This window comes from Alloalcanivorax xenomutans, from assembly GCF_032810065.1.
Taxonomy (GTDB): domain Bacteria; phylum Pseudomonadota; class Gammaproteobacteria; order Pseudomonadales; family Alcanivoracaceae; genus Alloalcanivorax; species Alloalcanivorax xenomutans.
In genome coordinates this window covers 3,543,500-3,600,178 of the sequence record NZ_CP136538.1, presented here as the reverse complement: position 1 = coordinate 3,600,178, position 56,679 = coordinate 3,543,500, and the positions used below count along the sequence as shown (strand labels likewise).

Genomic DNA, 56,679 nt, shown 5'->3' with positions numbered 1-56,679 from the left:
GCTTCACTTCGTTCGCTGTGGCCAGCTCACGGGAGGACTTGCACCTCCAGGAGTGCGCCCGTGCCGGGCACACTAAAAAACCCCACGCAAAGGTGGGGTAAGAGTCGCTCAAGAGAACATCCAACAACCTGAATAACTGTCGTCTGCGATCAGCGCCCGGGCCAACGGGGGGCACGTTTTTCGTTAAACGCCGCCATGCCCTCCTTTGCATCCTCGGTCAGCGTCATGGTGGCCAGCTGGGTTTCAGTATAGGCAATGGCCTGTTCGAAACTCATATCCTCAATGGCCTTCATGGCGTACTTGCCACGGCGGATGGCGGTAGGCGACTTGTCCGTCAGGCGGTTGATCAGCCAGTCCACCTTGGCATCCAGTTCCTCCGGCGCCACCACATGGTTCAGCAGGCCATGCTGAAGGGCTTCTTCGGCGGTGAATGGCTCTCCGGTGAGAGTCCATTCCCGCAGCACGCGCCGCGGTACCAGGCGCTGCATCAGGCTGAGGACCTGCATGGGAAACAGGCCCACTTTGACCTCTGGCAGGCCGAACTTCACATTGCTGTGGGCGACGGCCATATCACCCATGCAGAGCAGGCCCATGCCGCCCGCCATACAGACGCCGTTTACCCGCACAATACAGGGCGTGGTGGTATTCACCGCCAGCCGGAACAGGTCGGCGTATTCGGCATTCGGCTTTGAGTAGTCAAAGGCAAAGCCCTGACCCGGTTGCAGGTCACCGCCGGCGCAAAACGCCTTTTCGCCGGCGGCTGTCAGTACGATCACCCGGATTCCGGGATCAGACTCGGCCTTCAGATAGCCCTCGCGAATGCGGGCAATCACGTCATTGTTGATCGCATTGCGTTTTTCGGGCCGGTTGATGGTGATCCACAGGGCCGGCCCCTTCTGTTCCAGCAAGACCGCTTCTTGTTCAGACATCATGGCACTCCTGGTTGATCAGTTGCTTTCAGCCGAGGCGGCGCTTTCAGCAGGGGAAACTTCGGCAATCACCTTGCCGGCGGTGACCTGTTCCCCTTCGCTGACCGTGAGAGAAACAATCGTGCCTGCCACGGCGGCCACGTGAACGTGCTCCATCTTCATGGCTTCCAGAACAACCACCGGCTGCCCAGCCTCGACCGTATCGCCCTCTTCCGCATGCAGGGCTACCACCCGCCCGTTCATGGAGGCGCGAATGACACCATCACCGGCTTCGTCCCCGGCAACGGCAGCCTCATGGGTATGGTCATCCACACGGTAGGAGTGACCGCGGTAGCGCAGGTAGAGGCGTGAACCCGCACGAATCATCTCGGCGGTTTCTGACAGGCCCTCGCAGGTGAACCGCACCCGGGCACCGTACACGGCATCCAGGGTCAGTTCAGTGGCGGCGTCGTCCAGCTGAATCCGGAAGGTGCCATTACCCTGATTGCTCACCCGCGCGTCAGCGGCTTCCCCGCCGACACTGAAGCGGAAGATGATCGGCAGGCGATGGGTAATGGTGCTGATCGAGCCACCGTAGCTACCCTGTGCGTCGGTGGTATACAGCAGCACAGCGGCCAGTAACCGGGCCCGGTCATCGGCGCCCTGGTCCCTGGCCAGCAGCTCATCCTGGTGGTTATCAACAAAGGCCGTGGTCGCCTCCCCCTGGATAAAGGTGGGGTGCTCCAGACACGCACTCAGAAAAGCCTGGTTGGTTTCCACGCCCAGTGCCGTAGCGTCCTTCAATCCGCTGACCAGGCGACGGCGGGCCTCTTCCCGGTCCGCCCCGGTGCTGATCAGCTTGGCGATCATGGAATCGTAGAAAGGCGGGATCTCGGAACCGGACTCCACCGCATCCTCTACCCGCAGGGTATCAGGCATGTGCCACAGTGCCATGGTGCCGCTCTGGGGCATAAACCCTTCGCTGGGGCTTTCGGCGCACAGACGCACTTCAATGGAATGGCCTTTCAGGACAATGTCGTCCTGGCTCAGGGGCAGCAGCTGGCCGGCGGCGACCCGCAACTGCAGCTCCACCAGGTCCAGTCCGGTGATGGACTCGGTTACCGGGTGCTCCACCTGAAGCCGGGTGTTCATTTCCATGAAATAGAAGTTGCCGTCCTGGTCCAGCAGGAATTCCAGGGTGCCGGCCCCTTCGTAATGGATGGCCTTGACCGCGGTCACGGCGGTCTCGCCCATCCGCGCCCGCAACTCCGGCGACACCGCCGGTGACGGCGCTTCTTCCACCACCTTCTGGTGACGGCGCTGGATGGAGCAGTCCCGCTCTCCGATATAGACCGCGTTGCCGTAGCGGTCCGCCATAATCTGGATTTCGATGTGGCGCGGATTGATGATGGCCCGCTCCAGGATCACCTCCGGGTCGCCGAAGGCACTTTCCGCCTCGGACCGCGCGCTGCGCAGGGCGGCAGGAAAATCCTCCGCCTTCTCGACCAGGCGCATGCCCCGGCCACCGCCACCGGCGGTCGCCTTGATCATGATGGGGAAGCCGACGTTGTCCGCTTCCCTGATGAGGCGCCCTTCGTCCTGGTCTTCACCCTGGTAACCGGGCACACAGGGAACGCCCGCGTCCATCATCAGTTGCTTGGCACCCGCCTTGTGGCCCATGGAGACAATGGATTCGGCAGACGGACCCACAAAGATAATACCCGCCTCCTTACACGCTTTCGGCAGGCCCGGGTTTTCCGCCAGGAAACCATATCCGGGGTGGATCGCATCGGCGCCACTGAGCTTTGCCGCCTCGATAATTCGGTCAATACGCAGATAGGAGTCCGCTGGCAGGTCGCCGCCTATGGCTACGGCCTGGTCAGCAGCCCGAACGTGGCGGGCATTTCTGTCAGCGGAGGAATAGACCGCTACGGTCCGGTAACCCAGTTCACGGGCGGAGCGGATGACCCGGAGCGCGATTTCGCCCCGGTTAGCGACCAGCACCTTGGTAAAGGGGGTCGGTTTGATTGCTGTTGTCGTGGTCATGATAGTCAGACACCGTTCTCATTCTTGGGGCGGCCGGAAATACCGGCCGGGTTCCGGGATTCCATCAGGGTCAGGGGCGCGCCACACCAAACTGCATCTTGTGGGGCTCACGCCGCTCTGCGTCACGACAGACCGACAGCACGTAGGACAGTACCGAGCGGGTCTCACGAGGGTCGATCACACCATCATCCAGGAGCCTGGCACTGGTAGTGAACACATCCATCTGGCTCTCGAAGGTGTCTACGATTTTCTTTTCCATGGCGGCGAGCTTGTCGTGATCCACCTCGCCGGTCTTGCGCTTCATGGCCGCTTCGGTGACGTTGGTCATAGTCTTGGCGGCCTGTTCGGCGCCCATGACAGCGGTCTTGGCGTTGGGCCAGGAGAAACAGAACCGGGGCGCGAAGCCTCGTCCGCACATACCGTAGTTACCCGCCCCGAAGGAGGCACCGCAGTAGATGGTGATCTGGGGTACGGTGGCGTTGGTCACCGCCTGGATCATCTTGGAGCCGTGCTTGATGATGCCAGCCTGCTCGTATTCCTTGCCCACCATGAAGCCGGTGGTGTTGTTCAGGTAAAGAATCGGGGTCTGGGACTGGCAGCAAGCCTGGATAAAGTGGGTGGCCTTGGTGGCCCCCGCCGGGTCGATGGGACCGTTATTGGTGATAATGCCCACCGGCAGGCCCTCTACCTTGGCATGGCCACAAACCGTGGATGAGCCATAGTTCGCGCCAAACTCCAGGAAATAGGAGTCATCCACGATGCCCTGGGAAATGGCTTCCCGCATTTCGTTGGCAGACATCGTGACAGGCGTAGCGCCCACAGCCTCCGACCAGCGTGCGAAGTTACCGGCCCCGACCCGGACCCGCTTGCCACCCACATCCTCCAGCGACATCACAGGCTCATCACACATCAGGCCATAGGCCGTGCCGGCCGCATGTCCCAGATAGACCTGGTTCTGCTGTTCAAACCGGTCGATACACTCGGGGCAGTGGAACATCATGAATTCTGACAGCGCCGCTCCGAACGCAACGCCCTCCTTCCCGGCCTCCAGGTCGTCCTCCAGCGTCAGCAACATGGAAGATTCTGCCAGCAAGTTGATCGGAGGAAACTCACCCGCGTGGTATGGGGTCAGAATCAGCCCCATATCAGCAATGCCGTCCCGGATTCCGGATGACATTTCAGCAAAACTGAGCAGGGACAATGGAAAGACCTTTACCGTAAGGTCGCCGCCGGAGAGCTCCCCCACCTTGTCAGCATAGAATTCGAGGGCTTCATGGGCCGGTGTCCCCGGGGGCGCACCCAGTGCATAGTTGAGCTCACGGGCGTCCGCCGCAGAGGACATCAACACTGCCGACGCCAGTGTGGCCATTGAAAGGATTCCGGTGCGGTTTCTTGTTTTCATTGTTTGCTCCTCATGATCGTCACCCGTTCCGGGCAATGAGCCGGCAGACTTGCCGGATGGTCTCAGCGAGCCATGCCATAGAACTCGGCATTGGGTCGCATGGCAGTGTGGGCTGCAAGGCGGTTGGACATGGCGAACAGGCCGGTGATGGCGCCGATATCCCAGATTTCATCCTGGGAGAACCCCGCCTGCTCCAGGGTGCGGATATCGTCCTCTCCCACCAGCCAGGGGGTCTGGGCAAGCTTGACGGCATAGTCCAGCATGGCCCGCTGTCGGTCGCTGATTTCAGCATCCCGGTAATTGGCGGTCACCTGGTCCGACAGCCAGGGCTGTTTCGAGCGGATCCGCAGGAAGGCACCGTGGGATACCAGGCAATACAGGCACTGGTTGGCGCTACTGGTGGCCACCACGATCATTTCCCGCTCGCTACGGCTCAGGCCCTCATCGGACTCCATCAGGTCGTCATGCATGGCCAGGAAAGCGCGCAACTGGTTCGGCCGATGGGCATGACCAAGGAACACATTGGGGATGAAGCCCATCTTTTCCTGGAGGGTTTCAATACGCGTGCGCAGGTCATCCGGCAGGGTGGAAACATCAGGAATCGGGAAGCGGGAAATGGGGTATTGCTCGGACATGGCAGGGTCTCCGGAGTATGGGTATACCTGCCACGCTAGTCCACCCGTTACCACAAGTCTTGTGTGAGGTGGCTATTCCGTCTTCAATCCCCGGGCCAGAGATTTTTTGCCAGCATTGGCCATTGTTCTTCAAATTCAGCCGATGGGGCACGGCTGAAGCCAGACCGGACGAAGCGCTGGATTCGACCCTCAAGGAAAGTCATGAGCCAGTCGGCAGCGCGGGGCGCGCTGGGATAGGGGCGCAACCCCTGGCGGATCTCCCCTTCCTTGAGGATCTGGCGGGCCTGGGTTTCGAGGCGCTCGAAGAACTGGCTCGCCCGTTTGCGCAGGGCCTCGTTTTCGCCACTGAGGGCCTCGCCGGTCAGCACCCGGCAAAGCCCCGGATTGCGTTCAGCGAATACCAATTGGAATTCGTCGCGATTACGGTTGAGGTTGTTGTGCTTATTATTTATTAAGGTCTGCTTTTTTGGCGGCCATTATCGGGAGCAACAACTGAACCCGCCCATTGGCAATAGGTGCAGCCCTCTCTCCCTGCCAACACACGACTTCGATCAGGCTGGTTCTTCTGCCCTGGCGAACAATTTCAGCGCCAGCGAAGGTCGATCGCGCCTTCGCGGGACGGAGATAGTTAATGTGGCTATCGAGAATGCGCGGACAACGTTTGTTGTTGTCCCGATGCTGTGCAGCAACCCGGGCTGTCAGCTCGATCAGCGCGGCGATAACACCGCCATGCAGAGCCGGTAACATAAAATTGCCGATCAGTGCCTCACGACACGGTAGATGAACCAATGCGCCTTCGGTTTCGGGCTGTGCCTCAAGCCCGAGGTGTTGAGCGTAGGGAATGCATTCGAGCAGGGCTTGCCAGTCTGCACATTCGTTCCTGGCCTCAATAGCGCCCGAAGTTTGTTGTACGGAATCACTGACAGTGCTCATGCGCCCCCCTCGGCTCGATGACCTGACTGGAATCGCTGACCCTGAGTGTTACGCATAAACGTCGCGTTCGCCGTTGCCAGAAGCTCGCCACTGTCCTCGCTGAGGATGTCGCAGTGAATGAAGGCGACTTCGTCTGTTAAGTGACGACAGGTTGCTATTGCCAGTAGGGCACAGTTGCCGGTGGCTACCCGTAAATAATCCATGCGCAAATCCAGCGTGGCAATGGGCGAGAGGTCCTTGGCCTCTGCGAATACCGCCAGCCCACTGGCTGAGTCTGCCAGCGAGTATAGAACGCTGGTGCAGAGTTCCTTCGTATTATCGTCGGTAAACATCCAGGGTTGTGGGGCCAGGCGCATGCAAACCTGAGTTCCGTTCAACGAGATAACCTGCATGTCCAAGTCCTTGCCGTGAGGCACCTGTTCGGTGAACCGCCAGGCCATCGTCACAGCGTCACTGCGCTGATTTCTGTTCGAATGAGTCATTCTGACTTCCGCAGTCTAGATGATAGTTCGCACGAGCTTGGCACCGATGAGAACAGAATGTTCTCAAAGATCATTGTCACGTGTTTATTTTTCCAAATACTATGGTGACAGAATTTTGTTTGGTTCACCAACCAAAAGTCAAGAATGATTTTTGTGTTAATAGATCCGCCGGCCTCATCACGTCAAGTTGGCGCGGTGAGCCTGGTGGTACTATGACGGATTACAAACTGGCTTACTTAGGGGATGGGATAGCCATGGTTGACGGACACAATATACGCACGGGCAAATCAGGCTATCAGAGCGATGTTTTGTCTCACGCGGCTCGGCTTTTTCGTGAGAAAGGATTTGAGAAGACCTCACTCAAGGAAATTGCCGAGGCCTGCAATATGCTCCCCGGGAGCCTGTATTATCGCTACAGCACCAAAGAAGCACTCCTCGTTGAGCTGATGCGCCGGGGAGTTGGCCTGGTTACCGCAGAGGTCGGGTCGGCTTACGCCAGCTCGGATGACCCGGTTGAGCGATTGCGTCTGTGCATCAATGCGCATTTGCGGGCCCTGTTGGTAGATTCGGATGCGGTTTATGTACTGCTGTTTGAGTGGCGGGCGCTGGGCCCCGAGTCGCGCGAGGAGATTATCGAACTGCGTGACCAGTATGAGACCTTGTGGTCCGAGATCCTAGAAACCATGATTGAGCAGGGGGTGATCCCGAAGGGTGTCAACAGCCGTTTGCTCCGCCTGATCGGCCTTGGGGCGCTCAACTGGGTTGCAACCTGGTTCGACCCGAGCGGGACCCATTCTCTTGATGCCATCGGTGATTTAATCTGGCAGATCGCCATAGACGGTGTGATCAGTAAAAGTGTGCAGAGATAGCGGTTAGATCAGGGACTACAAAGCCCAACTGAAAGAAAGCGTACCAAAGCTGAAATTCTTCTGGTTGCGCTGTTTTTCCCCCGTTGTGGCTCGAAAAACCAGCGCCAGTTGCAGGTTGTTCCATTGTCTGGTCGCGCCGACTCCAATCTGGCCTAGCCCGGATTTCTCATAGGTTGTCGCCAATCCTCTCAGACTGGGCGCATGACCGCCATACCGGCTCTGCTTCAGCCATGATTGCCTGATTATCGATCAATGCCGGTCATCCAGACACACCGCCCCCTTACCCCCATTGCGTCGGGCCGGGGGAGCCCGGGCATTCAGTTCGGCACCAGTCGTCTAACCAGGGCCGAGAGTTCATCCTTGTAGGGGTAGCCGTCACTCATCAGCACGCGAACTCGCCGGGTATTACGGATAATAACGGCACCAACCTTGATCAGTTTGAGTCGCAGGGTGCTGGCACTCATCCGCTCGAAGGGCGTTTTCTTCAGGTAGGTGCGTAGTCGCTCGAACAAGGTGTAGGCAAAGCCCGACAGGATTAGCCGCCACTGGTTGGTCCACCAGTGGGTACTGGAGGTGCGGTCGGCAAACAGGCTCAGTTGCTGGTCCTTGATCCGGTTTTCCATGTCACCCCGGGCACAGTATTGCTCGTAGTAGAGCTTGAAGCCGTCATCGTAACGAGAGCTGATGATAAACCGGGGATTGGAGCCCAGTTCGCCTTCTTCCAGGCGGGCCACCACCCAGCGAGGGTATTTCCAGGACTTGGCCTGATACTGGAAGCGGAACGTCTCGGCCACTTTCTCCTCGGTTTGCCGGTGCGCCTGACGAACCAGCATCATGGGCACATCCACTTCTCTGAGCAGGCGGCTGTTCTTGCTGATGCCGACGATGTAATCGACGTTGTTCCGATCGCACCAGCTCAGGATCCGGGGGCGATAAAAACCACTGTCGCCACGGAACACGATGGGGGTATCCGGCCAATACTGTCGGATGAACCGCACCAGCAGTGCCAGGATGGCCCAGCTGTGGCGGCTGTCACTGCGGTTGCTGGTGCGCAGATAACTGACCAGCAGGTGGCGGCCACAGAACACGTACAACGGGAAGTAGCAGTGGTGGTCGTAGTAGCCGTTGAAGAACTTGCCCGGCTGCTCGCCGTGGACCGGAATATCGGTACCATCAAAGTCCAGCACGATCTCCTTCGGCGGTTCGTCATGCTGTTCAATAAAGTGGTGCCAGAGCGTTTCGTGGGCCTGCACCACGGCCTGCCGATCCGCCCGTTGTTCCATCCGGCATAGCGTGGATTTGCCGGCCAGATCGTCGTCCTGGCCCAACGCCGTTTGCAGGGCCTGGTCAAAGCGCAGGGCTTCGTGATCATTCAAATCTTCATAGCCGGCAGCCACGCCGAACACCCGCTGGCAAACCATGGTGTTCAGTTTATGCTGGATCAATTCCGGTGTCCGTGGATCTTGTAGTACTGAGGCCAGGCGACGAGTCAGTCGATGCTGCTTGTCGACTTCACGGAGCAGCAGTAATCCGGCATCGGACGTGATGTGGCCACCGGAGAAATCGGCTTCAATCTGGCGGCGTGCGAGTGGCGAGAAGGTCAGTTTTTCAGGTACCATTCTGGAAGCGGCTGTTGGTGATGGTTTTGTGTGTAGGAGCTTGAAATCATAACACTTTCAGCCGCTTTCTTTTATCCGCTATGAGAAATCCGGGCTAGAAGGGGGCTCTCACTGAACCGGTAAGGTCCGGAATTGTCTGCCAGATAGGAATAGGAAATGTACTCAACCCCCAGCCCTACGAAGACTGACCAGGCGGTCCTTGAGCGGCTAAAAGATCCCGGCAACGCGATGGTAGAGGAACTGCCGGCATAATCCGGAATAAAATTGTCCGACAGGTGGCGGCCGATTCGCCAGATGGCGCCAACCGACGCAGACGTTTGAAAACTGGAAAGTCGCCCGGACCCAACGGCTGAAAACTGTTGTTCAAGGCCGTCGGGCTGCCCGAACTGCCACAGTTTGCGTCCATGTTCCGCCGTCAGACCACCAACGACATCGGTCCCAAGTTGATTCTCCCAGCCTTTGGGGGGCTCGCTCCCGGTGATTTTGTGCACCAACTTCTGGCTGGCTTCAGCCCCACTTTCGGGGCCAACGACCCCGATGTGGGCACCAAACCCTGTTATCCTTTCGGCGTCCCAGCTCCAGAGCGTGGCGCCCACTGAGAGGTAACCAGCGTAAGGGATATCATTGAATTGAGGCTCTGTCCGGCTGAGGTCCTCTGGAGTTACCATCAACTGTTGCAGGTTGAAGCTCAATGCATGGTCACGGCTGTTTGAGCCAACTCCGGGTAGAAAGGAGAGATGGTCCCGGGCGGCAACAGCCAGGCGGGCAGAGCCGGTGTCGGAGGTTTCGGCTGATGATGTCAAATACGATAGGCCTATCCCGTTGGTGTAGCCACGATCGCTACCGGTAAACAGATCATTATCCCAGGAGATGTTGAAAATATCGGCTGTGGCGGAGAGCGGCAGAAACACAAGGGTCAAGCCAAAAGCGGCAAACGAAGCTGGTGCAGGCACTATTGAGGCTCCATAAGGTATGGTTGCAAATTGATGTTAACGGATTTCCGCTAGGCGAAATAGCAAATAGCCGACCCTAATAACGCTCTTGAGCAAAACCAAAGGCAAGCGGATTACCAGTATGGCACCTATCTTTCTATTTCAGCCTCCTGAACCTTGACCACCAAGTGCGGCTTGTCATCTTCAGCCGCGTTCGGTCCAGCCAATTGATTCCACATAGAATCGACCATGGGTTGAAGAAAGAGCTGCCCGAGCTGGCGAATCATGACGCCGATTACTTGACTTGAGTCACGGTGTGCCTTCGACGCAACGCCGACATTGCGCAAAGTCGCCACTTGTTTGGCAGTGAGATCGGTTAGCATCTCCAGAATACGACCGCGGTGTCCCATGGGATCGAGCAAAGCCCGCCTGAGGTAACCGACTACCGCTGGGTTATCAGAGAGCATGTCCGCGACCGCTTCGTCACGAGCAGCTGCAATCTCCGCCGTGGTTCCTTCGAGGGGGACTTGCGCGATCGCGCCGAAGAACAAATCCACAATTTGTTGCTCGATAGCCTCGCGCAGTCCGTCCTTAGTTCTAAAGTGGTGCACCACCAAACCAACCGTTACACCCGCCGCGTCGGCAATGGCACGCATCGAGGTTGCGTCCTCTCCGTAGTTCGCATACAGGGCTAATGCCGCATTGCGGATGCGTGCCTTCGCAGTCAAGTCGCTATTCAATTTAGGGGATCCTCCCACCATTTTCTTCACTATCTAACTCCTGTGCATAGCTGAGTCTGCGTAGTTCCTCGAACACGACCGGAGTATCACGCTGGGGTTGGCTTTGTACGCTAAGCAGCCACGATCTGTCGGGACGTATAAGGTTACCAGAAACGTTGACATTGTACCTTCGTATATTATGCTATACATAAGTATAGCCTTGATGCGTTCGACAGGTCAGAATGATGAAATCGGTTGCTTTAATGAGCGCTTCCTCACCGGAACCACTGGCCGGGATTCGGGTCGTCTCGCTCGCCTCCAACTTGCCAGGCCCCATCGCGGCCGCGCAACTGGCTAGCATGGGTGCACAGGTCACCAAAATTGAGCCCCCAGCTGGTGATCCGCTTGCTGCAGTGGCCCGAGCTTGGTACAACGAGCTTGTGGCTGATCAAGAGATCGTTGTCCTGGATCTAAAGCAGTCCGAGCAGCGAGGCCGTCTCGATGATTACCTTGCAGAGGCTGATGCCCTAATAACGGCCATGCGTCCGTCTGCGTTAAGTCGTCTTGACCTGCACCGACTCTCCGAGACTCATCCTGCTCTGGTTCACGTCGAAATAGTCGGCCACGACGGAGATGCGGCTGAAGTTCCCGGGCACGATCTGACCTATCAGGCTGCACACGGCACGTTGTGCCCGCCGACCATGCCACTCGTTCCGGTGGCGGACTTGCTGGGGGCTGAGCGTGCGGTCTCTGCTGCGGTCGCGGGACTCCTGAGTCGAACGCGCGTTGGTAGGGGTGGCCACTACAAGATAGTACTTGACCATGCCGCTCAGATGGCAGGTGCCGCAGTTCGCCACGGTCTGATGGGGCCTGCAACGCCTCTGGGGGGAGCGTTACCCACCTACCGCATTTATCCCACTTTGGACGGCTATGTCGCTCTCGGTGCGCTCGAGCCCCACTTCGCCGCCCGGGTTACAGAGCATATCGGTCGTACGATTGAGGAGCTCGAGTCCACTTTCAAAACACGGACGACAAGCGACTGGGAAGCGATCGGTCGCGAACTCGATATTCCTCTGGCCGAAGTCAAGGCCCCTACTTCCGGAGTAACAAATGATTAATCGTGAAGCAGTCATTGTTGATGCCGTAAGAACCCCGGTCGGCAGACGTGGTGGAGTACTGAGCCAATGGCATCCTGCCGACCTGCTCGGCTGCACTCTAAGATATCTTGTCGATCGCAGCGGCGTTGATCCATCCACAATCGACGACGTGATCGCTGGCTGCGTGCTGCAGCACGATCAACAGTCCTCCAACATCGCCCGCCACGCCGTGCTTTCCGCCGGCTTACCCGAGTCCGTGCCGGCAGTAACTGTGGACCGCCAATGTGGTTCCGGACAGCAGGCAGTCAGCTTTGCCGCCCATGGTGTCATGGCTGGTAGCTATGATCTGGTGATCGCAGGTGGGGTTGAATCGATGTCGCAGGTGACTATGCCGTCAGCATTTCAGCCAGGTGCGCCACTCGGCCCGCAGTACGGACCGCTTGAGCTGGAGCGCTACGACGGTCGACTTATGGCACAGGGGCCAAGTTCCGAACTCATGAACGATCGCTTTGGGCTTAGTCGCGAGGAACTTGATGCCTACAGCGTTCGAAGTCATAAGCGGGCCCTCGCTGCTACCAGGGCTGGTGCTTTTGTCAAACAAATGGTGCCAATCACTGCCGATCCCCAAGACCCCAACGGTCCATGTATTACCGCTGATGAAGGCATTCGCGAGCATCTCGACACGGAGAAGATGGCGAGCCTGAAGACGGTCTTTGCGAAAAATGGCCGCACGACGGCCGCGAACGCATCTCAGGTTAGCGACGGTGCGGCGGCACTGCTGGTCGCTGATCGTGGATATGCTGAGCGAACAGGCCTTAAACCACGCGCCCGCTTTCGTGCTATGTCAGTCGCTGGTGCGGACCCCGTGATCCAGTTCACCGCGATACTTGAGGCTACCCACAAGGCACTAAAAATAGCGGGACTAAGCGCGGCGGACATTGATCTGTACGAGGTCAACGAGGCTTTTGCAGGCGTACCGCTAATGTTTCAGCGCGAATTCGATATTCCGGATGACAAGCTCAATGTCAACGGTGGCTCAGTCGCAATCGGGCACCCGCTGGGCTCAACCGGTGCCCGTATGCTTACTGATTTACTTTGTGAACTTGAACGCTCAGGGAAGAAGTTGGGCTTACAGACTATCTGTGAAGCCCATGGCACTGCCAACACAACAATAATTGAACGCATCTGAGGAGAAAGATATGCAATCGACATATATTACTAAGGGCCGTCCCTCCACCCATGGTGACAGCTACCAGCTCAACACAACGACGATGATTCGGCACGCGGCCCGAACTTATCCAGAACAAGAAATCGTCTACCGTACCGCCGATGGCGGCTGGGACCGGTATACCTACGGAGAGTCTTACCTCCGGATCTGTCAAGCGGCCAACGCGTTGCGCAGCCTCGGCGTCGGCCCCGGGGACGTAGTTGGCATCCTGGATTGGAATAGTCGTCGACATTTCGAGCTCTATTGGGCGATCCCCGGCCTAGCTGCCGTCATGCTGCAGATGAATCTTCGATTGGCGCCCGAAGACCTAGGCTATGTTACCGACCACAGTGAGGCGTCCTGGATTTTAGTTGACGAATCTCTGCTGCCAATTGCAGAGAAGCTCGCACCGTTGGTGCCTCAAGTCAAAGGCTGGATCGTGATGACCGATCGTCCGCTGTCGCAGATCAACACCACCCTCACAAACGTGCATCACTTCGAGGATCTGCTCCAGGCTGAAGACACACACATCGATTGGCCGATGGTGGACGAGACGTCGGCTTACAGTGCCTGCTACACAACAGGCACCACTGGCAGGCCCAAGGGAATCTACTATTCCCACCGCGGTATATATCTGCACACCTTGGCGATGGACAGTGTGATCGGCATGAGCAGTGACGACACCGCCATGCTCATTACGCCGATGTTCCACGGTCAGTGCTGGGGTCTTCCGCAGGCCGCCGTCCAGGCGATGGCTAAAGTCGTCCTGCCAGGCCGCTACGTCGCTGAGGATACGTCGGTTTTGGTCGACGCAATGATAGAAGAAAAGGTTACTGTAGCTAACGGTGCGCCAGCGATCTTTACACCGATGCTGGAGTACATCCGAACACTGGACAACAAACCCGACTTCAGCCGTGCGAGGCTGCTGAGCGGTGCCACCGAGCCATCGTTGAGTTTGATGCGTGGCTTTTATGATCTCACCGGGGCCGACATTATTCATGCCTATGGCGCCACAGAGACCACCCCGCTGGTCACGGTCAACAAGGGGCTTAAACCGTCGCTGCGCGAAGTGTTGAGCGACGAGCAAACATGGAACCGCAAGCGCTGCCAAGGCTTGATGGTATCCGGCGTCGACTTCCGACTTGTTGACGGTGCCGGTAAGGATGTGCCCTTCGACGGCATTTCCCAGGGCGAGGTGTTATTAAGAGGACCTTGGATTATCGAGAAGTATCATAAGCTTGAGGACGATGGAGATCGCTTCCTCGACGGCTACTGGCGGAGCGGTGACGTCGGCACGATTGACCAGCACGGCTACCTCAAGCTGACCGATCGTCTAAAAGACGTGATCAAGAGCGGCGGCGAGTGGATCTCCTCCATCGACATGGAAAATGCGCTGATCGCACACCCACGCATCCGCGATGCCGCAGTTGTTGGCATTGAGCATCCCAAGTGGCAGGAGCGCCCTGTCGCCCTGTTGGTTACCGACGACGGCACCGAGTTGCCGCTGGACGAGATCCACGAAGTTCTAACACCCAATTTCGCCAAGTGGCAGCTGCCAGATACTGCCCTGTTTCTTGAAACGTTGCCACGCACCAGCGTCGGCAAGCTCGACAAGAAGGCTATTCGCGCCACTTATAAAGATATCTACAAGGACATCTGATGGCTATTCTCAATATTCGCCGCAACGAATCCATCGTTATCCTCGAACTCAATCGGCCAGAAGCCCGCAATGCACTTAACGAAGAAGTCTTAAGCGCACTGGGACAGGCGCTGGTGACTTTTCAGTACGACGACAGTGTGCGTGCCGTAGTGATCCACGGTGCCGCTGGGAACTTTTGCTCGGGAGCCGACATCACTGCCTTTGACCGTATTCGTGAAGATGCGCTGATCGGCCCACACAAAGCCCTTGGTGGTACGTTCTGGGATGACTTGGCAGGCTTTCCCAAGCCCGTTATCGCGGCTATAGAGGGACTAGCCCTGGGCGGGGGCTGTGAGCTTGCCCTTGCCTGTGACATCGTCATCGCAGCTGAAACCGCGAAATTTGGGGTGCCCGAGGTTAAACTCGGCGTCATCCCCGGCGGCGGCGCCACGCAGCGTTTGGTAAGTGCGGTAGGCAAAGCCAAGGCAATGACCATGCTGCTAACTGGGAATTACATCAGTGCGGCTGACGCATGCGCCGATGGCATCGTCGCCCGTGTGGTCCCAGAGGGCGAGGCTCTTGACCAAGCACTTGCAATGGCTGGACATATTGCCGCCAATTCGCCGCTGGCCGTAGCGCTGGCCAAAGACGCGGCGTTGCAGGCCTTTGAGACATCACTCAGCCAAGGTCTCAAGTATGAAAAGCAGAACTTTCATTTGGCAATCCACTCAGCCGACAGCCACGAGGGTCAGGCCGCCTTTCTGGCGAAGCGAGCACCTCACTACACAGGAAAGTAAACACGATGAGCGAATTGTTTCCCGATTATAAGGCACCTTGGGAGGCCGAGGACCACACGTTGCTGCGCGACCAAGCGGCCAAGTTCTTCGCCCGCGAAGTCACGCCTAACCAGGAGCGATGGGCTGAGCAGCACCAGGTTGACCGTGAGTTATGGAACAAAAGCGGCGCTGCTGGTTTATTGTGTACTGGCCTGCCCGATGAGTACGGTGGTGGTGGTGGCAACTTCGGCCACGAGGCCGTGGTCCAAGAGGAGCTGGCGCTGGCCCGAGACACTGCGTTCGGATTCAGCGTACACTCGACCATCGTCGCCCATTACATAGCGGCTTATGCAACAGAGGCTCAGAAGCAACGCTGGATTCCGGCAATGGCGAACGGTGATAAGGTGATTGGCATCGCTATGACCGAGCCCGGCACGGGTTCGGATTTGCAGGCAGTGCGTACGACCGCGATCCGCGACGGTGATCACTACGTGATCAATGGGTCAAAGACGTTCATCTCGAACGCCACCCACGCTGACCTGATGGTTGTGGTGGCTAAGACTGACACGTCAGAAGGCGCCCGTGGTATTTCATTATTCGTGGTCGAGGTGGACAAGGTCGAGGGCTATGAGCGCGGACGGGTGCTGCAGAAGGTTGGGCAACACGGCCAGGACACGCGCGAGCTTGCCTTCATCGACATGCGCGTACCCGCGGAGAATTTGCTTGGTGGCAAAGAAGGCCAGGGCTTCTTCCAGTTGATGGAACAGCTACCCCGTGAGCGCTTGATTATCGGGATTGCCGGTGTCGCGATGGCCGAAGCCGCAGTCTTGGAGGCGATCAAGTATGCCAAGGTACGGACGGCGTTTGGCAAGCCAATCCTGGATTTTCAGAACACGCGCTTCGTGCTTGCCGAGTGCAAGACCGAGGTCTTGGCCGCGAAAACCTTTATGGATCACTGCGTCCAGCGCTACATGGACGGTGATCTCGACCCTGCCACCGCTTCAATGGCTAAGTTGCTCGGTACCGACAAGCAGGTCGCCATCATCGACCGTTGTCTGCAAGTGTTCGGCGGCTATGGTTATTTGATGGAGTATCCAATCGCGCAGATGTACGCCGCTGCGCGGGTGCAAAAAATCTACGGTGGCACCAACGAGATCATGAAGGAGCTGATCGGACGATCACTTTGACGGAACCTGTTAGCATCCTATCGAGCACGGCTACAACGTCTCCGACGTGTCCCGGAGGCTGGGATCACATCCGGCAGTTTGTACAAGTGGATCAAGTTGTATGGGGATCCGGGAAGCCAGCACCAGCACATCACGGAGCAGCAGGATGAGCTTCGTCAACTGCGGGCCGAACTGCGCCGGGTGACCGAGGAGCGCGACATATTAAAGGCCGCCGCGTTCTTTGCCAAGGAGTCCGAGGAAAGTATCGCTTCATCAGGGCTCACCAGAAGGAGTTCCGGGTCCGGGTCATGTGCCGCGTGCTGAAGGTCCACTTCAGTGGTTTCTATGCTTGGCTGCATAGCCCTGAAAGCCCCCGCGCCAAGGCCAATCGTCGACTGGTTGGGTTGATCAAACAGGCCTGGCTCGAAAGTGGTGGCGTGTACGGTTACCGGAACATCACCCTGGATCTGAAAGACCTCGGAGAGCGGTGCAGCAAGAACGAAGAACTGGCCAAGCCATTCCGGTGGCATAAAAGCGCCGATGCTATTATGACATCGGCGGCGCGGGCAAAGCTGAGCTTAATCGATAATAAGCGCGCGAATTAACCGAACCGCACACTAGTGTACCTAGAGCAACTGAGTAGTATGTAAATCAGCAAGTGCAGAATAGAGCCGGCCCATCCAATGGCTCAGTGTAGCGGTGTCTTTTCGGCCCAGTCTTGATTGGATGTTTTGTTGATGAGGAACTCGACGAAACCCGGCAGGAAAGTCCTTTTCAAGCCTCTTATTGGTGGGCCAACGTAAGGAAGTCTTCACCAACGACCAGCCCATAGTCGAAAGCTTTGGGTGCCAATCGTATTTTCCGGATGGTTGCTTCAGAAGCAGTGTCGAGAGTCTTGCTTCAGAGCCTACGGTATCAACCTCCACCAATGCATAATTCTGGTTCTTATATCTGAACACACGGTAAAGCAAGTATCTTGGGTTACCATCTGGCAGTCGATGTTTCGAGTGTCCTTTCAACGCCGGTAGCGGAATCAATTCTTCAGCCACGATTCGGCAACCTTTGATTTCCAATAGGTTGCTCATGGCAATAAATGCTTCAAATTTGCGGGTGAATAGATGTGAATCGTCACTTTGGTCATCAATGCCATCAGGAACGCCGGCTGGTATCTCTCCCCGAACGGTTGGCTCATCAGTACTGACATCCGTTTGGCTATTAGTCGAATCATCAAGGCCTTCCTCTGATTGTCCCTTACTGGTGCCAGACCGGCGTCTGCCATCCGAAGACTTGCGGGTGGTATAAGCAGGTTCGGAGAACTCCAATTCTACTTCTGGGACGTCCAGAACATACTCCTCTGCATCCGTGGTTGGCATCTCGTCATCATTAATCTCAGGCGGGCCATCCGATCTCCTCCTTTCTATAGAATTTCCTTTTTTCCCTGTTTTTTGCTCAGTGAATTTCGGATCAATGAACTCAATCTCTCTCGGGATCTGGCTACTCAGGTTTGTAAGGCTGTGGATTTCATACACGAAGAAAAGCTCGGATTCTTTGACGTACTGACCTCGCACCTTCATTTTCACCTTTTCCAAAGGAGGGGGATCAAAACGGAACGGCCAGTACCGGCGCCCATTCCTAATCTCGCCCTCTGTCAGCTGGTATTGGGCGATGCTTTGAAACGAGTTCCGGACCTCTTTATTCAACAACAGCCACGCCAGAATTCTGCGTTGGCTGGGGTTACCTCGCACTAACATGGGCAGAGAACTACTTGGCAAGATATGTATCTCTGCCCTATTCGGGTTCTCACCCATCTGAACGTCGAACTCCTCGTCTAGTCCATTTGGATTCAATGCCAGGCGGTTCAGATAGGCCGAATGGAAAAAAAGAGCCCGGGCCAGTTCTATTTGTGGCAGGAAAAACTGTGTATCGCCGGCTTTAAAGCTAAAACACCATTGTTGCCGGTCTCCCTGCCTACGAATGTTGACTATTGGACAGTCGGCTATCCGGCAATGTGACCAGGTGCTGGTACTGTTTATCTTTAAGCCCTTTTCATAACCGGCGACCTTGGAGGCTCCGGCGTGTGTCACATTTAATACACGTCGCCTCGGTATCAGACCCAGCTGCGATAAGCCAAACTTTTCCTTGTCTTGGGCCGGATCCAGCTTCACCTCGATGTACCAGTTTGGATTTCGCAGATCACGAACCATTGAGCCGATTTCTTTAACCTGGCTATTGTCCTTGATTCCCATGAACGTTGGTGTCTTCTTCGTTTTCTTCGAGGCCATGCAGGTATTTCCGTGCTTGGTCTGTAAGTCGTGTTTCACTTAGCCCGGCGATACGGATCAAACGCCAACGTGGTGGGTACTGAAACTCCTGCTTTAATTCCCACCAAGCATTTCTCAGCCGCCGTACCTGGTATTCGGGAACGCTTTCGGTATAACGTGCCAGCAGTCGCCGGGTTCGCGGCAACCGATTGAGTGCCTTTTCCAGCGTGGAGAGCTTACCCAGTTGTTTCAGCAAATACGTTTGTGAATGCCGGGGGCCGCGTGGGGCCGCACGCAAAAACCTGAGAATTTCCCGCAGTTTGGTTAAATAATGCCGGTCCCGCTGCCGCCAATCAATTCTCGGTTTTCTTTTAAGAACCTGTGTTCGTGGTTGAGCTTGATTGACCTGCTTCAGCCACAATCGATCGTACCGATACAACCGGGCGTAAAGTGCCGGGGCCGCCACACGGGCCTTTTTCGGTGACCGGTCTGCCAGCATTTTAATCCAGTCGTTCTGATCTGGCGTCAAACCATCTTTAGACCCAATGTGTGCCTCTCCGGTTGACTCTAATGATTCTGGAGGTGCGGGCAAGGGCAACTCTCTGACACCCTCAATAACATCGGTAATAGACCAGCACTCAGGGATCAACGCTTGGTGAACAACGATGTGCTGCAGATAGCTAAAGGATTTCCGGTGCTTCCGGAAAATCGCTCGTAGCCAGCAGTAATCCGAATTCCGATCTATCCCCAAACCATATCGGCGCAAAAACCTCGCAGGCCAGTGATCTGAAACAGACTTGGCAATGGCGGCATGGTCAATGTGAACCTGGCCGCGAATAAAACCAGACTGTTGAGCCAATCGGTGGTAGTGAGAAGACCACTGGTCATAACTCGGTGAAATGGCCGGTCGCTGTTCCAATAGCTCCCTGCCCTGAGTCAGAACCATCTTTGATTCGTTACGAGCAGGTTTTTGAGGGAATATCGGACAAGTGGCTGGCGAGGCGTCATGGTAGCGGTGCTGATCGACTAAGGGGCGGGTAATGGCCGTATGTAAGAGTTCGCCGTGCTTCTCACAACAGTCCACTCCGGCTATCTGCCACTCCCGCTTCCAGAAATACTCTCCATAGGTACGTTGTTGCTCTTTGAGGCACCCGGGACAATATCGAACACGGCCAGGCACTTTCACAAGCGATGCAGCGACACCCATCGCCAGGTGGACCGCACCTCGAGATTCTCCAGCCATCCATGCCAGGCACCGTTTTCGGCGTTCTTCCGGGATAAACGGGGCATACAAGGGGAATAGAGTGTGGCAGTAGGCAATCACTTCAACGCTATAATCAGGGGGCAGCCACCGAGAAATCCTCGACAATTGATTGGGCAAATCCAGCGTTGCAATAACATTGTGGTTGCCATAAATTTCGGTCAGTAATTCCTTGGGGCTGACAATTCCTTTCCGAATACCTGCCCTGGCCACGGTGCTATATATCAGCTCTTCAGGGTACGGAATCGGGAAGTTCAACATGGCAGCTATGCCTGGTTACCAGAACCGAGCCACTCGTCGCTGTTAAAAACCAAACCCGATTGACGCGCGGCATCCAGCATTTCGTCCTCGTTTGCCGCCTGGGAGTGCAGAAATCGCAAATCGTCTGACTCAAGGGTGTGCCATTCTTTCACTTTAATCGATTTGATTTTTCGCTTTCCCGTCACCGGTAGCGTCTTTTCGGAAGAATGGTACCAGTCAAGAATGATGGGCATCAGGTATTTCAGCTGTAAGTCAGGGTACTCCTCGAACGCTCGTTGAATTAACGGCTCCAAAAGGTCTGATTCATGGCCCATATCGACCAGCAGGTTGTGCAGCCGAATTGCCTGATCGTTGCCGTTGTACTGAACGGATTTCCGGATCTGGTCTTTACTTGATTCCAAGAGGGCACTGAGTTCCAGAATCTTCTTATCCACATCAGGGATCGTGAGGTCTGAGTATTGGGCTATCTTGCTCGGGTCTCCGGAACGCAGAGCTTCCATCATCGGGTGTATCGGCTTCAGTTCGTCGTGATAGACCTTTTTCATGATATTGGGCGTGATTCGTTCCGTGCCTGTTACAACCGCCCGTATCTGGGACAACACGAACAACTTGATGACGACATCCATGATGCCCTGAGACAGATCAAACCAAAGATCCCTTAAGTCATCCGAGATAGTATCACTGGCCTTTTTCAGCCACTGGTATCTCCAGAGCTTTTTTGTGAATGCGCCCCATTCGGTTTTATTTATGTTTTCTTCAGGCGCAGGCTGGCGCAAGGGTTCCCATAATATTGATCCAAATCCTGCCCCTCGCCGAGCAGACCTCAGGTCTGTTTCAAAGACCGGTCGAGCCTTCGGTGTACCGACCATTACCACCGGTACAGAAATCTCGTTTACCAACGTTACGAAGAAGTTCAGCATTTTCTCCGCACCGCCGGAGGCACGAACATTCAAGTGCTGAATTTCATCAATGACCAGTAGGCCAATCGCATAGGTGTTTGCCAGCTGCGACATCAACGCAATCATTGTTTCTACGCCGTGGCGTTTTTCGCCATAGCGCCGGACATAATCTGTCCCAAGGATGGAATCAATTTCCCGGAAAAAGTTATGGCACAGGCTCTTGAGAGCACCGTCATGGGGGCAGTCGATTTTCAGGAAAACAATCTGTGTGAAATTGTGTTCCGGGTGGTGAATCATCTGCGGATACGTTGCCAGAATACGGTTTAGAGAGCTCGTCTTCCCGGAACCTGAGCATCCGATAAACACCAGGCTTTTCGCAGTCGACTCCACGTGATCAAAGCGAAATGCCTTCAAGTCTCCGCTCTTGATTCGCTCATATCCGTTTTGTAGGTGGGCCGAAAGATCACCAGTGGCAATATTGCGCCCCACATATCCCTGACGCAGCATGATCGAGATTTTTGATTCAAGCTCGATGTGGCGCGCCAACGGCTGAAAAAAACCGTCCAGAAGCTGGGAGATAATGTGCACTCGTGTCTGGCCGTCCAGATATACTTCTGTCGGTCGAAGCTCCATAGCCTCACTGAGCCCCGCTATGAGCTGTTTACGGTCTGGTATTGGCGGTAAAGCCTCAATCAGTGGATTGCCATGATATGACGGTATCCCGGTGTCCTGGTAAACGGCCCTCACCATGCCTGAAGGTAAAGTCATTCATCGTCTCCAAACAGCTCATCCAGAAAATCCGGGAAAGCGCCATCGTCGGGCTTGCCATGTAGGTAGGTTACATCAGATTTCGGTTTACTAGTGTCAGGTTGCCGCGCCTTCGTTTGTTCAGCTCTTTGAGCATCTCGCTCTTGCTTGCGATTATCACGTATGCCTCGGACTGTCGCGGCTTTCGATTGCTGTTTATTTATGGCGGGGCGCGAACGCTCAGCGTTTTTGATAGTGTTGCTGACCAGATTTTCCAGCTCCCGTTTGCTGGTTGTCTCGGCCACTTTGGCAACGCTCATCGCTTTTCGTTGTTCTTCCTGACTGGCCCATAACTCCCACATGGACTTGCCGCGAAACTGGCGCGAACGATCTGTTAGAGAGCACACCCAGTATTCCGAACTGTCTTTTTCCAGGAACAGATAAATATAATCAGCTACTGCAGGATCATAAGCTGCCTGGAGGCCGGTGACTCTGCGATCTCCGTTCCTGTGCAGCCAGCCAGATGCTAATAACTCCTTAGACGTGTAATAAGCACCAAAACAGCTAACCCCCAAATCAGAAAGGTGAACTTTTTGGCGTGGCAACAAAGCAATGCGCAAGGCGTGCTCCGATACGTTCTTCAAGCGACCGGTTCGATTCTGTATACCCCAATTCCAGATGTTGAGAGGGGTTAACGCCATATCGTTTGGCATGTCCGGATCGCGGTCGTACTTTGACAGCACGGCATATTGGTTCCGGTGAAGGATCGAGGCGAGCATAATTTGGGTGAAATCGTCCAGCGTGAGTGTTGCATCAAGCCTGTAGTCCTTTCCCCCCTGTTTTCTGACTTTTGTCCCTGTCACGACACCCGGCGTAAACGGTTTGAATTCTGCTTGTAGGGTTCGGAAATAACGCTCAACTATCCCTTTCGCATCTCCGCGATATGGCGGTGCAGTTTCAATACGCACGCCAAACGCTTTCTCCAGGGATTCAATCTGATGCCCTAGTAATTCCCCACGGTCCGCAAGGATGGCATTTGGGATCCCAACGGTTGGCCACTGCTCTTGCGTAATCTCCAGATCATAATGGGCGCAGAGTTCAATCTTGTCTGACATGGAGGTAGTCAGAGCACTCATGGCTGTGACATAGGATGGATTTTCCAATCCTATGTAAAAGCCCGCTACCATGCGACTAAAGACATCAACCACCACATACAGAGTCGGACGACCGATGATCCGTTGCCGGTCTGCCGATAGCAGGTAAACATCAGCAATCGTTGCATCAATTTCATATCTTGAGCCTGGGCCCAGCACTCCTGCTGTGGCGGTCCCTGTTAACGGTCTTATATCTTTCTGGTAGGAAATTCTGTTTGCTCTTAAGCGAATCCGATCGGCGTTTTCATATTCTCTGCGGTAGAAATATCTGATCTGATCAAGTGTTGGATAATCTTCTGGCCGTACATCGGGATTAGCAGCCTCGAACATGTCGATGAATCGTCGATGGGCGTATGGCAGGCTATGGCCCTTGTCGTTCACGTAGTAGCGATCGAGTATCAGACGAAACATCTTTCCGATGGCGCCATCGACGGTAATCCCGGTACCCGGCGAAATTTTCCGGGGTCGACCCAATTTCTTCCTGGATACTTTTCTCTGGCCCTTTCCTCCGGACTTTCGGTAATCAGGCAACAAGGCATTAGGCACCGCTCCTCTCTGCCAAAACTGACGGAGGTTTTTATAAAGCGATTTTCTGGGTTTGTCGGTTTCGTCACTACGAGACTGGACTAACCGGCCCCTGCCACTGCGGTAATAAATTTCTTCATCAACAATCAAAGGCGCTATTAACTCATACCGCTGATCCCGAATCACTTGGGCTTTACTGCCCTGTTCCACGGCTAGCGAGGCGAGTTCCGAGTAGGGATCTTCTACCCGGCGAAGTGATTCATCCAATATCCATTGCCCGATCTCTGTGGCTTTGACTAGCTCAGGCCACGCTTTATCTGAGTCAATATTCATCCAGATAGCGTGTTGGCCCGCCAATGCCAATATGCGATACCGCTCCTGCCCGAGCTTGAAGACGTCATTGATTCGCAGCATAACCCGCCCTCAGCAGCCCTATATCCTCTACTACATGCAGGTCTCGTGATACCAGCTTGTTCCACGGAATGGAGATATCGAACGTTAATACTCTCAAAGCTGCCAGCGCCCGTAACCTAGCCAGCGATGTGCCTGGCTCAAGTGAGTAAGAGTGGTCAATCAGCATTCCAATATCCGGGAGTCTGGAATTAGGGTTATCTGACAACGTACTTACATAGATCGGCAAACTCTGAAATAGGACCTCCAGGCTCTCATCTTGCAATCGCGCGGAATAAAGCAGATCAAGATTCGCCATTACAGTGGAGGGCATCTGCTTCTCGGTTATCAGATACCAGGGGATACCTTTACGTTTCCAATACCGACGCTCAATTTCCAGTTTTTCTACTGTTCGCGGATCCATTAGGTCGGATGAGACTTTCACCTGGATGGCCATGCTCTGTGGCCCAGTCGACGTGGATAGGTCGACAAAAAAATCGCTGGACATGATCTGGTGGTATCCGCTTGCTGCGGGATGAGGAATTTTCGCTTGTTCAGCCAGTGAGAGAGTGTCTTCTATTCTTAGCGGAAACTGCTCACGGATATCGATGACATCCGGGTTCCATTCAATTAACAAAAAAGCCGCAAGTTCTGTGTCAGAGAAGAAATGATGGGTTCGCCCTGTCAGGTGGCCCATCACCCGGTGCGAACGCCCCTCGGAGGGTAGGTCTCTGACGGTGAGCCATGGATGGTAGTCTTTACCATTACCTTTGCCACGGTTTTCCTTGATCCACTTTTCAGTTTTTTTGTCGAGTTTGTAGTTGGCCATTCCCGAGAGCTCCATAGGAGAATAGCCAAACTTTGCCACACCGACCCTCTGTTACCAACTTTATTCCAAAGTTACCAACTCTTTTACCTTGTTACCAACTTTATTACCATCCCACATCAAGGGCATTGCTGATCGTCCATACCTAACTTTTTGTAGTCCCTCTGTTCCCGGAAGGTCCGTATGCCGCGTAGCGGCATGATAGGCGGCACACCGATCGCCTGATCAAGGCGGGTGCGGTAGGCCGCCGGCGCCTCGGCCGCGGTGGTGATGATTACCTTGGCCTCTTACCCTCCCATGTTGTATAGAACCAAGTGCTATAAGAACACGGTGGACAGGACCGGAGACCGGCCCTCCACACTGTATAGCTGGTGTTGTCAGTGCGTAGCACTGACTCATAAAAAAGCGCTTTTCCCAGATGGAGCCCTTTGGGCGACAGCGGGGCTTTCTCCAGGCAGCTCTGCTGCCTAGAGAAGTCTTTAAAGGAGGGTATTAATGTCCGTCATTTAAGCCAGAACCCTCCCGACAATTAAGTACCGGTACCCAGAGTGTTATCCACAGAATTTGGGATTAGCGGTCATCGTTTGGGGAAGGAGGGCTGGATTGGCCGGCAAGAACACACACCGATTAGGTGGAAGTGCTGCCAAATCATCGGAATGAACGGGCTGGAAGGGGTACGAGGGAGCCAAAAGGCAATAGGGTGCCTACCGCGACTGCAACCAAGTCAGCGCGGCGCGGTGGACAGCATCGGGAGAGAGGGTCGGATCTTGGATCATCAGGTCGGCGCATTTCAGGGTGTAGACTCGCCGTGTTTCCTCATTCCAGTTCGACCAGGTTTGCGGTGGTCCTGTGGGGGGAGACTGAGGGGAGGGGGCACTGCCGACGTTCCCGTGCTGGGACACTGAACTGCCAAATGCGCGCCCCTTCAGGATCAGCATGAACCGTGCGATGTCCGACAGGGATCGTGGATCGGTTCCGGACTGAGACCACTTCCGTGCCTGTTTTTCCAAGCGCCGGCTGGCGGTGTCGCGTTCGCGTTTCACGCGCCGCTTCGAGAACCCCAGTGCCTCAAAGAACTCCACGCGTACGGCTTTCAGGGCCACGAAGGTGTGCCACTCGCCATCAATGAAGCGGCGTACTTGGCTGGAGACGACCACGCCAGCGTTACGCAAGTCGCGCCAGGCCCGCTCCACCTTCCGCGATACTTGTGTAGGTCCTGGGCAGAGTCCTGCCTTGTAACCCAGGTACGATAAGGTGAGGGGACGGAATCCCTCTCGTGTCGGGATGCCCACCCGCAGGCTTGCCAGGTCCACATAGCGCAACAGCGCCAAACCCAGCCGCACGCACGCGTCCCGGCGCTCCACGCGCTGCTGCCGCCAACTGCCATTGGCCGTGTTGAGTGACGGCAACACGCGGGTTGGCCAATAAACATAAGCCATCAGCCGTCCCCCGGCGTCTTTCAGGATATCCGGTAAGGGGCTGGACTGAAGCAGACCGGACAGATACGCCCTGGCGGATGGACTGTACTTGACCCGCGTCGGTAAGGTGCCCAGGAGGTGGCTGTCTTTCCCTAAATGGGTGTCCATCGCCTCCCTCCCGCAAGCGCGGGAGAGGGGTCGGGGTAGCGAACCGTAGACTCCCTCTCTCGCTGCCACAAATGCAATAAAATCGACACTTGCAACACGCTCGCGGGAGCGATAGGCTCCGAAGAAGCGAGCGTGAGCGTGTTGAGCGTGTCCATGTCGAACGTGTTCGTGTTCGTGTAGATGTGATTCGATAAAACGCTGGCGGCGTTGATGTCGATCTGAAAAATAGCGGCTTCATTCCTGGTAGGCGCCTGGAATGAAGCCGTTTTTCTTTGTGCGTCTTTTAAACGCAATGCAGAAGAAAGCGCGGACGCGCGGGCGCTGTCGGCCACGGGGCAGGGCGCGTGCCAGGTCGCACACGTCCTACCTGCCCTGCGGCGGTGGCACCGAAGGAGGGGAGCGGGGATCATTGCTATCGACCCACGGCTCGCCGCGATGCGGTTTCCGAGTGCGTGGCGTGTGAATCCCGCTGCGAAGTCCGCTTGCCAGCCCGTTGGGCCGGGGCCGGCGGGCACTCGCTCAGGATGCGATAGATCACCCTCAGATCCCGGCCGGTCCTTTCCGACAGCGACAGCCAGTCCTCGGGCGTCAACTCCGCGGGATCCCGGGCGCCGTGGTGGTTCTTCCATGCCCGCCAGACCACCTCAATGGTGGCCTCATCCGGATCGGGGGGCCGGCCGGGGCCGCGAGTAAGCCGCACCGCGCGGCGCAGGCTGGTGTATTCCCGGATCCCCATGTCGTACAAGGATGCCATCAGGCCCGCCGGCGCTTCGCGGCGCACCAGCTCCCGCTTTAGGTGCGTTCGTTCCGACTCCCGGTGTACTTGGGCAAGTAACTGCCGGAAGGCACCGCGATCCAGGCGAACCTGCAGGACGTGTCCATGCAACTGAAGATGATGGGACAACAGCGTGACGGTCTCGATGGTGAGACTTTGGAGAGACCGCAACTCCTCTTCGCCGAACCCTAAATCCCGTAACGCGGCATAGTCCCCATCGTGCAGGCACTCGGCCGCGTAGGTTAATAATGCGCGGGTCAATTGCGCTTCCTTGTGTCGCATCAGGACATCCATGGTGCGCCCTCCGTGACGGTATGAATGGACCGAACGAGTGCCACCAGCTTGGTGAAGGCATGCCACTGCGTGTCGGACCAGTGCAGGTACAACTCAGAAGCCAGGTGGAAGGGGTTGAAGGTAGGGACGTGATCGAGCCAATCTGGAGGCAGGTGATCGGCCAAGGCCGTCTGATTGGGATGCTGTCCAGCCAGGTTGGCCAACTGCCACCAGACACAGGCGGCGTGTCCATCCGCCGGTTCCGGCAAGACCACGAAGCCGAAACCGCTTTCGGGCAGAGATAACGGCTCGGAAAGCCCCGCATCGGCGGCGATGGCCGCCGCCAGGTCCCACGCGTGTGCCCGTAGATCGGCCAGATCCGGTGTGGTCTCGGACGCCACGGTTGAACGGGATGAAGGCTCGGACACCGACGATGACGCGGGTGTCTCCGCAACGGACGCCCCGTGTTCATCGTGGGAGGCTTGGAAGGTCGTTGTTGAGGGTTGCCCGGGCAGATCGTCCTCAGTACCGAACGACAGAAGTTCAGGACCGTCGTCGTCTACCGTGTTGTCGCTGCTTTCCTGAGTGGACGTCTCGCCGGCGCTGCCGGCATACCCAGGACCATCAAGCCCTCCTTCGGCATCGAGACTTTCTGCACTGGGTGGCGCGTCCAGGAAGTCCAGATCGTCCTCGGAGTCGTTATCGGGCACGAGGATCTCCCCGCCATCCAAGGCGGCCCCGAGCGCCAGGCTGGCGCGCCCGATATCGCAATCGGCGGACACAGAGATTTCCGATTCCAGCTCCCGCCGGATGTGGTCCAGGTCGATGTCGATCTGATCGTTGCGGGATACGACGGCGGCGAACACGCCGTCCACATCGTCCCCGAGACCGAACGCCTGGCAGACATCGCGGAACGCATTGTGGAGCCCACGCAGCCGCTCCACCTGCGGGCGGCCCATGCCGCTATCCAGCGCGGTGGGGATCAGGGAATAAAGCACATCGACGGCGTAGTCATACCAAACAATGAGTGACTGGCTGACTCGATACCCTTGGCGGTCCAACGCCTCGGCCAGTTCTCTCTGCGACAGCTTTTCTCTTTCCTGCTCTTCCCGAATCAGATCCCGAACATGCCGGATCGCCATCGCCCGATCAATAAAAATGAGATCCCCGCGCAGGTCGTTTTCCTTGAGGTGGGCGAGCAGCGTACGGCACTCACTGCCCCAGGGCTTGAAAATCACCCAGGTCTGTTTGAATCGTTCGTTGCCGGTTTCTTGCCACAGCTCCTGCAGGATGCACAGCCGGGTGTTGCCGCCGGCGCTGACCATGTACCGCGGATCCGGGTCGCCGGGCCGCTTTGTGACCACGAGAGGGCTCTCCAAAGGATCTTCCTGATCACCGGCCGCCAGGATCGAGGCTTTAATCTCCGCGTATTTGCTGTTGCGGTTACGGCGCGGATCGTGGTCGTACCGGCGGATCTGATCCACGTCCATACGCATCGGCGTACTGGTGATCGGGTCGGTGGAGGGCGTCGCGGCGCCGCTGCCGTTTTTCTGATCACGCCGGAATAAGGGGGTGGCAATCAGGGATGCCACCTGTTCGGAGGACGGTCGCTTTTTACTCATCACTCACCTCCCGTTTTGCTGAGGCGTTTTGATCGGTGTGCATGGCCGCCCAGGCCACCGCCAAGTGGATGGCGGGAATACGCCGCTGGCCATGGCGGATCGCGGCGATTGCCAGCTTGGGTGCCGTATGGACGATGGCTGGGGCGGCGCCGAGGGGGCGCACCTTGGCTTCGACGATGCGGGCAATGACGGGGTTGGAGACGTTCATGAGGCGATACCTCCCGTGCGATCAAAGCAGTCGGAACGATGAAAAGAATCAAACAGATCCAGCTGAGCGAGGCCGTGTTGAGCCTGGGGGTTGAGCCAGAGGCACTCGGTGCGGGATGTGGAGCCGAAGCGGCTGGAGCCGCTGGTGGCGAGGGACGCGCGATGCCAGCCGGGCAAGCACTGGTCGTACAAGGGATGGGCGTAGCCGGAGAGGAGTACCATCCCCGTGAGTCCCTGAAGAACATCAAGAAGGACCTCGTGGTCTTCTTGAGTCAGTTCATGGCGGTAGTAACGGGTACCGCCGCTGGAACGGGTTTCAGGCAGGTAAGGAGGATCCACATAATGCAACGTGGTGGGACTGTCGTGGTTGCGCATCACGTCAATCGCGGGGCGATGCTCGATGACCACGCGACTCAGACGCTCAGTGACGACCGGAATCAGCCGGCTTACTCGTGACCAGGCTTGCGCCACGCCCAAATAGGCGCTATCTGGCTTAGTGAACGTTCGCATGCCGGTGCGACCCCGGGTGGCCCCCGCACTGCCGAAACTGAACCACGACCGCACCAGAGTGCGTCGGGCTTGTTCAATGGGCTGATCCGAGGGGATCTGCGCCTGCTCGAACTCTTCGCGGGCGTAGGGGGTGTACTGGCATTGCTGTGCTAGCACGCGGGCGTCATGAGGATCACGCAATACCCGGAAGAGATTGACGATCTCGCTGTCCAGGTCGTTGTACACCTCAGCCGGCGCCGGCGGTTTACTCAATAGAACGCTGGCGCCACCGCCGAAGGGTTCGACATAGACCTGGTGGGGCGGGAAGTGCTGGATCAGCCAATCGGCAATGCGGAACTTGCCGCCGTGGTAACGCAGGATCGGGGCCGGGAGGGTCATGAGGCACCTCCTGACGGCGGGATTGGGAACGCATGGTGTTCCCTGCCGTCCAGCAGGCGGCCGGCACGCCTCTTGCCGATTCGGCAAGGCGTGTCCAGAGGCGTGTCTGCCCGCTGCCAGCGATCGCTGCCGCAAGCACCGCACTCGCCGTGAGCGTTGATGGTGTCGAACTTTGTCTGTCCGCAGTTCCCGCAGGTTTCCGCACCGTCCCGATCGGGCGCCCACTCGCCCCACTGCTTGAACAAGAAGGGTACGTCCGCGGCGTGGCACTGATCACGCAGGGCGCGGGCCCAGTCCGGATGCATGGGCCGGGCACGGGGGCCAGATTCACCGCCAACAATGATCCAGTCGATGGCGGGGTATTCAATCCCATCCTGCTCGTGGCAGTACCCGCGGTGATACCAGTGCAGGGCGTCGCCGAAAAAGCCCGGGGCCACCGTGCGTTTGATCGCCGTCAGATCCACCGGTCCCAGCAGGGGCTCCATGCTCAGCCAGTGCAAAGCGGCGGGCGTGTCCAGCAGTTTGGGGATGTCCCGTTCGGCCTCTGCTTGGTTTACCACTGTGGCGCCCAGCCAGACGTTCGACGGTGGGCGGCCGCCGCCGAGCCACCCTTCCAGCCAGGACAACAGATCCGCGCGGTATGACACGGCATCATCGGACAGGATGTAGGTCAGAACCGCGCGCAGTCGGGTTTCCCAGTTGCCGATACGCTTCGATAACAGCAGCCAGTCCAGGTTGGGAGTGATGCGGACCAGATTCAGGAGATCGGCCAGCCACTCGACAGGCACCTCGTTGTCGAGCCAGTCCGCCAGTGAGGCACAGAACACCCGGTATCGGATCCCGTGATCGATGGCGTGCCGATTCCAACGGTGGGGATGGTGCCAATTGGCTGCAGAGGTGCGGCGACGTGGGGCGCCTGGGCCCCAAGGTACCCGTAGTGTTCGCGATGGCGTACTGCGTTCCGCATAACAATGATCGCACCCGGGCGACACCTTGGTGCAACCGATCCAAGGGTTAAAGGTTGCATCGCACCATTCGATCCTTGTGTTCTCAGCCATGAGCGGGCCCTCCCGGCAATGACAACGCCGCGGCCACGGGGCGGACCCACACCGGCGTTGCACTGAGCACGAAGGTTTGCCCGGACCAGGCTAGAAGCAGGGTTTCGGCCATCATCGACGCGATGGCTTGGGCCGCAGGGGGAGGCACGGCATTGCCAATCCGTTCCCGCCATGCGATGTCGCTGAGTCCGTCCAGTTCCAGTTGCTCTTCCGGATCCATGAGCCCCTGCAGGGCAGCCAGCTCCAGGGTGGTGAATGGACGGTGCCAAGTACCATCCAGAGACTGAATCATGGCCACCAGACGGTCAGTGGCGGCTGGCAGGTATTCCCCTTCGAGAGCTTGTTCGGCAAGGCCGCGGGGATCGGCGACAGACCAGTGACCGTTGTCATGGCATGCACTGGCGGAAACTGCGCCGGTGCTGGCCGTCCAGGGCACCACTCCATAGTGACCGCCGGTCAGATAGTGGTCGCCTTTGCCGCGCTGCATCGTCGGACGAGGATCCGACACGGCATAAGCCCCTGCGTCATCGCCACCGATCACGGTTCCGGTGTTGGCTGTCCAGGGGGTGACTGCATATTTGCTGAATAGAGGTCCGCGAGGTGGGCGGGGATCGGCGACGCTAAATCGACCTTGCCCGGGGGAGCGCTGGCCGGTCACGACTCCGGTGGAACCGCTCCAGTCCACCACGCCGAAGGTCCCATAATCCTGGCCGGCGTATCGTGGATCAGCCACGGAGAATGCCCCGGTGACGGGCCGGGCGTTGCCGGTGATCGTGCCCACCGACTGGTTCCAGTCGCGTACGCCATAGGTGCCGGCGTGCATGTCCGGGACGATCAGGTAATCGCGGAGGTGCCCGTCTTCCACCGCCAGCCGGTTCAGGCTGCGCCAGTCGCGGCCCGCTTCGACGAACGCGAGACGCACCCAGGTTTTCCATTGCAGGCGTGGTACCCGGTGCATTGGGCCGGCACCGGGGTCACCGGGCAGCGGCATGCGGCCGAGGATGCCGCCCACGGCTGCCAGCGGCCGCTTGGTGGGCTCGTACAGGAATGCCGGGACCTTTTCCTGGTGACGCGCCACCATCAAAAAGCGCTTGCGGCTTTGGGCGAGGCCACCGAGTTCGCCGCAGTCATGCGTCGTCTCGGCAACGGCGTACCCATAGGTGGTCAGCAGCGCCTGGATTTGATCCAGCAAGTGACGCCCCCGGGTCGCAATACGCGGCACATTCTCAAAGAGAATCAGCTCCGGGGGATCGTCCTTGAAGGCCTCCAGCGTTAACCAGACGCCACGTAACGTCAGCGCGTTGAGGGCTTGGTATTTCGGGGTGGTGCTTTTGGCTTGTGACAGCAGGCCCGAAAAGCCTTTGCATGGTGCGCTCAGAAAGACAATGTGCGGTCGCTCGTGCCCCGCGGCTTGTTGGATGTCCGCGGCGGTGGCTTCACGCCAGTCGGCCGGGGGCGGGTGGCCGTGGAACGCCTCATATTGTTCGCGGCTGAACAGGTCAAGAACGGTCCCGGGCACGCCGGTGAGGCGCTTAAAGTCCGCGATGGCCGCGGGATTGCTGTCCACGCCCCCGAGACAACGAAAGACCGCCTGCAGCTTGCCAATGCGGGCATGACCCCGGTTAAAGCCCTTGGCGCCGCACCCGCTGCCACAAAAGGGATGAAAGTGCCGGATCTCGATTTTATCTCTGTTTTGCTTCACGGCTGCGCCCTCCCTGTGGCAGGAAGGGGCAGGGGGCGTGTCAGGCTTTCGACGTTCTCACGTTGGCCCGCGGCGGAAGTCGAATCCTGTTGGGGGAGGGCGTCGATGTTCGCCTGACACACTTTAAAAGACAGCACCCAGACAAAGGGGTTGGTGTCCCAGGGATGGGCGCCGTTGATGTGCTCCCACAGGACCTCGAACAGATCCCGGTCGGATAGGGTTTCGTCGAAGTCGCCATGCCGGGACCAGTCATCGCGGCAAACCTGGATGCCCTCGGCCCGTGCATCCTCTTCGCTGATCTCATGCAGCTGCTCCACACGAACCTGGGTCAGCGTTAACGTGAACCGGCTGAACCGTCGAGGCATGTACCGAGAGGCGCGCCAGCGCAGGGGCCACCCGAAGTAGTGCTCCGACAGATCGGTATCGTCATCCAGGTAGCGGATGTGGTCCACGGCCCCCAAACAACCTGGTGTGCGGATGCCAACACGAGGCGTGCCTTCATACGCCACGCAATGACGCTCGACCCCGTCCTCGTGCTGCTCCACCAGGCTGGACCAGGGTTCCTTCACCCAGAGGTGAGAACCTGGACCGCCGTAGGGGCAGGGCAGCCACTGACGGTCTCCCGTCTCCAGGTGCTGAAACGCCACGCCCAGCTGCCCGGTGGTATCGAGCGTCACCGCCGCGTGGAGCGGCACCCAGTGATCCGGATCCTGATTAATAACATCCAGGCCTTGCAGGCGCCGGGTTTGTGTCTTGCGGCCGGTGTGTAACGCTTGAATCAGCGGCGGAATAAACGAGATGAAACGCTGCTTACGCACCATGGTCCGCTCCTCCGCGCTGCGTTTGGCGGCGGCGGGCGGCATCGAGGACGGCGTCAAGGTCGCCGGCCAGAAGTGTCCGCAGGTGGTATTTGTCGCGAAGTGCCCCAACGGTCACAGCACTGACCTTGGCATCGTGCCTTAACCAACGATAACGGTCGGCGTCGCGCTGTAGAGCGGATAGATCCTGTTCCTTGAGCGCATGAGCCGGGGTTGACGTCCGCGTCATGACAACGAGTTGTTCTTCAGAAGCGTCGTAGGCGACGGCGCGTTGGACTTGGCGCTGCGACGTCTCTTCCCGTGTGCGGGCCGCTTCTGGGGCGGAGGACTCGAACAGAAAGTCCGCGATTCGACAGGCGGTTACCTCTGCCTGATCGATACGCTCAAAAAGGTCCTCGATCTCGGCGTCGTCCCGGGGACACAGGGCGATCGCGGTCAGGGCGTGTTTCGCCTCGTGCAGCAGCGCCCGTTCTGGCGTCGCGGGGCGCTCGACCGGGCTGGATTCGACAGCTTTCTTGATGGCATTGAGCGCGTTATGCCAAGGGGAGTTATCGAGGCTAGCCTTGCCAATCTCGATACCCAAGTGGACCGCGATCGCCGAGGACATTTCGTCCAACAACTCTTCGAGGGAGGGTTTAAATCTCATCACGAAGCCCTCCCAAATCGATATGAGGGAACACCTCGCGGACCAGAGCGGACAGGGTTTCCAGCGCAGAAGGGGCAGCGCCGCGACGCCGGCGTTCCAACCGATGGACAGGCACCTGGGCGGTGGCCGCTTCGCGGTACACCACGGTGGAGGGCACCACCGTATCGAGCACGGAGATGGCGCCGCGTGATTCGGCGAACGTGGCTTTACGAAGCGTATCGGCCACTTGGCGCGCGTCTACGGTGTGGTCCATGCGGTAGAGAAGGCCATAGAGATGACCGACCGGAGCCCCAAGATGCTGCATGGGCTGCAGCCGGTCCAGCATGCCCAGGGTGCCGCGGGCAAATTCGCGGGCGGAAAGGATTTCAGGGGGAATGGGCGAAAGGAGGAGGTCGCCGGCGAGCACGCCGACATCTTGTAGCGGGCCGACGGCCCCTTGTGTATCGATCAGGACGACGTCATATCCCTCAGTGGCCCGCAGCGCGGTGCGCATGCGAATCCGGCCGTCGGGCGTATGCAAGATCCAGTTTTCCAGACTGCCCTCGGGATCATCGCTGATGACGATGTCCAGATTGGGGATGGTGGTTTGGCTGATGCAGCCCTCGACACTGCCGCTGGTGACCAGCTGGTGCAGGCCATAGGGCGCGCGGTCGGAGAGCGGGTAGTAACTGGAGAGAGTGGGTTGGATATCGGCATCGACGAGCAGAACACGTTGCCCTGCGTCAGCCAGAATGCCCCCAAGGTTGGCGGTGGTGGTCGTTTTGCCGACCCCGCCTTTGGTGGAGCAGATGGTCACTATCATTGGACACCTCTATTGTATAGAGGTATCCGATAGGAACTTTAGTGAATCGAGAGTGTTCTGAGTAGAGAGGCTGGAAAGCACGACGGATTCAAAATCCGTTGCCTTCGCGGGCGTGCCGGTTCAAGTCCGGCCTCTGGTACCAAATTGACGGCGTGATAGCGTCGGGGAAGCGCCGGGCCAAGCCCGGCGTTTTCGTTTCCGGGGGCTTTCCAGGAGACAGATCCGGCCCCGTGTGAAGCTTCTCCGGCCAGTAATAGAGCATCACCGCCAGGGTGTTGCGGTGTTCGCCGCGGGCGGGGTCGGTGCTGCCGTCGGTGGCCGGGATCATGTCCGCCTCGTCGTCAAACTCCCGCTCCAGAGCCGCTTTGACCTTGTCGATGGCCGGATTGTCCGGCTCTTCCGCGAGTAGGAAGCACAGTGCCATCTCGGTATACACATCCGGCTTGGTGCCTTGGATGACGTGGCCGGCCCGGTGCTCGAAATAATCGAAAATCCAGGCAAAGTCCTTGCGCGCCACGGCATGTTGGTAATAGCCGCTGGCGGCGATCACCAGATGGGTCATACCGTAGATTTTCTCCTGCAGATCCAGCCCTTGATGTGGCGTGTCGGGGGGATAGACGCTCCGGAAGGCTTGTTGGTAGGGCTCCCGCAGATCCTGCAACCCGAGCCGATAAAGGTAGTAGACCAGATTCGCGGTCTGCGCCGAGTACACCTTGATGACCTCGGGATCGAGCACGAAGGACTGGAAATCGAATTCCCTGAGATAGGCCAGGGCTCGGTCGGTGTCCTGAAACGGTGGTACGCCGGCAAGATGCAACTCCTCGAGCTGATTGACGCGGTACAGCAGTTGCTTGGCGAAGGGGAGCTCCCCGCTACGGCGTAGCAAGGCCTTGCGCCGTTGGTATTTCGGGGTGTCGTCGCGGTAATCATCCACTATCTGATTGGCCAGGGCCTGTCGTTGGCTGGCGTAGGGGAGGGCCCGCATGGCCTTTTGCCAGCGCGGCAGTATGCCCAGGACCTCATCGCGAATTGGCGGCAGATAAGAGTCATCACCGGTCAGCCGGTACAGACGCAGCGCGTAGTGCCGTTGTTTGTCCGGTGGCAGGGAGGGCAGCACGGTCTCATAGTGACCCCGGATCTGCTCACCAAGGGACGGCGTGGAGGAGGGTGAAGCGGCGACGATGGTGTCAGTCAGGGGCGCTGACAGGGCAACCAGGAAGAGCAGGGCGTACAGGCGGAAGCCGGACATGGGACACCCTCCGGGTGGCACCCCGTTGACCGGGGTCATAGTGCCCTTGTACAGCCGCTCGGGGGCACCTCGCAACAACCATGATGACGGGCTGTGACGCCGGTCCGCGGTGGGACAGGAGGCCCCGGGTTTGCTAGAATAACGGCCGTTTGGGCCGGTCGCCGAGCCGACCGTGCCGCAGAGGATTTGCAAGGCCCGCGCCGAGCGGGCTTTTTTGTGACCATCATCCATGATGGTCACCCTACGGGCCGTCGCCGGAGCGACGTCAAAAATCGTTCCGGACGATTTGTTTGTGACCACCGTCCATGGTGGTCACCCTGTGGGCCGTCGCTGGGACGACGTCAAAAATCGCTCCCGGCGATTTATTTGTGACCACCAGCCGTGGCGGTCACCCTGTGGGCCGTCGCCCGGGTAACTCGTATGGAGCAGCGATGATCGAAGATGCCAGACCCGCGGGCCTGATCAAAAGGCTGATGGCGCTGGTCTATGATGGCTTTCTGGTGTTGGCGTTATGGTTCATAACCGCCGGGATTTTCGTCATCGTTTATAACCACACGGGGTTGCCGACCCAGGAGATCAACGGTGTCACCCGGGCTGACCCGGTGGTGCTGAAAGGCGTGCTGTTCCCCCTGCTGCTGGTGGAAACCTGGGCCTTCTATGCTTGGTTCTGGCTGCATGGTGGCCAGACTCTGGGGATGCGCGCCTGGCGGCTGCAAATTCGTGACTACCGTGGTGGTCCGGTGCGGTTCTGGCAAACCCTGGCCCGGTTCGCCGCCGCCGGTGTGTCCTGGCTGATGCTGGGGGCTGGTTACCTGGTGGTGCTGGTGCACCCACACCAAACGCTGCATGACCGATTGTCCCTCACCGCCACGGTGGAAATGCCGAAAAACGGCAAAGAACGCTCCTGAACACAGGTGATACGTGCAAGTCGACGACTTTGATTTTGACTTACCGGACGAGCTGATCGCCCGCTATCCGCCAGCGCAAAGGCGCGATGCGCGCTTGTTGACGCTGACCGGTGCGGGGACGGGGCATGGCCGCTTTCCGGATCTGTCCGCCTGGCTGAAGCCTGGTGATCTGCTGGTGTTCAACGACACCCGGGTGATTCCGGCTCGTCTGTTTGGCCGCAAGCAAACCGGTGGACGGGTGGAAGTGTTGGTCGAGCGCCTGCTCGGTGGGCGCGAGGCGCTGGCCCATGTGCGGGCTTCCAAGTCGCCCAAGGCGGGTGGCTGGCTGGAATTCGATCAGGGTGTGGCGGCGGAGGTCCGCGGCCGGCGCGGAGAATTGTTCCACCTGGCGTTTACCGGTTGCGAGCAGGTGCTGGATGCGCTGGAACGCATTGGCCATGTGCCGTTGCCGCCTTACATTGACCGCCCGGATGAAGATACCGACTTGCAGCGCTATCAGACCGTATATGCCCGGGAGCCAGGCGCGGTGGCGGCGCCCACCGCCGGTTTGCATTTCGACGAGGCCTTCATCGAGCAGTTACGGGGCCAGGGCGTGGAAACAGGCTTCGTTACTCTGCATGTGGGGGCGGGCACGTTCCAGCCGGTGCGCGTGGACAAGGTGGAAGAGCACCACATGCACAGCGAGCGTTTCCGGATCAGCGAGGCGCTGGTGGAGCAGGTGCTGGCGACGCGGGCTCGTGGTGGCCGGGTGGTGGCGGTGGGAACCACCGCCTTGCGGGCCCTGGAAGCAGCCAGTGCCGACGGCGCGCTGAGCGCCGGGGAGTCGGAAACCGACATCTTCATCTATCCCGGCTATCGTTTTCGTCAGGTGGACGCCCTGGTCACCAACTTCCACCTGCCGCGTTCCACCCTGCTGATGCTGATCAGCGCCTTTGCCGGCCGGGAACGGGTGCTGGCGGCTTACCAGGAAGCGGTCCGTGAAGGCTACCGCTTCTTCAGTTACGGCGATGCCATGTTCATCGAACGGCAGCCCGATGTGTGAACATAAGGTTTTTTCATGTCCCGAATGAGCTTTGATCTGCTGACCACCGATGGCCCCGCGCGCCGGGGCCGTTTGACCTTTCCCCGTGGTGAGGTGGAGACGCCGGCGTTCATGCCGGTGGGCACTTACGGTACGGTCAAGGCCATGTTGCCCCGGGATCTGGCCGACAGCGGCGCGCAGATCTGTCTGGGTAACACCTTTCACCTGATGTTGCGTCCCGGCACCGAGATCATCGAACGTCATGGCTCGCTGCATGGTTTCATGCAGTGGGACAAGCCAATTCTCACCGATTCCGGCGGTTTCCAGGTGTTCAGCCTGGGTGAGCTGCGCAAGATTTCCGAGCAGGGCGTGGTGTTCAAGAACCCGATCAACGGCGACCGGGTGGAACTGACGCCGGAAAGGGCCATGCAGGTACAGCGCTCTCTGGGCAGCGACATCTGTATGATCTTCGACGAATGCACTCCGTATCCGGCCACCGAGACCCAGGCCGCCGAGTCCATGCGACTGTCTCTGCGCTGGGCGGGGCGCTCGAAAGCGGCCCATGTGGCAGATGAAGGGAACGATGCGGCCTGTTTCGGGATCGTACAGGGGGGCATGTACGACAATCTGCGCCGCGAATCCCTGGCCGGTCTGACGGATATTGGTTTTGACGGCTATGCCATTGGCGGTCTCAGCGTCGGTGAACCGCAGGAGGAGATGCGGCGTACCCTGGCCGGGATCACGCCGCATATGCCCGCTGACCGGCCCCGGTATCTGATGGGGGTGGGGCGGCCGGAGGACATTGTCGAAGGGGTGCGCCGCGGGGTCGATATGTTCGATTGCGTGATGCCCACCCGCAATGCGCGCAACGGTCATCTGTTTACCCGTGAAGGGGTGATCAAGATTCGTAATGCCCGCCACCGCGACGACCTGTCGCCGCTGGAGGAGGGCTGCGATTGCTACACCTGCCGCCAGTTTTCCCGCAGCTATCTGCATCACCTGGATCGCTGTGGTGAAATGCTCGGCGCGCAGCTGAACACCATCCACAATCTACGCTATTACCAACGGCTTATGGCTGGATTGCGGGGGGCCATTGAAGCGGGTACATTGAGCGCCTTTGTCGGTGACTTCTACGCGGCCATGGGCCGCGATGTGCCTGCTCTTTAACGCGAAAACGTGGAGAATTGAGATGAACTGGTTGATTTCGCCCGCTTATGCACAAGCCGCCGGAGGACCGGGCGGTGGCATTGAACTGATCATGCTGGTGGTGATGATCGCGGTGTTCTATTTCTTCCTGATCCGTCCGCAACAGAAGCGCGCCAAGGAACACCGCAATCTGGTGCAGAACCTGAACAAAGGTGACGAAGTGGTAACCGCTGGCGGTATTCTCGGCCGGGTGACCAAGGTCACCGACGAATTCGTCGTGGTGGAAATCAGCGATAATCTGGAAATCAAACTGCAAAAACAGAGTGTCCAGGCCACGCTGCCGAAGGGCACCATCAAATCCATATAAAAAGAGGTGTGTCCGGCCCGGTCGCTCCGGGCCGCCACCTCCCGGCAATACCGGAAGACGATTATGACCCGCTACCCGCGCTGGAAATTCTTCCTGCTCCTGGCCGTGCTGTTCGTTTGCGGCCTTTATGCTCTTCCCAACCTGTTCCCCGATGCGCCGGCCGTGCAGATCAGCAGTGCCAAGGCCGGTGGCGTGGTGTCCGACAGTGCCAGCCAGCGCGTGCTGCGGCAATTGGATCAGGCGGGTCTGGAACATGGGCCTGGCGAACACATCGACGGTGGCTCCTGGCTGGTGCGCTTCAGCGATAATGACAGCCAGCTCCGTGCCCGCGAGCTTCTGGCCGGTTCCCTCGGTGATGACTATGTGGTGGCCCTGAACCTGGCGCCCACGACTCCGGGATGGCTGCGTGCCATCGGCGCTTCGCCGATGAATCTGGGCCTGGATTTGCGCGGTGGCGTGCATTTCCTGCTGCAGGTGGATATGGACGCGGTGGTGAACCAGCGCATGGAAGCCTGGGCCGGCCAGATCAAACTGGCGTTGAAAAACGAAGGTATTCGTTACCGCGACGTGCAGCAAGATGGCCAGCAATTGCGCGTGCAGTTCGCCAACTCCGAAGACGCCGATTCCGCCCGCACCCTGCTGCGCAACGCGCTGCCGGAATTCTCGTTGGACTCCGAGCCCGAGCAGCGGGTGCTGGTGTTCAACCTGAACCCGACCGCCCTCAAGGAAATGCAGGATTACGCGGTGGATCAGAACCGTACCGCGCTGAATAACCGGGTAAACGAGTTGGGTGTGGCCGAGCCGGTGGTGCAACGGCAGGGGGCGGACCGCATCGTGGTGCAGCTGCCCGGGGTGCAGGATGCGGCCCAGGCCCGCCGTATTCTCGGCCGTACCGCCACCCTGGAGTTCCGCCTGGTCAATCAGGACTACCCGGCCAGCCGTGCCGCCACCGGCGTGGCACCGCCGGGCACCGAGATTTTCCCCTTCCGCAGTCAGGGGGATCGCCCGGTGATTCTGGAGCGCTCCAAGATCGCTACCGGCGACGAAGTGACCAACGCGCAAATGGGCTTCGATCCGCAAAACGGCACCCCGCAGGTGAACGTGTCCCTGGACTCCGCCGGCGCCCGCCGGATGCAGCGGGTGACGTCACAGAACGTCGGCAATCCGATGGCGGTGCTGTTCATCGAAACCAAGACCGAGATGAGCTCGCGCACCAATGAAAACGGTGAAACCGAGCAGGTGCCGGTAAGCACCACCGACCGTTACGTGATCAACGTGGCCACTATCCAGGATACCCTGGGCAGCCGCTTCCGGATTACCGGTCTGGACAGCCCGGCGGAAGCGTCCGAGCTGGCTCTGCTGTTGCGCGCCGGTTCCCTGGCGGCGCCGGTGACCATCATCGAAGAGCGCACCATCGGCCCCAGCCTGGGGGCGGAAAACATCGAGGCCGGCCTCAAATCCATGGCGTTGGGTATGGTTCTGGTGCTGGTGTTCATGCTGGTCTGGTACAAGGTGTTTGGCCTGTTCGCCAATGTGGCGCTGGTCGGTAATCTGCTGATCATTGTGGGCGTGATGTCTCTGATCCCTGGGGCAACACTGACGTTGCCTGGTCTGGCGGGCATCGTGCTTACGGTAGGTATGGCGGTGGATGCCAACGTGCTGATTTACGAGCGTATCCGGGAAGAGCTGAAACGAGGCGCGCGCCCCCGGCAGGCTATTGATGAAGGGTACGCCAAGGCGTTCAGCACCATTCTTGATGCCAACATCACCACCATGATCGTCGCGGTGATCCTGTTCTCCGCCGGCACCGGCTCTGTGCAGGGGTTCGCGGTGACGCTGTTTATCGGCATCCTCTCCTCCATGTTTACCGCCATCGTGGGCACTCGCGCCATGGTGGAAATGGTCTACGGCCGCGGTGCCCGTCCGCCGGCCAAACTGAGTATTTGAGGTGCTTATGAGTAACAAGGCTCCTTTCTCCATCAACTTCCTGGGTATACGGCGGTTGTTCGCGGCGTTGTCGATCATTCTGGTGCTCGGCTCCATCGGACTGCTGGCGACCCAGGGTTTGAATCTGGGGATGGATTTCACCGGCGGCACCTCGGTGGTGGCCAAGGGCGAAAACGAAGTGATCATCGACGATGTGCGTTCCGCGCTGGAAGGCACGCCGTTCGAAGAGGCCACCGTGGTACGTTACGGGTCGCCCCGGGATATCAGCATCCGGGTGCCCACCCTGAACGATATGCCCGCGGATCAGGTAGGGCCCCGGCTTACCGAGGTGGTGGAAAGCAAGCTGCCTGGGGTGAAGGTTCTGCAAGTGGAATTTGTCGGTCCGCAAGTGGGTGACGAGCTGCGCGACGAGTCCGGTCTCGCGCTGCTGATGGCACTGGGCTTGATGCTGGTTTACGTCTGGTTCCGCTTCACCAACAAGTTCGGTGTCGCCACCGTGGTGGCCTTGCTGCATGATGTGATCATCGTGCTCGGCCTGTTCTCGCTAATGCGCTGGACCTTCGATCTGACGGTGCTGGCGGCGGTGTTGGCGTTGATCGGTTACTCGCTGAACGACTCCATCGTGGTGGCGGACCGGATCCGGGAGAACTTTCGCGACACCCGTGAAACCGATCCGGAAAAGATCATCAACGGCTCCCTCAATGAGACGCTGAGCCGGACCATCAACACTTCCTTCACCACGCTGCTGGTGTTGATTGCCCTGTTCTTCTTTGGCGGTGAAGTGATGCGCGCTTTCTCCGAAGCGCTGCTGGTGGGGATCGCGGTGGGTACCTACTCATCCATTTACGTGGTCACCAACATGCTGTTCCTGATGAAAGTGGACAAACAGGACTTCATCATTCCGGAGAAGAAGGAAGTGGACGATATGCCCTGAGCGGGCATTGCCGGCGCCATATCGCCGGCACGGTCAAAAGGGGCCTTCGTGGCCCCTTTGTTGTGTTGGCGACGTATTCTGATCAGAAATCCTGCTTGGCCATCCAAGGAATAATGCGCTCGAAGGCCGCCTCGATCTGCTCCAGGGAGGTGGAGTAGCTGATCCGTATGGCATTGGAGCAGGACTCCCCGAAGGTGTCGCCGGCCACGGTGCAGACGCCGGTTTCGCGCAGCAATTTCAGCGCCACGTTGCCGCCATTGACGCCTTCCGGCAGTGACGGGAACAGATAGAAAGCGCCGTCGGGCCGGTAGCCGGTGAGATGGGGCGTTCGCTCCACCAGTTCCACCAGGCGATCCCGCCGTCGCTGATATTCGGCGAGCATGTTATCGACAAAACCCCGATCCCCGGTCAAGGCCGCCACCCCCGCCCACTGGCAGGGTGTATTGGCCACGGTGGTGGTGAACATGTGATAGCGGCGCAGCTTCTTGATCGCGCCCTGACTGGCCATCAACCAACCGATGCGCATGCCCGCCATGCTGAACGTCTTGGAAAAGCTGGATACCACCATGACATGGTCGAGGTCGGCACAGCACGACAGTACGCTGGGGTATTCGCGCCCGTCGTAGACCAGGTGATCGTAGACCTCGTCGCTGATCACATAGACGCCACGGTAGGCCGCTTCCTGGACGATGGCCTCCACGGTTTCCCGGGGATAAAGCGTACCGGTGGGGTTGCTCGGGGAGTTGAGCACGATGGCGCAGGTGTTGTTGTCGATGGCGTCGATGACCGCTTCGGGGTCCAGCTGATGGTGTTGTTCGGCATGGGTGGGAATGGCTTTGACAACGCCGCCATTCATGCGGATCAGGGGGGCGTAAAGCATAAAGGCCGGTTCCGGCACGATGAATTCCCGGCCCGGGGCCGACGTGGCGGTAAGTGCCAGGTAAATGGCCTCGGTGGCCCCGGTGGTGACCATGATGTTTTCCGGCACCAGCGGCCGTTGATAACGATTCCGATAGTAGTCCGCCAGGGCGTCCAGCAGTTCCGGCAGTCCGGCGTCCATGGTGTAACCGGTTTGCCCCGCCTGCAGCGCCTCCACCGCCGCCTGCACCACATGATCCGGTGGTTTGAAATCCGGCTGTCCAATGGACAGGTGAATAACGTCGTCCATGGTGGCGGCCAGGTTCACCATGCGGCGGATTCCCGGCACTGGTATGGTGTGCAGCGCCGGATTCCAGATCGGGTCCTCTGATTCGTAGAAGTCGATGTCCAGTTCGCTCACGATGCCTCCTGTCGACGGTGCTTACCCATTGAGAGTGCCTCCGGTCAGTCGACCCCGGCCAGCGGCGGAAACCGTCGCCAGGGCCGTTGCTGTTCGAACTGATGCCCGGCGCGCAACACCAGGGCGTCATCGAAACGGCGGCCGACGATCTGCAGTCCCATCGGCAGTCCGGCGCGATCCAGGCCGAGAGGCAGTGACAGCGCCGGTTGGCCGGTGAGGTTGAAGGGATAGGTGAACGGCGTCCAGGTGGGCCAGCGGGTGCTGGGCCAGTCCACGGGTACTTCCCGGGCGGTGTCGAAGGCGGTGATCGGCAACGTGGGTGTTACCAGAAGATCGTACTTCTCGTGGAACAGCGCCATGCGCTCCGACAGCGCCAGCCGTTCGTTCACCGCGCCCAGATAGTCCAGCATCGACAGCCGCTCCGCCTTGCTGACCACTTCCATCAGGGCCGGGTCCATCAGTGAGCGTTGACGCGCGCCAAGCTCCCGGCAGGCGTTGGCCGCGCCGCCGTAGAACAGGTGGCCGAAGGCGGCCAGCGGACTGCGAAAGCCCGGGTCGGCTTCCACCACTTCGGCGCCCAGATCCCGTAACACCGCCACCGCTTCGTCACAGGCCTGTTCAATGTCGGCGGCCACGTCCACGTAGCCCAGATTGCGGCTGTAGGCGATACGCAGCCCTTTGAGGTCGCCGTCCAGGGCGGCCAGGTAATCCTGTGGACGGCGCGGCGCGGCCTGGGCGTCGCGCGGGTCCGCCTCGCTCAGCACCTGCATCATCAATGCACAGTCCTCCACCGTGCGCGTCATCGGCCCGGCGTGGGCCAGCGTGCCGAACGGACTGGCGGGCCAGTGCGGCACTTCGCCGAAGGTGGGTTTGTGCCCGACGATGCCGCAGAAGGCGGCGGGAATGCGAATGGAGCCGCCAGCGTCGGTGCCCAGGGCCAGTGGCGCCATGCCGGCGGCCACCGCCGCCGCCGATCCGCCACTGGAGCCGCCGGCGGTTTTGGCCGGGTCCCAGGGGTTGTTGGTGGCGCCGCACATAGGGCTGTCGGTAACCCCTTTCCAGCCAAACTCCGGCGTCGTGGTCTTGCCCAATGGCACATAGCCGTGACGTTCCAGAGCGGCCACCGCCGGGGCGCGCTTGCCCAGTGTCTTGGCGGGATCAACCGTGCGGGAACCTTTCAGGGTGGGCCACATCGGTGTGAGGAAGACATCCTTGATCGCCACCGGGATGCCGTCCAGCAAGCCCTGGCTATCATCGCGCAGATAGCGTTGCTCGGCCTCCCGGGCGGAGGTCAGGGTGGTTTCTCGATCAATCAGACACCAGGCATTCAATGCCGGGTCCTGTCGCTCGATCTGATCGAGCAGGGTTTCGGTTACCTCCACCGGGGAAAGCGTCCGGCTTTGGTAGGCTTGCCGCAGTGCCCGCGCGCTCAGGGCGCGTATATCCTCGCTCATGGATGGCCTCCTCCGCTGGTGGCGGTGCCGGCACGGGGGTGGAGGAACGGCAGGAGGAGAGGTCAGCGTTGACCGTAACCTCGCTGAGTATCCACCGGATTGCGCAGGGGCTGCCCCCGGCGCCAGCGCTCAAAGTTGTCCACGAACTGGTGGCCCAGGGCGGCGCGCCAGCCTTTGGCGTCGCCCGCCATATGGGCGGAAATCATCACATTGGGATAGTCCCAGAGCGGGTGATCGGCGGGCAGCGGCTCCTGCTCGAATACATCCAGGGCGGCGCCGCCGAGGTGGCCGTCATCCAGAGCGGTGAGCAGGGCGCGGGTGTCCACAATGGCGCCGCGGCCCACGTTGACCAATACCGCGCCGGGTTTCATCCGCGCGAAAGTGCCGGTATTGAAGAGTCCTTCGGTCTGGCGGGTCAGCGGCGCGGTGATGATCACATAGTCGGCGTCGCCGAGCAGAGCCGGCAGATCCTCCTGGGCATGGACCCGGGCGAAGGCCGCGTCGTGCTGCCGCGCCCGACGCGCGGTGCCGATCACGTCCATGCCGAGGGCGCCAAGCAGCGTCGCCACTTCCCGGCCGATGGAACCGGCGCCGACCACCAGCGCGCTTTGGTCCCGCAGCATATGGGTTTCCCGGTGTCGCCACTGCCGTTGCCGTTGATAGCGCAGATTGCCCAGAGTGTCCTTGGCGAACAGCAACAGGGCACCCAGCACGTATTCGGCGATACCGCGATCGAAGATGCCGGCGGCATTGGTGACCGGAATATCGCTGTCCCGCAAGGGTGGAATCATCAGTGCGTCGACGCCGGCGCTGGTGGCATGCACCCAACGAATCGGACAGGGGGAGGGCCAGGCCCGTTCCAGCGCGTCGACGCGAAAGTCGGTGACCACCAGCACATCGGTTTCCGCCAGCCGGGGCGCCAGACCATCGACGCCACGGTGCTGGTGGATCCGGGCCAGGCCTTCCAGGCTTTCCAGGCCGGGCAGATCAGGCTCGTCCTCGGCCAGCAATACGGTAACGCGCGGCAACGTCATGCACTGCTCTCCAGAGCGTCTTCGAAGGTATCCACCGCCAGATCGATTTCCTGGCGGCTCGCCGTCAGAGGGGGTAACCAGCGCACCACCTGACCATGGGTACCGCAGCGCAGCAGCAGCAGGCCGGCCTGTTCGCACCGGGACAACAGTGTTTGGGCGCGTTCGCCGTCGGGCTGGCCGGGGGCGCGGACCATCTCGACGCCCAGCATCAGGCCCTTGCCGCGCACCTCGTCGATGTCGTCGTGTTTTCGAGCCAGTGCCTCCAGGCGTTCACGCAGATAGCGGCCGTGCTCGGCGGCCTGGTTGACCAGATCCTCTTCCTCGATCACCTCCAGGGTGGCGAGAGCGGCGGCGCAGGACACCGCGTTGGCTCCGTAGGTGCCGCCCTGGGAGCCGGGGCGTCCCTGGGCCATCAAGCCCTTGGCGGCGGCCACGGCGGACAATGGATAACCGCTGGCCAGTCCCTTGGCGGTGACCACCATGTCCGGTTGGATCCGGGCATGCTCGTGGCTCCAGAAGCGGCCGGTACGGCCGTAACCGGCCTGAATCTCATCGGCGATCAGCAGGATGCCATGGCGGTCGCAGCGCTCGCGCAGACCGGCCAGGAACGAGGCCGGTGCCGGGTAGTAACCGAACTCTCCCTGTACTGGTTCGATGATCAGCGCGGCGGTATCGTGCGGCGGACTCTGGGTCAACAGCAGTTCGTCGAGCTGACGCAGACAAAAGGCGCTGGTGGCTTCTTCATCCCAACCGTACAAGTAGGTGTGCGGGAACGGCGCGAAGAACACTCCTGCCATCATCGGCCCCCACCCGCTGCGCACCTTGGTGGTGGAACTGGTCAGCGAGGCCGCCGCCAGGGTGCGACCGTGAAAGCCGCCCTGAAAAGCGATCAGGTTGGGGCGGCCGGTGGCGTGCCGCGCTAGCCGGATAGCGGTCTCCACCGCTTCACTGCCGGAGTTGGAGAAGGCCACGGCGTCGAGGCCGGCGGGCAGATGCTCGCTGAGCCGGTCGCTGAGCCGCAGCATATTGGGGTGGGTGACAGTGGTGTACTGAGCGTGGACCAGCCGGGCCACTTGTTGTTGGGCGGCGGCCACCACCTTGGGGTGACAATGGCCGGTGGCGGTGACGCCGATGCCGGACGTGAAATCCAGCCAGCGATGCCCCTCGGCATCGAACAACCAGCTTCCTTCACCGCGCTCCGCGCAGATGCCGCTGGATTGCACCAGCAATGGAGACAGATGATGCATCGCTCTCTCCTCCGTGCCGAGACCCTAAACAGGCTCTAAGCCCCGTGGCTCGGGTCGATACCGCGTTGCGCTGCTCGGATTACCGTAACGCGTTGGCAATACGCCGACCCACGGCGTCGGTGCCGCTGGCCGGATGTCCGGCAGCGAGATCCGTTATCAGCGTCTCATGCAATTGGTGGCCCGCGCTAGAAAAAAGCCGGTTTTTTTCGTTCGAGTTCTTAGTATCGGCGGTGGCGACCGAGCGTTGTCCCAACCATTCCAGCAACAGTGCCAGACTGAACAAAGTGGCGCGCGGATCGGCCAGATTGCGGCCGGCGATATCCGGCGCCGAGCCGTGGGTGGGTTCGAACAGCGCCGGCACACTGGCATCGGCGGGGTTGATATTGGCGGAGGGCGCCACCCCCAAACCGCCCGCCAGGACCGCGGCCAGATCGGTAAGAATGTCGCCGTGCAGGTTACTGGCTACCACCACATCGAAGCGCCAGGGACACTGGACGAATTTCATCGCCGCCGCGTCCACCAGCTCGTGATGGGTAGCCACATCCGCGTATTCCGTCGCCACCTGCTGGAAGACGCGGTCATAGAGATCGCCCCAGAAAGCCTGGGCATTGCGTTTGGTGATCAGGCAAACCTGGGATTCCCGGGTTTCGCCCCCGGGTCCGGAGAACGCGCGCACGCGCTTTTCATCGCGGCGCTCCCGCGCCCGTTGCCGGGCCCGTTCGAAAGCATGGCGGATCAGCCGCTCGGTGGCGGCGTAGGTGAACACTTCCAGTTGGGTAGCGATTTCATCTTCGGTACCGGCGCGCAGACGGCCGCCCTGGCCGGCGTATTCCCCTTCGCTGTTTTCCCGGATCACCAGCATGTCCAGTTCCCTGGCGCGCGGATCGGACAGGTAGCGGGGGACGCCGGGGTAATAGCGGGCGGGGCGTTCGCAGGCCCAGAGATTGAGCGATTTACGCAGCGTCAGCAGGGGGGCCAGGGAAACGCTGTCGGGCAGACGGTAGCGGTCCGGTTGATCCAGTGGGCCAGGATCCCCCAACGCTCCCAAGAGCAAGGCGTCGTAGTCGAGCAACTGATCGATAGCGTCGTCCGGCATCATGCTGCCGTGTTGACGATGCCACTCGGTGGCGGGCCAGGGGAGGACCCGGTAATCCAGCGGCAACCGGTGCCGCTGCATCAGGGTGTCGAGGACCGGCACGGTGGCGGCCATCACCTCGCCGCCGATACCATCACCTGGCAGTAACGCGATGGAAACCATGGGCGGCTCCTTGAAACGGGCGGCGCCGACGCGCCGCCGTGGCTGTTACCTCATACGTTATCAGCCCATGCAGAGGTATTTCACTTCCAGATATTCTTCCATGCCGTACAGGGAGCCTTCACGGCCCAGACCGGATTCCTTGACCCCGCCGAACGGGGCGGCGGCATTGGAGATCAGACCTTCATTGATACCCACCATGCCGGCTTCCAGTGCTTCCGCCACGCGCCAAACGCGATGGATGTTTTCACTGTAGAAGTAAGACGCGAGACCGAACGGGGTGTCGTTGGCCAGTTGGATCGCTTCCTGCTCGTCCTGGAAGCGGATCACCGCGGCCAGCGGCCCGAAGGTTTCCTCGTGGCAGAACTCCATGTCCTGGGTAGCGCCGGTGATCAGCGTCGGCTGCACGAAGTTGCCGCCACGTTCATGAGCGGCGCCGCCGACCACGACCTTGGCGCCCTTGGATTTGGCGTCCTCGATGTGCTCAAGCACTTTTTTCACCGCGCCGCCGTTGATCAGCGGTGCCTGGGTGACGCCATCCTCGAAGCCATCGCCCACTTTCAGTTGATTGATCGCCGCCGCCAGTTTTTCCACGAAGGCATCGTGTACGCCGTCCTGTACCAGGAACCGGTTCACGCACACACAGGTTTGCCCGGTGTTGCGGAACTTGCTGGCGATGGCGCCTTCCACCGCTTTGTCCAGATCGGCGTCGTCGAAGACGATGAACGGCGCGTTGCCGCCCAGTTCCAGGGACACCTTCTGGATGTGCTCGGCGCACTGTGCCATCAACTGGCTGCCTACTTCGGTGGAGCCGGTGAAGCTGACTTTGCGCACCACCGGAGACTGGGTGATGGTAGTGGAAATGGCGGCGGCGGAACCGGTGATCACATTGATCACACCGGCGGGAATGCCGGCCCGGGTGGCCAGTTCACCCAGCGCCAGCGCGGAATAGGGGGTGGCGCTGGCCGGCTTGACCACCATGGTGCAGCCGGCGGCCAGGGCGGCGCCGGCCTTGCGGGTGATCATGGAGGAGGGGAAGTTCCAGGGCGTGATCGCGGCGGTGACGCCGATGGGTTGCTTGATCACCACGATACGCTGGCCGGGACGGGCGCCGGGGATGGTGTTGCCATAGGCGCGCCGGGCTTCCTCGGCGAACCATTTCAGGAAGGAGGCGGCATAGGCGATTTCGCCCTTGGATTCGGCGAACGGTTTGCCTTGCTCCAGGGTCATGATGGTGGCCAGGTCGTCCTGGTGCGCCATCATTAACTCATACCAGGCGTAGAGCAGTTTACCGCGCTCTTCCGCGGTTTTGTCACGCCAGGCGGGCAGGGCGTTGTCGGCGGCGGCGATGGCCTGCCGGGTTCCCTCTTCCGCCATGCGGGGCACGGTGCCGATGATTTCTCCGGTGGCGGGATTATCCACGTCCAGGGTGGCGCCACCCTCGGCATCACACCACTGCCCGTTGATGAAACACTGCTGGCGGAACAGATCAGAGTCCTTGAGGTTGTGCTGGGTCATGGTGTGGCTCTCCTGAAAGCGCATCAAAGGCAAGAGGCGCGGCCTGTGGCCGCGCCCGTGAAAATAGAGGTATAGGGTTACGCTAGCAGAGCCCGGCGCGCAATCCCATCCCTTGGTAAATCGGATTTACAAATCAGCGTGATCGAGAAAAACAGGCGGGCGGCGGGCCCGCCGGGAGCGGGCCCGCGCGGGCTTACTGGCGGCGCAGGGCCGCGGTGAGATGGGGCTGGATTTTCTGCAGCAGGCCCTTGAAGACCTTGGGCGCTCCGGCCACCACATGGCCAAAGTCCAGGTGCCCGTGGCCGCCAGCGAGGTCGCCCACCAGGCCACCGGCTTCGGTGATCAGCAGTGTGCCCGCGGCCATGTCCCAGGGCGCCAGGCCGATCTCGAAGAAACCGTCCATGCGTCCGGCGGCGACCCAGGCCAGATCAAGGGCGGCGGAGCCGGGACGGCGCAGGCCGGCGGTGGATTCGGCGATGGACTTGAACATGCCGAGATAGGCATCCAGGTGCTGGACCTGGTCGGCGCGGAAGGGAAAACCGGTGCCGATCAGGGCGCCGGTCAGACCGGCGCGCTTGCTGACCCGGATACGGCGGCCGTTGAGCGCCGCGCCGCGGCCGCGGCTGGCGGTGAATTCCTCATCGCGCAGTGGATCGTAGATCACCGCGTGCTCGACCCGGCCTTTGATGGACAGAGCAATGGAAACGCAATATTGCGGAAAACCGTGGATGAAGTTGGTGGTGCCGTCCAGAGGGTCAATGATCCACTGATAGTCGGCACCTTCTCCGGTGCCGGTGATTTCGCCGCCTTCCTCGGCGAGGATGCCATGTTGCGGATAGGCTTTGCGAATCACCTCGATGATGCGAGCTTCCGCCGCCCGGTCCACCTGGGTGACGAAGTCGTTCATGCCCTTTTGATCCACGGTCAGGGGATCGTTGTTCTCCGCCGCGCGGCGGATCAGATTGCCCGCCTGGCGGGCGGCTCGCAGAGCAATGTTCACTTGCGGCGCGTGCATGCCGGTATCCTGTCGGTTTAAAAGAGCGGTTCGGGCCGGCGACCTTGAACGGGCACCAGGAGCCATATTGCCGCGAAGTTTAGCAGAGGCGGAGGACTGTGGGCAGGTGAGAATCTGTTAAACTCCCTTTCTTTCCCGCGATTTGGATACATCATGTTAGACAACGTGCGCGTGGTGATGGTGGGGACCACCCACCCGGGCAATATCGGTGCGGCGGCTCGTGCCATGAAGACCATGGGGCTGAGCGATCTGCGGCTGGTGACGCCCAAGATCTACCCCAGTGCCGAAGCTACGTCCCGTGCCTCCGGCGCTGGTGACATTCTCGCCGCGGCCCGGGTTTGCGATAGCCTGGACGAAGCCCTGGAAGGCGCCACTCTGGTGGTGGGCACCAGTGCCCGCCACCGCCGTATTCCCTGGCCTTGTCTGACACCCCGCGAACTCGGCCAACAGTTGGAGCAGGAGCCCGCCGACGCCCGTATAGCCGTGTTGTTCGGACGTGAGGATCGTGGCCTGACCAACGAAGAACTGCACCGCTGTAACCTGCATGTTTCCGTGCCCACCAACCCGGAGTATGGTGTGCTGAATGTGGCGTCGGCGGTGCAGTTGATTGCTTATGAACTGCGTCTGGTACTGGCCGACGACGATACCGTGCCGAAGGCGGCGCGGGCCAATCGCGCCACCATGACGTCACCCCGGATGTACTGGGACGAGCCGGTGGCCAGTAACGATGCCGTCCAGCACTTCCTCGATCATCTGGAGCGGATCATGGTGCGCAGTGAGTTCCTGGACCCGGAAAAACCGGCCCAGGTGATGACACGCATGCGGCGATTGTTCCTGCGCGCCCGCCCCGACAGAATGGAAATCAATATCCTGCGCGGCACCCTGGTGGCCATTGACAAGGCCCTGGATGACCGCTCATAGAGCAGGCAAACAGGCTCTCTGAGGTAACTATGTTCGAGCAGATCAAAGAGGACATCCAATCCGTCTTTCACCGTGACCCGGCGGCGCGTAACACCCTTGAGGTGTTGCTGAATTATCCGGGGCTGCACGCCGTCTTGTTCCATCGGCTGGCGCACTGGTGCTGGCGGCACGGTATGAAACTGCTCGCTCGCCTGATCTCCACCTTCAGCCGCTGGCTGACCGGCATCGAAATTCATCCGGGCGCGCGCATTGGCCGGCGCTTCTTCATTGATCACGGTATGGGGGTGGTGATCGGCGAAACCGCGGAAATCGGTGACGACGTCACGCTCTATCACGGCGTCACCCTGGGTGGCACCAGCTGGAACAAGGGCAAGCGCCACCCGACATTGGAAGATGGCGTGGTGGTCGGCGCCGGCGCCAAGGTGCTGGGGCCGTTCGTGGTGCATAAGAACGCCAAGATCGGTTCCAACTCCGTGGTTACCAAGGAAGTGCCGGAAGGTGCCACGGTGATTGGTATTCCCGGACGCGTGATTCGTCAGCCAGCCAACGAGCAGGAGCGCAATCGCCGGGAAATGGCGGAGAAGATCGGCTTCCAGGCTTATGGCGTCAGCAACGATATGCCCGACCCGGTGGCGGAGGCCATTGGCACGCTGCTGGATCATATGCACGCGGTGGACGGTAAGCTGGACCGGGTCTGCGAGAATCTGCGCCGCCAGGGCATCCAGGGCTGCGACGAGCAGTTGCCGGAATTGAAGGATGAGGACTTCGAGTCCATCAAGGCCCGGGAGGGCACCGACTGACACTCCCGCGCGACGGTATCCAGAACAACAACATCAGATAGCGAGGGCAGGGCATGATCGCGAGACTTTTCCCGCTGTGGGCGATTTTATTTTCCATTTTCGCCTATTTCATGCCGGCGCCGCTGGCGGCGCTGTCCGACTGGATCGTGCCGCTGCTGATGGTGATCATGTTCGGCATGGGGCTGACCCTGACCTGGGAAGACTTCCTGCGAGTGTTCAGGGCGCCCGGCGTCATTGGCCTGGGAGTGGTTCTGCAATACCTGGTCATGCCGCTGGCCGCGCTGCTGGTGGCCAAGGTCCTGGCCCTGCCCACGGAGGTGATGGTCGGACTGGTGATCGTCGGCGCCTGCCCCGGTGGCACCGCTTCCAACGTGATCTGTTATCTGGCCCGCGCCGATGTGGCGCTCTCCATTGCCATGACCGCTGTTTCCACCCTGGTGGCGGTGTTGGCGACACCGGCGCTGGTCTGGCTGTATCTGGGTGAAACCCTGCCGGTGCCGGTGGCCGCCATGTTGCTCTCCTTGGTGAAGATCGTGCTGCTGCCGGTGGTCGGTGGCACCCTGATCAATTCCTTACTGAGAGCGCGGCTGGATCGGGTGCGGGATGCCTTTCCTCTGATTTCCGTGGCCGCCATCGTCCTGGTGATCGGTATCATCGTGGCTCTGAACCAATCCCGCATCGCCAGCGGAGGCGCGCTCGTGATGCTGGCGGTGGTGCTGCACAACAGCATCGGCCTGGCCGCCGGCTATGGTGTCGCCAGACTGTTCCGTTTCGACCCGCGCCGTGCCCGCACCCTCGCCATCGAGGTGGGCATGCAGAATTCCGGTCTCGGCGTGGCGCTGGCGGTGAAGCACTTTACCGCCATGGCCGCCTTGCCGGGTGCCTTGTTCAGCGTCTGGCACAACCTCTCCGGCGCCGTGCTGGCCTGGTATTGGCGGCGTCAGGAGGAGTCCGCCGAAGCGGTTCAGGCCGGTGAAGACGCCCGTGGCAACGTCAGATAAACCCCGGCGAGCATCAGTGGCGCGCCAAGCAAATGGTGAAGCCCCAGGGTCTGGCCGAGGATCAACCAGGCGAACAGGGCGGTGAAAAACGGTGTGCTCAGGCGGATCACCGTGGCGGCCGTGGGTGTGATGCGCTGGCAGGCCAGCGGGTAGAGATAGCCAGGGGCCAGGGTGGAGAACAGCGCCAGGCCCACGAACAATCCCCATTGCGGCCAATCGGGCAATGTCAGTGTCGGTGCGGCGAACGGCAGGCTGATCAGGGCGCCCAGCAGGCAACTGATCAATACCACGGTCCAACCCTGGCCCTGCAAACGCGGCCCGGCCAATGAATACAGTGCCATGGTCACAGCGGCGCCCAGGCCGCAGAAATTACCGAGAGCGGGAAGGCGCCCGGCGGTCTCCGCCGTCCCGCCGCCAATCAGCACCAGCACACCGGCAAAAGCCAGAATTCCCCCGACTATCTCCTGGCCGCGTAACGTCTCCCGTCGGCAAACACGAATCAACATCACGAAGAACGGTGAGGTGGATACCAGCAGCGAGACGCTGACCACATTGCTGAAATAAAAACCGACGGTGGCGAACAGATAATAGCCAGTCAGCAGGGCTCCCGCGCCATAGCCATGGCGATTGGGTTTGTGGATACCGCCGGAGAGCAGCAGTGCGGGTGCCAGTAGCACGGCGGCGGTAAGGAAGCGGAACAATAGCGTGGAAGACACCGGCAAAACCGTCAGCAGTGCCACCCAGATACCGGTGGCCCCCCAAAGCGCGCTGGTGGCGAAGGCGTATCCTGTTCCCCGCAGTTGAGTGCGATCCATCAATGAATCTTCCTTCCGGTGCCGGATGGGGCAAAGCAGAGGGGGGCTCAGCGCCCGGCCCAGTGCTTTTCGGCCCAGTGGTTGAGCGCCAGCAGTGTGCTCTCCAGTTCCTCCCCGGCCTGGCTGAGACGATAACCGGTTCCGTCTTCCCGTTGAACCAGATCCAGCTCGCGCAGGGTTTTCAATCGATCATTCAGGACCGTGGGCGACACCTGGTCGCAGCGTTGACGCAAGGCTCTGAAGGACAGGGGGGCATCCCGCAGTTCCCACAAGATACGGAGCGTCCAGCGTTGCCCGAGAATATCCAGCAATACCATGATCGGGCGGCCGGTGGTCGATCCCCGGACGGATTGGCTGACGGTCTTCCTGGCCATGGCGATTCCTTATCGAGTGACTTGACTGCTACATAAAAAGTAGCGGACACTGAGATGTGTGCTACACATATTGTAGCGGCCGGGAGACGACAATGACACACGATTTGAGGCCCCTTTCGGGACCGCCCTTCGACGCCAAGACTCAAGCGATACTGGACAAGCACTACCCGCAGCGGGACGGCGAGGTGTTAAGCCTGTTCCGGGTTTTCGCCCGCAGTCCCCGTCTGTTACGCAAACTCGGCGCGGCGGGATTGCTGGACGAGGACAGCCCCTTGCCATTACGGGACAGAGAAATCGTCATTCTGCGCACCACGGCGCATCACGGGTGCGAGTACGAATGGGGAGTGCACGCCAGGGTGTTCGCCAAAGCCGCGGGGCTGGATGACGCGCAGTTGGTTGCCACTCGGCACGGGACCGCGGAAGCGCCGTGCTGGACCGAACAGGAACAAGCCTTGATCCGGGTGGTTGATGAACTGCATGGCGAAGGCAACTTGAGTGAGGAGGCGCACTCGCTGTTCGTCCGGCATTGGGAAACCGAACAGCAGTTGGAAGTGCTTGCTTTGTGCGGGTTCTATTCCACTGTCAGTTTTATCGCCAACACCGCGCGGCTGGCGCCGGAGCCCTGGGCGGCGCGCTTTCCCAGGGAGGGCGCGACCGGTTCCTGACAGGCCCTAGTCCATTTGGACTATGGGAGTGTGGTCTGAATCTCTTTAGCCTTGCTGGAAACAGGGCAGCCGCTGAACCAGGGAATACGAAAATGAAAACGTGGATAGTGACCGCGTTACGCGTCGGCGCCCTGATGTCCGTTCTTGTAACGGGAAAAGCGGCGGCTTGGGCGGTGCTGTTCGACGAAGAACTGCCTCCGTCCGCAGGTGACCCGCGGGAGCCGTCTGCGGCCGTCACGGCAAAGGACGATGCGAAAGAACAACGGCCGCCGCCAGTGCAAAGAGAACGGTACCTGAAAGCGGCCCGCGCCGGCGACACCGAAGCCCGCTTCCGCCTGGGGAATGCCTATCTGGAAGAGAGCGGTGACCTTATGGAAGCGGTTTCCTGGCTGGACTGCGCCGCCCTGGTTGGCCATCAGGGTGCCCGGGAAATGCTGCGGGACCTGGGTTTGGCGTTGACCCCGGATAGCGAATGCCGCCATCCAGTGGAGCCGGCCATCCTGGCCCATGATGCCAACGCTGACGCGGACCAGCTTTATCAAACCGGTAACGCCCATTACTTTGGCAATGGTGTTCCTCAGGACCACGGCATAGCGTT

General features: G+C 59.6%; 51 protein-coding genes, 1 tRNA gene and 2 pseudogenes (1 of these 54 running past the window's edge). 19 read left to right on the top strand and 35 right to left on the bottom strand.

What is annotated here, in order from left to right:
- Positions 1-149: 149 nt before the first annotated feature.
- The 7 genes from RYH70_RS16510 to RYH70_RS16480 form a co-directional block, all read right to left on the bottom strand.
- On the bottom strand, positions 150-932 hold the full coding sequence (locus RYH70_RS16510; RefSeq protein WP_317009422.1) for an enoyl-CoA hydratase/isomerase family protein: 783 nt from the start codon (positions 930-932) through the stop codon (positions 150-152).
- Between the two features lie 15 nt (positions 933-947).
- Positions 948-2,954, bottom strand: a complete 2,007-nt coding sequence (locus RYH70_RS16505) for an acetyl/propionyl/methylcrotonyl-CoA carboxylase subunit alpha (protein ID WP_317009421.1) — start codon at positions 2,952-2,954, stop codon at positions 948-950.
- A 70-nt stretch (positions 2,955-3,024) separates the two neighbouring features.
- Positions 3,025-4,356 carry a carboxyl transferase domain-containing protein gene (locus RYH70_RS16500; protein ID WP_317009420.1) on the bottom strand — a complete coding sequence of 444 codons (1,332 nt, stop codon included), beginning with the start codon at positions 4,354-4,356 and terminating at the stop codon, positions 3,025-3,027.
- 62 nt (positions 4,357-4,418) lie between these two features.
- Entirely contained in the window at positions 4,419-4,991 is a 573-nt protein-coding gene (locus tag RYH70_RS16495; RefSeq protein ID WP_063141474.1) for a peroxidase-related enzyme, read from the bottom strand.
- Between the two features lie 83 nt (positions 4,992-5,074).
- Complete coding sequence (locus RYH70_RS20915; RefSeq protein WP_394356133.1) at positions 5,075-5,359, bottom strand: hypothetical protein; 285 nt, start codon at positions 5,357-5,359, stop codon at positions 5,075-5,077.
- Positions 5,360-5,435: 76 nt separating this feature from the next.
- Positions 5,436-5,924 (bottom strand): PaaI family thioesterase, encoded by a 489-nt coding sequence (locus RYH70_RS16485; protein ID WP_063141477.1) that lies wholly within the window; start codon positions 5,922-5,924, stop codon positions 5,436-5,438.
- Complete coding sequence (locus RYH70_RS16480) at positions 5,921-6,406, bottom strand: PaaI family thioesterase (RefSeq protein WP_063141479.1); 486 nt, start codon at positions 6,404-6,406, stop codon at positions 5,921-5,923. Before RYH70_RS16480 ends, RYH70_RS16485 begins: the two co-directional genes overlap by 4 nt.
- Before the next feature lie 212 nt (positions 6,407-6,618).
- Between RYH70_RS16480 and RYH70_RS16475 the strand changes: the two genes are divergently transcribed.
- A complete protein-coding gene (locus RYH70_RS16475; protein WP_253825212.1) occupies positions 6,619-7,275 on the top strand; it encodes a TetR/AcrR family transcriptional regulator in 657 nt (218 codons plus the stop codon).
- Positions 7,276-7,592: 317 nt separating this feature from the next.
- Here the strand turns inward: RYH70_RS16475 and RYH70_RS16470 are convergent, their stop codons facing one another.
- The 3 genes from RYH70_RS16470 to RYH70_RS16460 form a co-directional block, all read right to left on the bottom strand.
- Positions 7,593-8,894: an IS1380 family transposase gene (locus tag RYH70_RS16470; RefSeq protein ID WP_055098785.1), complete on the bottom strand. Its 1,302-nt coding sequence runs from the start codon at positions 8,892-8,894 to the stop codon at positions 7,593-7,595.
- A 71-nt stretch (positions 8,895-8,965) separates the two neighbouring features.
- Positions 8,966-9,847: a lipid A deacylase LpxR family protein gene (locus RYH70_RS16465; protein WP_216636261.1), complete on the bottom strand. Its 882-nt coding sequence runs from the start codon at positions 9,845-9,847 to the stop codon at positions 8,966-8,968.
- A 128-nt stretch (positions 9,848-9,975) separates the two neighbouring features.
- The gene (locus tag RYH70_RS16460; protein WP_055098788.1) at positions 9,976-10,587 is read right to left on the bottom strand and encodes a TetR/AcrR family transcriptional regulator; all 612 of its coding nucleotides are present in this window, start codon (positions 10,585-10,587) and stop codon (positions 9,976-9,978) included.
- Positions 10,588-10,787: 200 nt separating this feature from the next.
- On the opposite strand from RYH70_RS16460, the gene RYH70_RS16455 reads away from it, so the two are divergent.
- The 6 genes and pseudogenes from RYH70_RS16455 to RYH70_RS16430 form a co-directional block, all read left to right on the top strand.
- Entirely contained in the window at positions 10,788-11,663 is an 876-nt protein-coding gene (locus RYH70_RS16455) for a CoA transferase (RefSeq protein WP_216636263.1), read from the top strand.
- Positions 11,656-12,831, top strand: a complete 1,176-nt coding sequence (locus RYH70_RS16450) for a thiolase family protein (RefSeq protein ID WP_055098787.1) — start codon at positions 11,656-11,658, stop codon at positions 12,829-12,831. The genes RYH70_RS16455 and RYH70_RS16450 overlap by 8 nt, the downstream gene beginning before the upstream one ends.
- A gap of 10 nt (positions 12,832-12,841) precedes the next feature.
- Positions 12,842-14,509: a long-chain-fatty-acid--CoA ligase gene (locus RYH70_RS16445; RefSeq protein ID WP_063141481.1), complete on the top strand. Its 1,668-nt coding sequence runs from the start codon at positions 12,842-12,844 to the stop codon at positions 14,507-14,509.
- A complete protein-coding gene (locus RYH70_RS16440; RefSeq protein WP_055099018.1) occupies positions 14,509-15,285 on the top strand; it encodes an enoyl-CoA hydratase/isomerase family protein in 777 nt (258 codons plus the stop codon). Before RYH70_RS16445 ends, RYH70_RS16440 begins: the two co-directional genes overlap by 1 nt.
- 5 nt (positions 15,286-15,290) lie before the next feature.
- Positions 15,291-16,451, top strand: a complete 1,161-nt coding sequence (locus RYH70_RS16435) for an acyl-CoA dehydrogenase family protein (protein WP_055099017.1) — start codon at positions 15,291-15,293, stop codon at positions 16,449-16,451.
- 19 nt (positions 16,452-16,470) lie between these two features.
- A pseudogene (locus RYH70_RS16430) lies at positions 16,471-16,930 on the top strand (transposase); the annotation flags it as partial.
- Positions 16,931-17,056: 126 nt separating this feature from the next.
- Here the strand turns inward: RYH70_RS16430 and RYH70_RS16425 are convergent.
- From RYH70_RS16425 to RYH70_RS16355, 15 genes are all read right to left on the bottom strand, one after another.
- Positions 17,057-18,712 carry a Tn7-like element transposition protein TnsE gene (locus tag RYH70_RS16425; protein WP_055099016.1) on the bottom strand — a complete coding sequence of 552 codons (1,656 nt, stop codon included), beginning with the start codon at positions 18,710-18,712 and terminating at the stop codon, positions 17,057-17,059.
- Positions 18,657-20,213, bottom strand: a complete 1,557-nt coding sequence (locus RYH70_RS16420; RefSeq protein ID WP_082823873.1) for a TnsD family Tn7-like transposition protein — start codon at positions 20,211-20,213, stop codon at positions 18,657-18,659. The genes RYH70_RS16425 and RYH70_RS16420 overlap by 56 nt, the downstream gene beginning before the upstream one ends.
- Before the next feature lie 5 nt (positions 20,214-20,218).
- A complete protein-coding gene (locus RYH70_RS16415) occupies positions 20,219-21,880 on the bottom strand; it encodes an AAA family ATPase (RefSeq protein WP_055099887.1) in 1,662 nt (553 codons plus the stop codon).
- Complete coding sequence (locus RYH70_RS16410; RefSeq protein ID WP_055099888.1) at positions 21,877-23,952, bottom strand: integrase catalytic domain-containing protein; 2,076 nt, start codon at positions 23,950-23,952, stop codon at positions 21,877-21,879. Before RYH70_RS16410 ends, RYH70_RS16415 begins: the two co-directional genes overlap by 4 nt.
- A complete protein-coding gene (locus RYH70_RS16405) occupies positions 23,936-24,757 on the bottom strand; it encodes a heteromeric transposase endonuclease subunit TnsA (protein WP_055099889.1) in 822 nt (273 codons plus the stop codon). Before RYH70_RS16405 ends, RYH70_RS16410 begins: the two co-directional genes overlap by 17 nt.
- 701 nt (positions 24,758-25,458) lie before the next feature.
- Positions 25,459-26,340, bottom strand: a complete 882-nt coding sequence (locus tag RYH70_RS16400) for a hypothetical protein (RefSeq protein WP_317009419.1) — start codon at positions 26,338-26,340, stop codon at positions 25,459-25,461.
- Between the two features lie 412 nt (positions 26,341-26,752).
- Positions 26,753-27,409, bottom strand: a complete 657-nt coding sequence (locus RYH70_RS16395; protein WP_026949902.1) for a DUF2857 domain-containing protein — start codon at positions 27,407-27,409, stop codon at positions 26,753-26,755.
- Positions 27,397-29,010, bottom strand: coding sequence for a ParB family protein (locus RYH70_RS16390; protein WP_317009418.1), 1,614 nt, complete (start codon positions 29,008-29,010; stop codon positions 27,397-27,399). Before RYH70_RS16390 ends, RYH70_RS16395 begins: the two co-directional genes overlap by 13 nt.
- The gene (locus tag RYH70_RS16385; RefSeq protein WP_063139788.1) at positions 29,003-29,218 is read right to left on the bottom strand and encodes a hypothetical protein; all 216 of its coding nucleotides are present in this window, start codon (positions 29,216-29,218) and stop codon (positions 29,003-29,005) included. The genes RYH70_RS16390 and RYH70_RS16385 overlap by 8 nt, the downstream gene beginning before the upstream one ends.
- On the bottom strand, positions 29,215-30,105 hold the full coding sequence (locus RYH70_RS16380; RefSeq protein WP_014994495.1) for a DNA adenine methylase: 891 nt from the start codon (positions 30,103-30,105) through the stop codon (positions 29,215-29,217). The genes RYH70_RS16385 and RYH70_RS16380 overlap by 4 nt, the downstream gene beginning before the upstream one ends.
- Positions 30,102-31,163: a phage Gp37/Gp68 family protein gene (locus RYH70_RS16375; protein ID WP_026949907.1), complete on the bottom strand. Its 1,062-nt coding sequence runs from the start codon at positions 31,161-31,163 to the stop codon at positions 30,102-30,104. The genes RYH70_RS16380 and RYH70_RS16375 overlap by 4 nt, the downstream gene beginning before the upstream one ends.
- Positions 31,156-32,865, bottom strand: a complete 1,710-nt coding sequence (locus RYH70_RS16370) for a DNA cytosine methyltransferase (protein ID WP_317009417.1) — start codon at positions 32,863-32,865, stop codon at positions 31,156-31,158. Before RYH70_RS16370 ends, RYH70_RS16375 begins: the two co-directional genes overlap by 8 nt.
- Positions 32,862-33,686, bottom strand: a complete 825-nt coding sequence (locus RYH70_RS16365) for a hypothetical protein (protein ID WP_317009416.1) — start codon at positions 33,684-33,686, stop codon at positions 32,862-32,864. The genes RYH70_RS16370 and RYH70_RS16365 overlap by 4 nt, the downstream gene beginning before the upstream one ends.
- Positions 33,676-34,329, bottom strand: coding sequence for a hypothetical protein (locus RYH70_RS16360; RefSeq protein ID WP_026948549.1), 654 nt, complete (start codon positions 34,327-34,329; stop codon positions 33,676-33,678). The genes RYH70_RS16365 and RYH70_RS16360 overlap by 11 nt, the downstream gene beginning before the upstream one ends.
- A complete protein-coding gene (locus RYH70_RS16355; RefSeq protein WP_026948550.1) occupies positions 34,319-35,131 on the bottom strand; it encodes a ParA family protein in 813 nt (270 codons plus the stop codon). The genes RYH70_RS16360 and RYH70_RS16355 overlap by 11 nt, the downstream gene beginning before the upstream one ends.
- Positions 35,132-35,176: 45 nt before the next feature.
- Between RYH70_RS16355 and RYH70_RS16350 the strand changes: the two genes are divergently transcribed.
- A tRNA-Leu gene (locus RYH70_RS16350) sits at positions 35,177-35,273 on the top strand.
- A gap of 129 nt (positions 35,274-35,402) precedes the next feature.
- Here RYH70_RS16350 and RYH70_RS20910 read toward each other — a convergent pair.
- Positions 35,403-36,380, bottom strand: a pseudogene (locus RYH70_RS20910) (DUF3541 domain-containing protein); the annotation flags it as partial.
- Between the two features lie 431 nt (positions 36,381-36,811).
- Here RYH70_RS20910 and RYH70_RS16340 point away from each other — a divergent pair.
- The 6 genes from RYH70_RS16340 to secF all read left to right on the top strand — a co-directional run bounded on the left by RYH70_RS16340 (position 36,812) and on the right by secF (position 42,703).
- Entirely contained in the window at positions 36,812-37,288 is a 477-nt protein-coding gene (locus RYH70_RS16340) for an RDD family protein (RefSeq protein WP_022996346.1), read from the top strand.
- Positions 37,289-37,301: 13 nt separating this feature from the next.
- Complete coding sequence (gene queA, locus RYH70_RS16335; RefSeq protein ID WP_022996345.1) at positions 37,302-38,330, top strand: tRNA preQ1(34) S-adenosylmethionine ribosyltransferase-isomerase QueA; 1,029 nt, start codon at positions 37,302-37,304, stop codon at positions 38,328-38,330.
- A gap of 24 nt (positions 38,331-38,354) precedes the next feature.
- On the top strand, positions 38,355-39,476 hold the full coding sequence (tgt, locus tag RYH70_RS16330; protein ID WP_022996344.1) for a tRNA guanosine(34) transglycosylase Tgt: 1,122 nt from the start codon (positions 38,355-38,357) through the stop codon (positions 39,474-39,476).
- A gap of 22 nt (positions 39,477-39,498) precedes the next feature.
- Positions 39,499-39,822, top strand: a complete 324-nt coding sequence (gene yajC / locus RYH70_RS16325) for a preprotein translocase subunit YajC (RefSeq protein WP_014995999.1) — start codon at positions 39,499-39,501, stop codon at positions 39,820-39,822.
- Positions 39,823-39,885: 63 nt separating this feature from the next.
- The gene (gene secD, locus RYH70_RS16320; RefSeq protein WP_317009415.1) at positions 39,886-41,769 is read left to right on the top strand and encodes a protein translocase subunit SecD; all 1,884 of its coding nucleotides are present in this window, start codon (positions 39,886-39,888) and stop codon (positions 41,767-41,769) included.
- A gap of 7 nt (positions 41,770-41,776) precedes the next feature.
- Entirely contained in the window at positions 41,777-42,703 is a 927-nt protein-coding gene (gene secF, locus RYH70_RS16315; RefSeq protein WP_317009414.1) for a protein translocase subunit SecF, read from the top strand.
- An 82-nt stretch (positions 42,704-42,785) separates the two neighbouring features.
- Here secF and RYH70_RS16310 read toward each other — a convergent pair whose 3' ends face one another.
- The 7 genes from RYH70_RS16310 to suhB form a co-directional block, all read right to left on the bottom strand.
- Complete coding sequence (locus RYH70_RS16310) at positions 42,786-43,982, bottom strand: pyridoxal phosphate-dependent aminotransferase (protein ID WP_316308801.1); 1,197 nt, start codon at positions 43,980-43,982, stop codon at positions 42,786-42,788.
- A 44-nt stretch (positions 43,983-44,026) separates the two neighbouring features.
- Positions 44,027-45,436, bottom strand: coding sequence for an amidase (locus tag RYH70_RS16305; protein WP_116027090.1), 1,410 nt, complete (start codon positions 45,434-45,436; stop codon positions 44,027-44,029).
- Positions 45,437-45,498: 62 nt separating this feature from the next.
- Positions 45,499-46,470: a D-2-hydroxyacid dehydrogenase gene (locus RYH70_RS16300; RefSeq protein ID WP_317009413.1), complete on the bottom strand. Its 972-nt coding sequence runs from the start codon at positions 46,468-46,470 to the stop codon at positions 45,499-45,501.
- Positions 46,467-47,717: an aspartate aminotransferase family protein gene (locus tag RYH70_RS16295; protein ID WP_022996338.1), complete on the bottom strand. Its 1,251-nt coding sequence runs from the start codon at positions 47,715-47,717 to the stop codon at positions 46,467-46,469. The genes RYH70_RS16300 and RYH70_RS16295 overlap by 4 nt, the downstream gene beginning before the upstream one ends.
- A gap of 79 nt (positions 47,718-47,796) precedes the next feature.
- Positions 47,797-48,975 (bottom strand): isocitrate/isopropylmalate dehydrogenase family protein, encoded by a 1,179-nt coding sequence (locus tag RYH70_RS16290; RefSeq protein ID WP_022996337.1) that lies wholly within the window; start codon positions 48,973-48,975, stop codon positions 47,797-47,799.
- A gap of 60 nt (positions 48,976-49,035) precedes the next feature.
- Positions 49,036-50,490: an NAD-dependent succinate-semialdehyde dehydrogenase gene (locus tag RYH70_RS16285; protein ID WP_022996336.1), complete on the bottom strand. Its 1,455-nt coding sequence runs from the start codon at positions 50,488-50,490 to the stop codon at positions 49,036-49,038.
- Positions 50,491-50,683: 193 nt separating this feature from the next.
- Positions 50,684-51,505, bottom strand: a complete 822-nt coding sequence (suhB, locus tag RYH70_RS16280) for an inositol-1-monophosphatase (protein ID WP_022996335.1) — start codon at positions 51,503-51,505, stop codon at positions 50,684-50,686.
- A gap of 153 nt (positions 51,506-51,658) precedes the next feature.
- On the opposite strand from suhB, the gene RYH70_RS16275 reads away from it, so the two are divergent.
- Genes RYH70_RS16275 through RYH70_RS16265 form a run of 3 tightly spaced genes read left to right on the top strand, consistent with a single transcriptional unit; the run spans position 51,659 to position 54,227 of the window.
- A complete protein-coding gene (locus RYH70_RS16275) occupies positions 51,659-52,426 on the top strand; it encodes an RNA methyltransferase (RefSeq protein WP_317009412.1) in 768 nt (255 codons plus the stop codon).
- 29 nt (positions 52,427-52,455) lie between these two features.
- Positions 52,456-53,226, top strand: coding sequence for a serine O-acetyltransferase (gene cysE, locus RYH70_RS16270; RefSeq protein WP_022996333.1), 771 nt, complete (start codon positions 52,456-52,458; stop codon positions 53,224-53,226).
- Positions 53,227-53,279: 53 nt separating this feature from the next.
- Positions 53,280-54,227 (top strand): bile acid:sodium symporter family protein, encoded by a 948-nt coding sequence (locus tag RYH70_RS16265; protein ID WP_317009411.1) that lies wholly within the window; start codon positions 53,280-53,282, stop codon positions 54,225-54,227.
- Here RYH70_RS16265 and RYH70_RS16260 read toward each other — a convergent pair.
- Both RYH70_RS16260 and RYH70_RS16255 read right to left on the bottom strand, forming a co-directional pair.
- Positions 54,191-55,042: a DMT family transporter gene (locus RYH70_RS16260; RefSeq protein ID WP_022996331.1), complete on the bottom strand. Its 852-nt coding sequence runs from the start codon at positions 55,040-55,042 to the stop codon at positions 54,191-54,193. The genes RYH70_RS16265 and RYH70_RS16260 overlap by 37 nt on opposite strands.
- A 47-nt stretch (positions 55,043-55,089) precedes the next feature.
- Complete coding sequence (locus RYH70_RS16255) at positions 55,090-55,416, bottom strand: winged helix-turn-helix transcriptional regulator (protein ID WP_022996330.1); 327 nt, start codon at positions 55,414-55,416, stop codon at positions 55,090-55,092.
- A 92-nt stretch (positions 55,417-55,508) separates the two neighbouring features.
- Here RYH70_RS16255 and RYH70_RS16250 point away from each other — a divergent pair, with 92 nt between their 5' ends.
- Positions 55,509-56,081, top strand: a complete 573-nt coding sequence (locus RYH70_RS16250; RefSeq protein WP_022996329.1) for a carboxymuconolactone decarboxylase family protein — start codon at positions 55,509-55,511, stop codon at positions 56,079-56,081.
- A 92-nt stretch (positions 56,082-56,173) separates the two neighbouring features.
- Positions 56,174-56,679: the 5' end (the start) of a tetratricopeptide repeat protein gene (locus RYH70_RS16245; protein WP_080531470.1), read on the top strand. Its footprint extends 583 nt past the window's final position; the window shows 506 of its 1,089 coding nt (coding positions 1-506); the start codon lies at positions 56,174-56,176; its stop codon lies off the right edge, out of view.

What these genes read in the sequence shown, in the direction of transcription:
- RYH70_RS16510 (WP_317009422.1), bottom strand. Translation starts at nt 932, where the DNA reads ATGATGTCTGAACAAGAAGCGGTCTTGCTGGAACAGAAGGGGCCGGCC.
- RYH70_RS16505 (WP_317009421.1), bottom strand. Translation starts at nt 2,954, where the DNA reads ATGACCACGACAACAGCAATCAAACCGACCCCCTTTACCAAGGTGCTG.
- RYH70_RS16500 (WP_317009420.1), bottom strand. Translation starts at nt 4,356, where the DNA reads ATGAAAACAAGAAACCGCACCGGAATCCTTTCAATGGCCACACTGGCG.
- RYH70_RS16495 (WP_063141474.1), bottom strand. Translation starts at nt 4,991, where the DNA reads ATGTCCGAGCAATACCCCATTTCCCGCTTCCCGATTCCTGATGTTTCC.
- RYH70_RS16485 (WP_063141477.1), bottom strand. Translation starts at nt 5,924, where the DNA reads ATGAGCACTGTCAGTGATTCCGTACAACAAACTTCGGGCGCTATTGAG.
- RYH70_RS16480 (WP_063141479.1), bottom strand. Translation starts at nt 6,406, where the DNA reads ATGACTCATTCGAACAGAAATCAGCGCAGTGACGCTGTGACGATGGCC.
- RYH70_RS16475 (WP_253825212.1), top strand. Translation starts at nt 6,619, where the DNA reads ATGACGGATTACAAACTGGCTTACTTAGGGGATGGGATAGCCATGGTT.
- RYH70_RS16470 (WP_055098785.1), bottom strand. Translation starts at nt 8,894, where the DNA reads ATGGTACCTGAAAAACTGACCTTCTCGCCACTCGCACGCCGCCAGATT.
- RYH70_RS16460 (WP_055098788.1), bottom strand. Translation starts at nt 10,587, where the DNA reads ATGGTGGGAGGATCCCCTAAATTGAATAGCGACTTGACTGCGAAGGCA.
- RYH70_RS16455 (WP_216636263.1), top strand. Translation starts at nt 10,788, where the DNA reads ATGATGAAATCGGTTGCTTTAATGAGCGCTTCCTCACCGGAACCACTG.
- RYH70_RS16450 (WP_055098787.1), top strand. Translation starts at nt 11,656, where the DNA reads ATGATTAATCGTGAAGCAGTCATTGTTGATGCCGTAAGAACCCCGGTC.
- RYH70_RS16445 (WP_063141481.1), top strand. Translation starts at nt 12,842, where the DNA reads ATGCAATCGACATATATTACTAAGGGCCGTCCCTCCACCCATGGTGAC.
- RYH70_RS16440 (WP_055099018.1), top strand. Translation starts at nt 14,509, where the DNA reads ATGGCTATTCTCAATATTCGCCGCAACGAATCCATCGTTATCCTCGAA.
- RYH70_RS16435 (WP_055099017.1), top strand. Translation starts at nt 15,291, where the DNA reads ATGAGCGAATTGTTTCCCGATTATAAGGCACCTTGGGAGGCCGAGGAC.
- RYH70_RS16425 (WP_055099016.1), bottom strand. Translation starts at nt 18,712, where the DNA reads ATGGCCTCGAAGAAAACGAAGAAGACACCAACGTTCATGGGAATCAAG.
- RYH70_RS16420 (WP_082823873.1), bottom strand. Translation starts at nt 20,213, where the DNA reads ATGTTGAACTTCCCGATTCCGTACCCTGAAGAGCTGATATATAGCACC.
- RYH70_RS16415 (WP_055099887.1), bottom strand. Translation starts at nt 21,880, where the DNA reads ATGACTTTACCTTCAGGCATGGTGAGGGCCGTTTACCAGGACACCGGG.
- RYH70_RS16410 (WP_055099888.1), bottom strand. Translation starts at nt 23,952, where the DNA reads ATGCTGCGAATCAATGACGTCTTCAAGCTCGGGCAGGAGCGGTATCGC.
- RYH70_RS16405 (WP_055099889.1), bottom strand. Translation starts at nt 24,757, where the DNA reads ATGGCCAACTACAAACTCGACAAAAAAACTGAAAAGTGGATCAAGGAA.
- RYH70_RS16400 (WP_317009419.1), bottom strand. Translation starts at nt 26,340, where the DNA reads ATGGACACCCATTTAGGGAAAGACAGCCACCTCCTGGGCACCTTACCG.
- RYH70_RS16395 (WP_026949902.1), bottom strand. Translation starts at nt 27,409, where the DNA reads ATGGATGTCCTGATGCGACACAAGGAAGCGCAATTGACCCGCGCATTA.
- RYH70_RS16390 (WP_317009418.1), bottom strand. Translation starts at nt 29,010, where the DNA reads ATGAGTAAAAAGCGACCGTCCTCCGAACAGGTGGCATCCCTGATTGCC.
- RYH70_RS16385 (WP_063139788.1), bottom strand. Translation starts at nt 29,218, where the DNA reads ATGAACGTCTCCAACCCCGTCATTGCCCGCATCGTCGAAGCCAAGGTG.
- RYH70_RS16380 (WP_014994495.1), bottom strand. Translation starts at nt 30,105, where the DNA reads ATGACCCTCCCGGCCCCGATCCTGCGTTACCACGGCGGCAAGTTCCGC.
- RYH70_RS16375 (WP_026949907.1), bottom strand. Translation starts at nt 31,163, where the DNA reads ATGGCTGAGAACACAAGGATCGAATGGTGCGATGCAACCTTTAACCCT.
- RYH70_RS16365 (WP_317009416.1), bottom strand. Translation starts at nt 33,686, where the DNA reads ATGGTGCGTAAGCAGCGTTTCATCTCGTTTATTCCGCCGCTGATTCAA.
- RYH70_RS16360 (WP_026948549.1), bottom strand. Translation starts at nt 34,329, where the DNA reads ATGAGATTTAAACCCTCCCTCGAAGAGTTGTTGGACGAAATGTCCTCG.
- RYH70_RS16355 (WP_026948550.1), bottom strand. Translation starts at nt 35,131, where the DNA reads ATGATAGTGACCATCTGCTCCACCAAAGGCGGGGTCGGCAAAACGACC.
- RYH70_RS16340 (WP_022996346.1), top strand. Translation starts at nt 36,812, where the DNA reads ATGATCGAAGATGCCAGACCCGCGGGCCTGATCAAAAGGCTGATGGCG.
- tgt (WP_022996344.1), top strand. Translation starts at nt 38,355, where the DNA reads ATGAGCTTTGATCTGCTGACCACCGATGGCCCCGCGCGCCGGGGCCGT.
- yajC (WP_014995999.1), top strand. Translation starts at nt 39,499, where the DNA reads ATGAACTGGTTGATTTCGCCCGCTTATGCACAAGCCGCCGGAGGACCG.
- secD (WP_317009415.1), top strand. Translation starts at nt 39,886, where the DNA reads ATGACCCGCTACCCGCGCTGGAAATTCTTCCTGCTCCTGGCCGTGCTG.
- secF (WP_317009414.1), top strand. Translation starts at nt 41,777, where the DNA reads ATGAGTAACAAGGCTCCTTTCTCCATCAACTTCCTGGGTATACGGCGG.
- RYH70_RS16305 (WP_116027090.1), bottom strand. Translation starts at nt 45,436, where the DNA reads ATGAGCGAGGATATACGCGCCCTGAGCGCGCGGGCACTGCGGCAAGCC.
- RYH70_RS16300 (WP_317009413.1), bottom strand. Translation starts at nt 46,470, where the DNA reads ATGACGTTGCCGCGCGTTACCGTATTGCTGGCCGAGGACGAGCCTGAT.
- RYH70_RS16295 (WP_022996338.1), bottom strand. Translation starts at nt 47,717, where the DNA reads ATGCATCATCTGTCTCCATTGCTGGTGCAATCCAGCGGCATCTGCGCG.
- RYH70_RS16290 (WP_022996337.1), bottom strand. Translation starts at nt 48,975, where the DNA reads ATGGTTTCCATCGCGTTACTGCCAGGTGATGGTATCGGCGGCGAGGTG.
- RYH70_RS16285 (WP_022996336.1), bottom strand. Translation starts at nt 50,490, where the DNA reads ATGACCCAGCACAACCTCAAGGACTCTGATCTGTTCCGCCAGCAGTGT.
- suhB (WP_022996335.1), bottom strand. Translation starts at nt 51,505, where the DNA reads ATGCACGCGCCGCAAGTGAACATTGCTCTGCGAGCCGCCCGCCAGGCG.
- RYH70_RS16275 (WP_317009412.1), top strand. Translation starts at nt 51,659, where the DNA reads ATGTTAGACAACGTGCGCGTGGTGATGGTGGGGACCACCCACCCGGGC.
- cysE (WP_022996333.1), top strand. Translation starts at nt 52,456, where the DNA reads ATGTTCGAGCAGATCAAAGAGGACATCCAATCCGTCTTTCACCGTGAC.
- RYH70_RS16265 (WP_317009411.1), top strand. Translation starts at nt 53,280, where the DNA reads ATGATCGCGAGACTTTTCCCGCTGTGGGCGATTTTATTTTCCATTTTC.
- RYH70_RS16260 (WP_022996331.1), bottom strand. Translation starts at nt 55,042, where the DNA reads ATGGATCGCACTCAACTGCGGGGAACAGGATACGCCTTCGCCACCAGC.
- RYH70_RS16255 (WP_022996330.1), bottom strand. Translation starts at nt 55,416, where the DNA reads ATGGCCAGGAAGACCGTCAGCCAATCCGTCCGGGGATCGACCACCGGC.
- RYH70_RS16250 (WP_022996329.1), top strand. Translation starts at nt 55,509, where the DNA reads ATGACACACGATTTGAGGCCCCTTTCGGGACCGCCCTTCGACGCCAAG.